At 54.5% G+C, this 57,671-nt stretch carries 48 protein-coding genes and 1 tRNA gene (1 of these 49 running past the window's edge); 29 read left to right on the top strand and 20 right to left on the bottom strand.

Annotated elements, in window-relative coordinates; genetic code table 11:
* Window positions 1–161 precede the first annotated feature (161 nt).
* Window positions 162–238: transfer RNA gene (locus OGV82_RS03885), tRNA-Met, on the bottom strand.
* A gap of 208 nt (window positions 239–446) precedes the next feature.
* On the opposite strand from OGV82_RS03885, the gene mltA reads away from it, so the two are divergent.
* Window positions 447–1,544 carry a murein transglycosylase A gene (gene mltA / locus OGV82_RS03890; protein ID WP_101744109.1) on the top strand — a complete coding sequence of 366 codons (1,098 nt, stop codon included), beginning with the start codon at window positions 447–449 and terminating at the stop codon, window positions 1,542–1,544.
* A 139-nt stretch (window positions 1,545–1,683) separates the two neighbouring features.
* Entirely contained in the window at window positions 1,684–2,490 is an 807-nt protein-coding gene (gene tcdA / locus OGV82_RS03895; protein WP_047461544.1) for a tRNA cyclic N6-threonylcarbamoyladenosine(37) synthase TcdA, read from the top strand.
* Window positions 2,491–2,567: 77 nt separating this feature from the next.
* Here tcdA and csdE read toward each other — a convergent pair whose 3' ends face one another.
* Together csdE and csdA are read right to left on the bottom strand one after the other, a co-directional pair.
* Window positions 2,568–3,014: a cysteine desulfurase sulfur acceptor subunit CsdE gene (gene csdE / locus OGV82_RS03900; protein WP_049008437.1), complete on the bottom strand. Its 447-nt coding sequence runs from the start codon at window positions 3,012–3,014 to the stop codon at window positions 2,568–2,570.
* Window positions 3,014–4,219 (bottom strand): cysteine desulfurase CsdA, encoded by a 1,206-nt coding sequence (gene csdA, locus OGV82_RS03905; protein ID WP_047461550.1) that lies wholly within the window; start codon window positions 4,217–4,219, stop codon window positions 3,014–3,016. The genes csdE and csdA overlap by 1 nt, the downstream gene beginning before the upstream one ends.
* A gap of 198 nt (window positions 4,220–4,417) precedes the next feature.
* Here csdA and OGV82_RS03910 point away from each other — a divergent pair, with 198 nt between their 5' ends.
* The 4 genes from OGV82_RS03910 (at window position 4,418) to rlmM (ending at window position 7,419) form a co-directional block, all read left to right on the top strand.
* Window positions 4,418–4,645: a YgdI/YgdR family lipoprotein gene (locus tag OGV82_RS03910; RefSeq protein ID WP_024130904.1), complete on the top strand. Its 228-nt coding sequence runs from the start codon at window positions 4,418–4,420 to the stop codon at window positions 4,643–4,645.
* A 349-nt stretch (window positions 4,646–4,994) separates the two neighbouring features.
* Complete coding sequence (gene gcvA / locus OGV82_RS03915; RefSeq protein WP_012134925.1) at window positions 4,995–5,912, top strand: glycine cleavage system transcriptional regulator GcvA; 918 nt, start codon at window positions 4,995–4,997, stop codon at window positions 5,910–5,912.
* A gap of 18 nt (window positions 5,913–5,930) precedes the next feature.
* Window positions 5,931–6,326 (top strand): DUF423 domain-containing protein, encoded by a 396-nt coding sequence (locus OGV82_RS03920; protein ID WP_012134924.1) that lies wholly within the window; start codon window positions 5,931–5,933, stop codon window positions 6,324–6,326.
* Complete coding sequence (rlmM, locus tag OGV82_RS03925) at window positions 6,319–7,419, top strand: 23S rRNA (cytidine(2498)-2'-O)-methyltransferase RlmM (RefSeq protein ID WP_012134923.1); 1,101 nt, start codon at window positions 6,319–6,321, stop codon at window positions 7,417–7,419. Before OGV82_RS03920 ends, rlmM begins: the two co-directional genes overlap by 8 nt.
* A gap of 82 nt (window positions 7,420–7,501) precedes the next feature.
* Here the strand turns inward: rlmM and fucR are convergent, their stop codons facing one another.
* The 5 genes from fucR to fucP form a co-directional block, all read right to left on the bottom strand.
* The gene (gene fucR / locus OGV82_RS03930; RefSeq protein WP_012134922.1) at window positions 7,502–8,224 is read right to left on the bottom strand and encodes an L-fucose operon activator; all 723 of its coding nucleotides are present in this window, start codon (window positions 8,222–8,224) and stop codon (window positions 7,502–7,504) included.
* Between the two features lie 58 nt (window positions 8,225–8,282).
* Window positions 8,283–8,705, bottom strand: coding sequence for an L-fucose mutarotase (gene fucU / locus OGV82_RS03935; protein WP_047461556.1), 423 nt, complete (start codon window positions 8,703–8,705; stop codon window positions 8,283–8,285).
* A gap of 1 nt (window position 8,706) precedes the next feature.
* Window positions 8,707–10,125, bottom strand: a complete 1,419-nt coding sequence (gene fucK / locus OGV82_RS03940) for an L-fuculokinase (RefSeq protein WP_047461559.1) — start codon at window positions 10,123–10,125, stop codon at window positions 8,707–8,709.
* 103 nt (window positions 10,126–10,228) lie between these two features.
* Window positions 10,229–12,004, bottom strand: a complete 1,776-nt coding sequence (fucI, locus tag OGV82_RS03945) for an L-fucose isomerase (protein ID WP_047461562.1) — start codon at window positions 12,002–12,004, stop codon at window positions 10,229–10,231.
* 31 nt (window positions 12,005–12,035) lie between these two features.
* Entirely contained in the window at window positions 12,036–13,346 is a 1,311-nt protein-coding gene (gene fucP / locus OGV82_RS03950) for an L-fucose:H+ symporter permease (protein WP_047461565.1), read from the bottom strand.
* A 555-nt stretch (window positions 13,347–13,901) separates the two neighbouring features.
* On the opposite strand from fucP, the gene fucA reads away from it, so the two are divergent.
* Complete coding sequence (gene fucA / locus OGV82_RS03955; RefSeq protein ID WP_012134912.1) at window positions 13,902–14,549, top strand: L-fuculose-phosphate aldolase; 648 nt, start codon at window positions 13,902–13,904, stop codon at window positions 14,547–14,549.
* A gap of 25 nt (window positions 14,550–14,574) precedes the next feature.
* Complete coding sequence (gene fucO, locus OGV82_RS03960) at window positions 14,575–15,723, top strand: lactaldehyde reductase (protein WP_047461569.1); 1,149 nt, start codon at window positions 14,575–14,577, stop codon at window positions 15,721–15,723.
* 80 nt (window positions 15,724–15,803) lie between these two features.
* Here the strand turns inward: fucO and xni are convergent, their stop codons facing one another.
* The 5 genes from xni to queF all read right to left on the bottom strand — a co-directional run bounded on the left by xni (window position 15,804) and on the right by queF (window position 22,339).
* The gene (xni, locus tag OGV82_RS03965; RefSeq protein WP_047461571.1) at window positions 15,804–16,559 is read right to left on the bottom strand and encodes a flap endonuclease Xni; all 756 of its coding nucleotides are present in this window, start codon (window positions 16,557–16,559) and stop codon (window positions 15,804–15,806) included.
* Window positions 16,560–16,729: 170 nt separating this feature from the next.
* A complete protein-coding gene (gene sdaB / locus OGV82_RS03970; RefSeq protein ID WP_012134908.1) occupies window positions 16,730–18,097 on the bottom strand; it encodes an L-serine ammonia-lyase II in 1,368 nt (455 codons plus the stop codon).
* Between the two features lie 60 nt (window positions 18,098–18,157).
* Complete coding sequence (gene sdaC, locus OGV82_RS03975; RefSeq protein WP_012134907.1) at window positions 18,158–19,447, bottom strand: HAAAP family serine/threonine permease SdaC; 1,290 nt, start codon at window positions 19,445–19,447, stop codon at window positions 18,158–18,160.
* 564 nt (window positions 19,448–20,011) lie between these two features.
* The gene (gene ppnN, locus OGV82_RS03980; protein WP_024130903.1) at window positions 20,012–21,376 is read right to left on the bottom strand and encodes a nucleotide 5'-monophosphate nucleosidase PpnN; all 1,365 of its coding nucleotides are present in this window, start codon (window positions 21,374–21,376) and stop codon (window positions 20,012–20,014) included.
* A 114-nt stretch (window positions 21,377–21,490) separates the two neighbouring features.
* Window positions 21,491–22,339: an NADPH-dependent 7-cyano-7-deazaguanine reductase QueF gene (gene queF / locus OGV82_RS03985; RefSeq protein ID WP_012134904.1), complete on the bottom strand. Its 849-nt coding sequence runs from the start codon at window positions 22,337–22,339 to the stop codon at window positions 21,491–21,493.
* 68 nt (window positions 22,340–22,407) lie between these two features.
* Between queF and syd the strand changes: the two genes are divergently transcribed.
* The 8 genes from syd to OGV82_RS04025 all read left to right on the top strand — a co-directional run bounded on the left by syd (window position 22,408) and on the right by OGV82_RS04025 (window position 30,902).
* Window positions 22,408–22,953, top strand: coding sequence for a SecY-interacting protein (syd, locus tag OGV82_RS03990; protein WP_047461575.1), 546 nt, complete (start codon window positions 22,408–22,410; stop codon window positions 22,951–22,953).
* Window positions 22,954–23,586: 633 nt separating this feature from the next.
* Window positions 23,587–23,916 (top strand): YqcC family protein, encoded by a 330-nt coding sequence (locus OGV82_RS03995; protein WP_047461578.1) that lies wholly within the window; start codon window positions 23,587–23,589, stop codon window positions 23,914–23,916.
* On the top strand, window positions 23,916–24,698 hold the full coding sequence (gene truC, locus OGV82_RS04000; protein WP_047461581.1) for a tRNA pseudouridine(65) synthase TruC: 783 nt from the start codon (window positions 23,916–23,918) through the stop codon (window positions 24,696–24,698). Before OGV82_RS03995 ends, truC begins: the two co-directional genes overlap by 1 nt.
* Before the next feature lie 18 nt (window positions 24,699–24,716).
* Entirely contained in the window at window positions 24,717–25,166 is a 450-nt protein-coding gene (locus OGV82_RS04005) for a flavodoxin (protein ID WP_012134900.1), read from the top strand.
* A 456-nt stretch (window positions 25,167–25,622) separates the two neighbouring features.
* Window positions 25,623–26,975 carry a galactarate/glucarate/glycerate transporter GudP gene (gene gudP, locus OGV82_RS04010; RefSeq protein ID WP_012134898.1) on the top strand — a complete coding sequence of 451 codons (1,353 nt, stop codon included), beginning with the start codon at window positions 25,623–25,625 and terminating at the stop codon, window positions 26,973–26,975.
* A gap of 2 nt (window positions 26,976–26,977) precedes the next feature.
* Window positions 26,978–28,318 carry an enolase C-terminal domain-like protein gene (locus tag OGV82_RS04015; protein ID WP_012134897.1) on the top strand — a complete coding sequence of 447 codons (1,341 nt, stop codon included), beginning with the start codon at window positions 26,978–26,980 and terminating at the stop codon, window positions 28,316–28,318.
* Between the two features lie 19 nt (window positions 28,319–28,337).
* Window positions 28,338–29,678 (top strand): glucarate dehydratase, encoded by a 1,341-nt coding sequence (gene gudD / locus OGV82_RS04020; RefSeq protein WP_024130902.1) that lies wholly within the window; start codon window positions 28,338–28,340, stop codon window positions 29,676–29,678.
* Between the two features lie 81 nt (window positions 29,679–29,759).
* On the top strand, window positions 29,760–30,902 hold the full coding sequence (locus OGV82_RS04025; protein WP_047461590.1) for a glycerate kinase: 1,143 nt from the start codon (window positions 29,760–29,762) through the stop codon (window positions 30,900–30,902).
* Between the two features lie 88 nt (window positions 30,903–30,990).
* On the opposite strand, the gene barA is transcribed toward OGV82_RS04025, so the two are convergent.
* The gene (gene barA / locus OGV82_RS04030) at window positions 30,991–33,747 is read right to left on the bottom strand and encodes a two-component sensor histidine kinase BarA (RefSeq protein WP_047461593.1); all 2,757 of its coding nucleotides are present in this window, start codon (window positions 33,745–33,747) and stop codon (window positions 30,991–30,993) included.
* Between the two features lie 57 nt (window positions 33,748–33,804).
* Here barA and rlmD point away from each other — a divergent pair, with 57 nt between their 5' ends.
* From rlmD to queE, 6 genes are all read left to right on the top strand, one after another.
* Entirely contained in the window at window positions 33,805–35,103 is a 1,299-nt protein-coding gene (rlmD, locus tag OGV82_RS04035) for a 23S rRNA (uracil(1939)-C(5))-methyltransferase RlmD (RefSeq protein ID WP_047461595.1), read from the top strand.
* A gap of 51 nt (window positions 35,104–35,154) precedes the next feature.
* A complete protein-coding gene (relA, locus tag OGV82_RS04040; RefSeq protein ID WP_047461598.1) occupies window positions 35,155–37,389 on the top strand; it encodes a GTP diphosphokinase in 2,235 nt (744 codons plus the stop codon).
* A gap of 130 nt (window positions 37,390–37,519) precedes the next feature.
* Window positions 37,520–38,311 carry a nucleoside triphosphate pyrophosphohydrolase gene (mazG, locus tag OGV82_RS04045; protein WP_012134891.1) on the top strand — a complete coding sequence of 264 codons (792 nt, stop codon included), beginning with the start codon at window positions 37,520–37,522 and terminating at the stop codon, window positions 38,309–38,311.
* Window positions 38,312–38,664: 353 nt separating this feature from the next.
* Window positions 38,665–40,302, top strand: coding sequence for a glutamine hydrolyzing CTP synthase (gene pyrG, locus OGV82_RS04050; protein WP_047461602.1), 1,638 nt, complete (start codon window positions 38,665–38,667; stop codon window positions 40,300–40,302).
* A gap of 90 nt (window positions 40,303–40,392) precedes the next feature.
* Window positions 40,393–41,691 (top strand): phosphopyruvate hydratase, encoded by a 1,299-nt coding sequence (eno, locus tag OGV82_RS04055; RefSeq protein ID WP_012134889.1) that lies wholly within the window; start codon window positions 40,393–40,395, stop codon window positions 41,689–41,691.
* Window positions 41,692–41,827: 136 nt separating this feature from the next.
* A complete protein-coding gene (gene queE / locus OGV82_RS04060) occupies window positions 41,828–42,499 on the top strand; it encodes a 7-carboxy-7-deazaguanine synthase QueE (RefSeq protein WP_047461605.1) in 672 nt (223 codons plus the stop codon).
* Between the two features lie 149 nt (window positions 42,500–42,648).
* Here the strand turns inward: queE and OGV82_RS04065 are convergent, their stop codons facing one another.
* A complete protein-coding gene (locus OGV82_RS04065; RefSeq protein WP_024130901.1) occupies window positions 42,649–44,127 on the bottom strand; it encodes an FGGY-family carbohydrate kinase in 1,479 nt (492 codons plus the stop codon).
* Window positions 44,128–44,152: 25 nt separating this feature from the next.
* A complete protein-coding gene (locus OGV82_RS04070; RefSeq protein ID WP_012134886.1) occupies window positions 44,153–45,451 on the bottom strand; it encodes an MFS transporter in 1,299 nt (432 codons plus the stop codon).
* 317 nt (window positions 45,452–45,768) lie between these two features.
* Between OGV82_RS04070 and OGV82_RS04075 the strand changes: the two genes are divergently transcribed.
* The 5 genes from OGV82_RS04075 to OGV82_RS04095 all read left to right on the top strand — a co-directional run bounded on the left by OGV82_RS04075 (window position 45,769) and on the right by OGV82_RS04095 (window position 51,144).
* Entirely contained in the window at window positions 45,769–46,554 is a 786-nt protein-coding gene (locus OGV82_RS04075; protein WP_012134885.1) for an SDR family oxidoreductase, read from the top strand.
* 63 nt (window positions 46,555–46,617) lie between these two features.
* Window positions 46,618–48,072, top strand: coding sequence for an FAD-binding oxidoreductase (locus OGV82_RS04080; RefSeq protein ID WP_012134883.1), 1,455 nt, complete (start codon window positions 46,618–46,620; stop codon window positions 48,070–48,072).
* Window positions 48,073–48,183: 111 nt separating this feature from the next.
* Entirely contained in the window at window positions 48,184–49,533 is a 1,350-nt protein-coding gene (locus tag OGV82_RS04085; protein WP_024130900.1) for an MFS transporter, read from the top strand.
* Complete coding sequence (locus OGV82_RS04090; protein ID WP_012134881.1) at window positions 49,511–50,293, top strand: adenine nucleotide alpha hydrolase family protein; 783 nt, start codon at window positions 49,511–49,513, stop codon at window positions 50,291–50,293. Before OGV82_RS04085 ends, OGV82_RS04090 begins: the two co-directional genes overlap by 23 nt.
* Entirely contained in the window at window positions 50,290–51,144 is an 855-nt protein-coding gene (locus tag OGV82_RS04095) for an electron transfer flavoprotein subunit alpha/FixB family protein (RefSeq protein ID WP_012134880.1), read from the top strand. Before OGV82_RS04090 ends, OGV82_RS04095 begins: the two co-directional genes overlap by 4 nt.
* 119 nt (window positions 51,145–51,263) lie before the next feature.
* On the opposite strand, the gene OGV82_RS04100 is transcribed toward OGV82_RS04095, so the two are convergent.
* The 4 genes from OGV82_RS04100 to queD all read right to left on the bottom strand — a co-directional run bounded on the left by OGV82_RS04100 (window position 51,264) and on the right by queD (window position 53,888).
* On the bottom strand, window positions 51,264–51,839 hold the full coding sequence (locus OGV82_RS04100; protein ID WP_012134878.1) for a glycerol-3-phosphate responsive antiterminator: 576 nt from the start codon (window positions 51,837–51,839) through the stop codon (window positions 51,264–51,266).
* Window positions 51,840–51,921: 82 nt separating this feature from the next.
* Window positions 51,922–52,182: a ferredoxin family protein gene (locus tag OGV82_RS04105; RefSeq protein WP_012134877.1), complete on the bottom strand. Its 261-nt coding sequence runs from the start codon at window positions 52,180–52,182 to the stop codon at window positions 51,922–51,924.
* Window positions 52,173–53,444, bottom strand: coding sequence for an FAD-dependent oxidoreductase (locus tag OGV82_RS04110; protein ID WP_047461611.1), 1,272 nt, complete (start codon window positions 53,442–53,444; stop codon window positions 52,173–52,175). Before OGV82_RS04110 ends, OGV82_RS04105 begins: the two co-directional genes overlap by 10 nt.
* Window positions 53,445–53,525: 81 nt before the next feature.
* Window positions 53,526–53,888 carry a 6-carboxytetrahydropterin synthase QueD gene (queD, locus tag OGV82_RS04115; protein WP_012134875.1) on the bottom strand — a complete coding sequence of 121 codons (363 nt, stop codon included), beginning with the start codon at window positions 53,886–53,888 and terminating at the stop codon, window positions 53,526–53,528.
* A 307-nt stretch (window positions 53,889–54,195) separates the two neighbouring features.
* Here queD and cysJ point away from each other — a divergent pair, with 307 nt between their 5' ends.
* Window positions 54,196–56,001: an NADPH-dependent assimilatory sulfite reductase flavoprotein subunit gene (gene cysJ / locus OGV82_RS04120; protein WP_101744110.1), complete on the top strand. Its 1,806-nt coding sequence runs from the start codon at window positions 54,196–54,198 to the stop codon at window positions 55,999–56,001.
* Window positions 56,001–57,671, top strand: partial view of an assimilatory sulfite reductase (NADPH) hemoprotein subunit gene (cysI, locus tag OGV82_RS04125; protein WP_012134872.1) — the 5' portion only. Its footprint extends 42 nt past the window's final position; only the first 1,671 of its 1,713 coding nucleotides appear in the window; its start codon is at window positions 56,001–56,003; its stop codon lies beyond the right edge, outside the window. The genes cysJ and cysI overlap by 1 nt, the downstream gene beginning before the upstream one ends.

A 57,671-nucleotide genomic window follows, 5' to 3' on the forward strand; every position in this document is an offset into this window, starting at 1 on the left:
CCACCCCGCGTCCGTCTTTCTGCTTCGTATTTCAAACCACATCTGCGTTGGCTTTCCTCGTTCACCTCAGTCACTTACTGAAGTAAGCTCCTAAGGATTCACTGCGTCGCCGCCTTGTTGTGATTCGAACTACTTTGCAAAATATTACATCAGATTTTAATTGGTTGCGGGGGCCAGATTTGAACTGACGACCTTCGGGTTATGAGCCCGACGAGCTACCAGGCTGCTCCACCCCGCGTCCGTGGATGCGCACTATACTCTGCTAACATTTTCATGCAACCCTTTTTTCACCCGGATCACGAAATTGGGATGATTGTGTGCAAAAACAACGCGCTTTGGTACGTTTTTTGTGCGTAATTTGCGTCAGGGGAGCGCTTCGCATTTCATTAGGTTCGGGGGTTTGTTATCTTCATAGCGCAAGATTTACAGCTAAAAGACGAGAACTCATGAAAGGACGTTGGGCAAATTACCTTCTTATGGGGGCGGTGGTTGCAATGCTTGCCGCCTGTTCCTCTAAACCGACCGATCGCGGCCAGCAGTATAAAGACGGGAAGTTTACCCAGCCTTTCTCACTGGTGAACCAACCTGACGCCATTGGGGCGCCTATCAACGCAGGCGATTTCGCCGAGCAGGTCAACCAAATCCGCAGCGCGTCGCCGCGTCTGTATGGCAACCAGAGCAACGTCTATAACGCCGTGCAGGAGTGGTTACGTTCCGGTGGCGATACGCGAATGATGCGCCAGTTTGGTATTGATGCCTGGCAGATGGAAGGGGCGGATAACTACGGCAACGTCCAGTTCACCGGTTACTACACGCCGGTTATCCAGGCGCGCCATACCCGTCAGGGCGAGTTCCAGTACCCTATTTATCGCATGCCGCCAAAACGCGGCCGCTTACCGTCTCGTGCCGAGATCTATTCCGGCGCGCTGAGCGACAGCTACATTCTGGCGTACAGCAACTCGCTGATGGATAACTTCATCATGGACGTTCAGGGCAGCGGCTATATTGATTTTGGCGACGGCAGCCCGCTGAATTTCTTCAGCTATGCCGGGAAAAACGGCCATGCTTACCGCAGTGTCGGCAAGGTGCTGATCGATCGCGGTGAAGTGAAGAAAGAAGATATGTCGATGCAGGCCATTCGCCACTGGGGAGAAACCCACAGTGAAGCGGAAGTGCGCGAGCTGCTGGAGCAAAACCCGTCATTCGTCTTCTTTAAGCCGCAATCTTTTGCCCCGGTGAAAGGCGCCAGCGCCGTGCCGCTTATCGGCCGTGCGTCTGTGGCTTCCGATCGCAGCATTATCCCGGCAGGAACAACCCTGCTGGCGGAAGTCCCGCTGCTGGATAACAACGGCAAGTTTAACGGCCAGTACGAACTGCGCCTGATGGTGGCGCTGGACGTGGGCGGCGCGATTAAAGGCCAGCACTTTGATATTTATCAGGGGATAGGCCCGGACGCCGGGCACCGCGCAGGCTGGTATAATCACTATGGGCGCGTCTGGGTGCTGAAAAACGCCCCGGGAACCGGTAACGTATTTAGCGGTTGATTGCCTGATGGCGGCTTCGCTGAAGATTTAAATCGTAGGCCTGATAAGCGTAGCGCCATCAGGCAAATCATGCCGGATGGCGTCGCAAGCGACGTATCCGGCCTACGATCGTATTACCCCTTTTTAATTCTGAGGTCGTATGTCTGTTGTAATTAGTGATGCCTGGCGCCAGCGTTTTGGCGGCACCGCCCGTCTGTATGGTGAAAAAGCGTTGCAGCTGTTTGCCGGTGCGCATATTTGCGTGGTCGGGATCGGCGGCGTCGGCTCCTGGGCGGCAGAGGCGCTGGCGCGTACCGGCATTGGCGCGATCACGCTCATCGATATGGATGACGTATGCGTCACCAACACCAACCGGCAAATTCATGCGCTGCGCGATAACGTCGGTCTGGCGAAAGCCGGGGTGATGGCTGAGCGTATTCGTCAGATCAACCCGGAGTGCCGGGTGACGGTGGTGGATGACTTTGTCACGCCGGATAACGTCGCGGAGTATATGAGCGCAGGGTTTTCGTATGTCATTGATGCCATCGACAGCGTGCGGCCAAAAGCCGCGCTGATTGCCTGGTGCCGCCGAAATAAGGTTCCGTTAGTCACCACCGGCGGGGCGGGTGGGCAGATAGACCCGACCCAGATTCAGGTAACGGATCTGGCGAAAACCATCCAGGACCCGCTGGCGGCGAAACTGCGCGAACGGTTGAAAAGCGACTTTGGTGTGGTGAAAAACAGCAAGGGCAAACTGGGCGTGGACTGCGTGTTCTCAACGGAAGCGCTGGTTTATCCGCAGGCTGATGGTTCCGTATGTGCGATGAAAGCGACGGCGGAAGGGCCGAAACGAATGGATTGCGCCTCTGGATTCGGCGCAGCCACGATGGTAACTGCGACCTTTGGCTTTGTTGCTGTGTCCCACGCGCTGAAGAAGATGATGGCGAAGGCGGCGCGTCAGGCTTGATTGTGTCGGATGGCGCTATGCTTATCCGACCTACGGTTCGTGCGGTGTTGTAGGCCGGATAAGACGCATCAGCGTCGTCATCCGGCTTGCTGGGCAGCCTCAATAATCGCGTTATTCAGCGCATTCAGCCCCTGGCTGCGCGATGCGCTAAGTTGTGTTGTTAAGCCTAACTCATCAAACAACCCCAGCGGCGAGTGCGCCAGCAGTTCCGCCGGGGTCTTTCCCTCTACCGCCGTGAGTAAAACCGCCAGCAAACCGCGTACAATACGCCCTTCGCTGTCACCGAAAAAGTGTAGCGTTCCCTTCTCTGACAGGGTATGCCCCAGCCAGACGCGGTTCTCACATCCTGCGATCTCTTTTGCCTGCGTTTTTAGCTCATCCGGCAATGCCGGGAGTTGCTTACCCAACAGAATAAGCTGGCGATACTTGTCCTCCCACTGCGAGAGCGGGATAAAGAGAGCGCGTAACGTCTCTTCCGTTACGGTCGTGCCAAACGGGTGTCCGGCAAAAAGAGGGCTTGTCATTAATCCACCAGTATTTCCAGCGCGCGGTCAACGGCGCTGACCAACGCATCCACATCATGCTTTGTATTATACGGCGCAAAAGAGGCGCGCAGGGTGCCCGTTACGCCAAGCGCCGCCAGCAGCGGCTGCGCGCAGTGCTGCCCGGCGCGCAGGGCGATGCCGTATTCGGCCAGTAATGTCACCATATCGCTGTGATGAACGCCGGTAAAATCGAAGGCCAGCAGGCTGGAGTCCTGGCAACGGAAAGAGCGGAAACCCGGACGCTTCGCCAGCGCGTCTTCCGCCAGCGTCGCCAGACCGCGACTCCAGCTTTCGGCCTGCGCCATATCCACTTCCGCCAGCCACTCCAGCGCGGCGCTAAGGCCAATAACCCCAGCCACGTTTGGCGTGCCGGCTTCCAGACGCCAGGGAACGGCCTGGGTTGTGAATCCTTCAAAATTGACTTCAGCGATCATCTTGCCGCCGCCGAGCCACGGGGACATCTCTTCCAGTAAGGCCGGTTTGCCGTACAGCGCGCCGATGCCCGTCGGGCCGTACAGCTTGTGGGCGGAGAAGGCATAAAAATCAATATCTAACTGCTGTACATCGGCGGGGAAATGCACCGCGCCTTGCGCGCCGTCAACCATCACCACCATCCCTGCCGCGTGCGCCAGCGTGATAGCGCGCGCCAGGTCCGGGCAGCCGCCCGTGACGTTCGACATCTGTCCCAGCGCCAGAATCCGGCTGCGTGGCGTGATGAGTTCAGGCAGACGCTCCACGTCGGGGAGGAAAAGGGCATTCAGGGGCAGTTTGACGATTTTTGCGCCCGTCTGCTGAGCGACCATCAGCCAGGGAACGAGATTCGCGTGATGCTCCGCTTCACTGACGATTATCTCATCGCCGGGTTGCAGGCGCGGGCGGGCATAGCATTGCGCCACCATATTGATGGCTTCCGTGGTGCCGCGTGTCCAGACAATCGATGCATCATCAGGCACGTTCAGCCACTGCGCCACTTTGCCGCGCGCCGCTTCATAGCGCGCGGTTAGCCGCTGTGCCTCGGCGAACTGGCTGCGATGGACGTTTCCGGCGCTCAGGCTGTAGAACTGATGCGTGGCGTCGATCACGGCCTGAGGCTTAAGCGCCGTCGCGGCGCTGTCGAGATAAACGCCCGCATCGGTAAGGGCAGGAAATTGCGCGCGAAACTGCGCAGGATTGAAAGCGTTCATGGTATTCCTCAATTCAGTATACCGATCGTGGCGCAAAAAGGGCTGTGATACAAGGTTTGTCCTAACCATCGGAATTGTCTGGTTATCCTGGTGAAGTCAGGGAAGCAGGTTATGCTAAATAGTGTTAGGCGAATGTTTTTGCCTGTTACGGAACCCGTTTTATTTAGCATAAACAGCTTTAAGGAGAAGAAGATGAAAATGAAAAAGACTGCCGCAATGATCTCTGCATGTATGCTGACTTTTGCCCTGAGCGCCTGTTCCGGTCCGAATTATGTGATGCACACAAATGATGGCCGTACTATCGTGTCAGACGGTAAGCCAAAAACCGATGATGAAACCGGCATGATTTCTTATAAAGACGCTAACGGCAACAAACAGCAGATCAATCGTACTGACGTTAAAGAGATGGTCGAACTGGATCAGTAACCGGTCGGTCATGGACAAAAAAAAGCACCGCAATTGGCGGTGCTACATTAATCACTATGGACAGACAGGGTAAATGTACAGGAAGTGAAAAAGGGTAGCTTCGCTACCATGGTCTGAATCGCAGACCAATTGCAAACACAACAACACAACATCACAACCGTAAGCCAAAAGCCCATCAGAACACGCATTCCGATAAAACTTTTCGTTCCGGCTCAGGAAGTGTCGCCACTATAGGTATTTGCTGGTAGAACCTCAACGGACAAATTATAATGGCTCAGATTAAAAAAACTAATAGGTTACACAAGGTTACCTAATTGTTAAATTTATTTAACATCAAAGTCTAAAAGCCATGTCAAAACGATTACCACCCTTAAATGCATTACGTGTTTTTGATGCCGCAGCGCGGCATTTAAGCTTCACTCGCGCAGCAGAAGAGCTTTTTGTGACACAGGCCGCAGTAAGTCACCAAATCAAGTCACTTGAGGATTTTTTGGGGCTAAAACTGTTCCGTCGTCGCAATCGTTCGCTTTTGCTAACGGAAGAGGGGCAGAGCTATTTCCTCGACATCAAAGAGATTTTTTCGCAATTAACCGAAGCGACGCGTAAACTTCAGGCGCGGAGTGCAAAAGGCGCGCTTACGGTCAGTTTATTGCCCAGTTTTGCGATCCAGTGGCTGGTTCCTCGACTCTCAAGCTTTAACTCAACTTATCCGGGAATCGATGTCAGAATTCAGGCTGTGGACCGTCAGGAAGATAAGCTGGCTGATGATGTCGACGTCGCTATTTTTTATGGGCGTGGCAACTGGCCGGGCTTGCGCGTTGAAAAATTGTACGCAGAATATTTACTGCCGGTGTGTTCACCGTTATTACTGACGGGCGATAAGCCGTTAAAGACGCCGGAAGATCTGGCAAAACATACATTACTGCATGATGCTTCGCGAAGAGACTGGCAGACCTATACGCGTCAGTTGGGGCTGAATCATATTAATGTGCAGCAGGGACCTATTTTCAGCCATAGCGCAATGGTGCTACAGGCTGCCATCCACGGACAGGGGGTTGCGCTGGCGAACAACGTCATGGCGCAATCAGAAATTGAAGCCGGGCGTCTTGTCTGTCCCTTTAACGACGTTCTGGTCAGTAAAAATGCTTTTTATCTGGTTTGTCATGACAGTCAGGCAGAACTGGGTAAAATAGCCGCCTTTCGTCAGTGGATTCTGACCAAAGCGGCCGCTGAACAAGAAAAATTCCGCTTTCGTTACGAACAATAATTTATTTAGGGTACTACCATGACCAGCCGTTTTATGCTGATTTTTGCCGCGATAAGCGGCTTTATCTATGTTGCTCTGGGTGCCTTTGGGGCGCATGTCCTGAGCAAAACTCTTGGTGTGGTTGAAATGGGCTGGGTCCAGACCGGCCTGCAATATCAGGCGTTTCATACGCTGGCCATTTTTGGCCTGGCGGTTGCGATGCAGCGACGCATTAGCATCTGGTTTTACTGGAGCAGCGTTTTTCTGGCGTTAGGTACGGTGCTGTTTAGCGGCAGCCTGTATTGCCTGGCGCTGTCTCATTTACGCCTGTGGGCGTTTGTTACTCCTGTCGGCGGCGTGAGTTTCCTGGCAGGCTGGGTGCTGATGTTAATTGGCGCCATCCGTTTGAAACGTAAGGGCGTTGGTCATGAATAAGGTTGTATTGTTGTGTCGCCCTGGTTTTGAAAAGGAGTGCGCTGCTGAAATAACGGATAAGGCGGCGCGTCGGGAAATCTTTGGCTTCGCTCGTGTTAAAGACAATGCCGGATACGTCGTCTTTGAGTGCTATCAGCCTGACGATGCTGAAAAAATAGTAAAAGAGCTGCCTTTTTCCTCGCTCATTTTTGCGCGTCAGATGTTCGTCGTCGGCGAACTGCTGCGCGACCTGCCGCCGGACGATCGCATTACGCCGATTGTCGGGATGTTACAGGGCGTTGTGGAAAAAGGCGGCGAGCTGCGTGTTGAAGTCGCAGACACCAATGAAAGCAAAGAGTTGATGAAGTTTTGCCGTAAATTTACGGTGCCGCTGCGGGCCGCGCTGCGCGACGCGGGGATTCTGACAAACTATGAAACGCCAAAGCGTCCGGTGGTGCATGTTTTCTTCATCGCGCCGGGCTGCTGTTATACCGGGTATTCGTATCCTGACAACAACTCGCCGTTCTATATGGGGATTCCGCGGCTGAAATTCCCGGCCGATGCGCCAAGCCGTTCGACGCTGAAGCTGGAAGAAGCGCTGCATGTTTTTATTCCGGCCGATGAGTGGGATGAACGTCTGGCGAACGGGATGTATGCCGTGGATTTAGGCGCCTGCCCTGGCGGTTGGACCTACCAGTTAGTGAAGCGCAACATGTGGGTTTACTCTGTCGATAACGGCCCAATGGCGCAGAGCCTGATGGATACCGGGCAGGTGACCTGGCTGCGCGAAGATGGATTCAGATACCGTCCGAACCGTAACAACATCTCGTGGATGGTGTGCGACATGGTGGAAAAGCCTGCTAAGGTTGCCGCGCTGATGGCGCAGTGGTTAGTAAACGGCTGGTGTCGCGAGACGATCTTCAATCTCAAGCTGCCGATGAAAAAACGCTATGAAGAGGTGTCGCAGAACCTGGCGTATATTCAGGCGCAGCTTGATGAACACGGCATTAACGCGCAAATTCAGGCGCGACAGCTGTATCACGATCGTGAAGAAGTGACCGTGCATGTCCGTCGGCTGTGGGCCGCCGTGGGCGGGCGTCGCGACGAGCGGTAATACGATGGATTGCCGGATAGCGGCGTAAATGCCTTATCCGGCCTGCGCCGGGTATTTGTTGGCCTGATAAGCGGCAACGCTATCAGGCATGAATCACCCCCTGACGCTCATCGGAAATGATGTGCGTCACATCATCCAGATGCCCGATGCAGGCCTCTCCCGAGCGGTTGAGCTTACTCTTGTCGATCAACAATAAAGACTGTGATGCGCGCTTAAGCAGCGTGGATTTGAAATCCGCGTTGATCGTATTTGAGTCCCAGAGCGCGCCGCCGCGGTCGATCCCCTCGCAGGAAAAAATAAACAGGTCAATGTCGAGCGGCTTAAGCTGAGAGATAAGCGACGGATTGACGTAGCAGCCATATTTACGCTCAAGCTGGCCGCCGGAACTGATGAGCTGAATATGCTCGCGTTTGCCCAGCTCCTGGCAAATCGGGTGACTGTTGGTAAAGACGTGAATATCAATGTCCGGCAACTGGCGGGCCAGATACCAGCAGGTTGAGCTGGCGTCCAGAGCGATCACCATGCCCGGTTCTATCCATGCCAGCGCCTCCCTGGCGATATCCGCCTTATGCGCATAGTGGCTTTTCAGCCGGATGTGGAACGGGTCGCCGCTGTCCTGGTTTTCCCGGTGAATATACTTGGCGCGCCCGTGATTGCGCAGCACTTTTCCCTGCGCCTGTAGCTCGCTGAGATCGCGGCGAATGGTCTCTTTGCTGACGTTAAGCTGTACTGACAGCGCCTCGGTGGTCAGACTTTTATGGTTGATCAGCAGGTCTACTATCGCTTGTTGGCGTGCCGCTTTCATCTTTTCTCACCCCATCATTCGATGAACGCCCGCATCATGCGGGCGCACCGGCAAGAGATTACGGCGTTACCCCTTTTTTTAAAAGAATATTCCCGTACTTCGCGCACTCTCCTGTGATAACGATCGCAAAGGCTTTTTGCGCCCGCTCATAAAACGCATAGCGGTCGATGCGGACAATCTCCGGGCACGGCGTCTGTAATGAGAGCGCATCGCGATAACGCGCTTCAACCGTCGGGTCGAGCGAATCGCCCTCTACGGCGGCCATCATCACCAGCGGCGGCGCGTAGCTGTCCAGTTCAAACAGCGGGATAATTGCCCGGAGCAGATCGCTGACTTTCAGACCATCTTCGCGAATAACCTGCGGTCCCATGCTGTGCGCGGGAAAGTGGGCATCGGAAAAAATAATCTCATCCCCGTGCCCCATTTCAGCCAGCACTTTCAGTAACTCAGGGGATATTAATGGCGAAATAGTTTTTAGCATCTCACACTCCCTCAATAAATTCGGGTTCAGTTTGCGGCCAGAAATAGCGGTACTGATAGCGCACCTGGGCTCGGGCCTGTTCCGGGCTGGCAAATTCGCCTACGCCATACCAGCCGAACATGGCGGCCCCGGCGACGGTGGTTTCCGCGTCATCCAGCACCTTAATCGGTATATCAAGCAGATTGGCTTTGATTTGATTCCACAGTGCGTTGCGGCTTCCGCCGCCAACCAGCAGAAGCTCAGTTGCCTGGAAGTGACCAATCTTTTCCAGCGTTTGCAGATTACGTTGCAGTTGCGCCGTTAGCCCTTCCAGCGCGGCGCGGTAAAAATGACCACGCGTTGTGTTCAGCGTCACCCCCTGCCAGCCCGCGTTTTGACAGGTGAGGAGATCGCACTGCATCTTCACGCCTTCAGCACCCGGCGGAATGGCGTGCGCCTCGTCAATCAGCGTCTGCCACGGCGTTTCTGGCGTCCAGAGCAGTTTGCGCACCCATTCGAGCACGCCGGAAGCCAGCCACTGCATGCCCGGATTATAAAGTCCGGCCTGGCTGTCCAGTTCACAGGTGGAACCGGCGTAATGGCTGAGCAGCGGCGTGTTCACCTGCGCGCTGCGTACCATCAGGATTTCCCACGTACCGGACGAGAGTACCGGTTCATCCTGTTCTGCGCCGGCGCCAAAAAGGGCAAACTGCGTGTCATGCCCGGCGGAGATCACCGGAATACCCGCCTCAAGCCCAAGCAGGTTTGCGGCGTCGTTTTGCAGCGTGCCAATCCGTTCGCCCGCTTCAACTAACCGTGGAAACAGACGGCGGGGTAAACCCGTGGCCTGTAAAATCTCCGGGCTGAAATCCCGCTGGTGGATATCCAGCATCTGGCTGGTGCCCGCCATGGTGATATCCGTGGTGAATTCACCGGTTAAACGGTGGTTGATCAGCGATGAAATAAACAGCCAGGCGTGCGCCTGTTCGAGCAACTGTGGGTGGTTCTCTTTCAGCCACACCAGTTTATACAGCGTATTAAAGGCGAATGCACCGACGCCGGAGATCGCCTGCAACTGCTGCGGCGGCATAAAGCGGCCGATGTTTTCCATGACGGCAAGGGTGCGAGGGCATTTCCAGCTGATGACCGGATAGCGTAACTGACCCTGTTCATCAACCAGCGCGCCGTCTACGCCGAACGTCGTGACGGTGATGCCGCGAACCCGGCAGGCCGCCAGTTCCGTCTTTAGTTGCTGACAGCAGTCCGCGAAGCGTTGCAGAATGGCCGCCAGCGACCACTGATGCCAGGCGCTATTTTCCGTGGCGATGTCGCTGGCATTCGCTGTTGATGCGCGGGCGACAATGTTTCCCTGACGGTCAACGGCCATTGCCCGTACGTTGGTGGCGCCGCAGTCGAGAACCAGAATGACGTCTTGTTTCATAGTAGCTCCGAAACGTTGCCGGATGGCGCTGCGCTGATCCGGCCTACAAAATGCGAAATTGTAGGCCCGGTAAGCTTACGCCACCGGGCAAAGAAGTGACGCATTAACGTTTGTACAGCGGCCCGTAGTTCTGGCAGGCGCGATAATCCTGACCTTCAATATCCATACCGTGCGCAGCCCAGGCGGAAGGACGGTAGATTTTCGCATCGTCCACGTTGTGCATGCAGACCGGAATACGCAGCATGGCGGCGAGCGTGATGAAGTCAGCGCCGACGTGCCCGATGGTCAGTACGCCGTGGTTAGCGCCCCAGTTCGCCATCACCGAGTAGACGTCGGTGAACGGGCCTTTACCGGTAAGACGCGGCGCAAACCAGGTGGTCGGCCAGGTCGAGTTGGTGCGGGCGTCGAGCTGATCGTGCATCTCCTTCGGCAGTTCCACGCTCCAGCCTTCAGCGATTTGCAGTACCGGCCCCAGACCCTTGATGATGTTCACGCGGATCATGGTGAACGGCACGCCGCCTTCGGTCAGGAAGCGAGAGGAGTAGCCGCCGCCACGGAAGTATTCGTGGATCGCCGGGCACCATTCGGTAGCGGCCAGGCAGGCGTCCGCTTCCTGTTGGCTGATTTCCCAATGCGGCTTCATGGTCGGTTTGCCTTCGCTATCGCGCTGCTTGCAGGAGCCGTCCAGCGCCGCAGAGCCGGAGTTGATCAGGTGAATGATGCCGTGCTCCGCAAGGCCGGTGAGCGGCTGGCCTGTGACGCGCTCTACCGCTTCCGGCGACCAGTAGGTTCGCACGTCGGCAAAGACCTGCGCGGTTCCGGTGAGTTGATGGCCCAGCAGCATCGCTACGCCGTTGAGGCTGTCGTTTTCGGTAGCGACGACAAACGGTTCGCGCACGCCGTTCCAGTCAAAGGAGCTGTTCAGCAGCGCTTCGGCGGTGTCGCCGTTCGGGTATTGATCGGTCCAGTGGCGCTGGCCCTGGAAGCCTGCCGCAATGGCGTTATATCCCAGCGACTCTTCGACCAGCCCTTTTTCCGCCAGCTTGTTGTTGCCCTGCATCATGTCGCGAATGCACATCGCCATCAGCAGGCTCTCTTTCAGCACCGCGCGGCTTTGTTCTTCATTACGTTTGTACTGCTGCGCGTTCTGATCCTCGCCATAGCGGAAGTTTTTATCCGCCCACGCCAGCGCCATCTCCAGCTCGGCTTCGTCATAGATTTTCTGGTCGATGCGACGGCGCAGCTCGGTCATGTCCACCGCCTGCACTTTCATCCCCAGCCAGGACTCAAAGAAGTTGTGATCGACGATGGAACCGGCAATCCCCATTGAGACGCCGCCCACAGAGAGGTAGCTTTTGCCTTTCATGCTGGCGACCGCCAGACCCGCGCGCGCAAAGCGCAGCAGTTTTTCTTCAACGTCGGCAGGGATCGAGGTGTCGTCGGCATCCTGTACGTCATGACCATAAATAGAGAATGCCGGAATGCCTTTCTGGCTGTGCGCGGCCAACGCGGCGGCCAGATAAACGGCGCCGGGACGTTCCGTACCGTTGAAGCCCCAGATGGCTTTCGGGCGCATTGGGTCCATATCGATGGTTTCGCTGCCGTAGCACCAGCACGGCGTCACGGTAATGGTTACGCCAACATTCTGGCTGCTGAATTTCTCTTCACAGGCGGCGGATTCCGCCATTCCGGCAATGCAGGTATCCGCAATCACGCACTCAATCTGCGCGCCGCAGGCATGGCGGAGTTTTTCGGTGATAAGCGCAGCGGTGGCTTTCGCCATATTCATGGTCTGTTCTTCCAGCGACTCGCGTACCCCCATGCGACGTCCATCAATAACCGGGCGAATGCCAATTTTCGGTAAGCTGATTTTTTTCATTACAGGTTCCTCACGTTATTCGGAAAAATGTTCAGTTAGTTGCCGCTTGTGAACGGAAACGGGCAAAGATGAAGATGACGGCAAAGCAGAGCGCCGGGACCAGCTCTGCCGTTGGGATGTTGCCAGCCGCATCGCTGACAAAACCCATGACCGGCGTGACGATGCCGCCGCCAATGATGGTCATGACGATGAACGACGAGCCGTATTTGGTGTCCTGTCCCAGATTTTTAATACCCAGCGAGAAGATAGTGGGGTACTGAATCGACATAAATGCGCTGCACAGCGTCAGGGCCAGCAGACCGATATGGCCGCCGCTAAAGGCTGAAATCAGACACAGGATCATGGAGAGCAGGGCATAGGCCGCCAGCACTTTATGCGGCGCAAAGCGGCTGATAAGCCAGGTGCCGGAGAAGCGGCCGATAAAGAAGCACACCATCGTGCCGGTCAGGTAGTTGGCGGCAAAGCCAGGCGTCATGCCGGGGATCTCTTCGATAGCGTAACGGATCAGGTAGCTCCAGCAGGCAGTTTGCGCGCCGACGTAGCAGAACTGCGCCAGCACCGCCCAGCGCCAGTGGCGAATATGCACCAGGCGGGCAAGCGAAGCGGTGAATGAACTTTGTTGGGCGTCACTGTGATCGTCGCTCTGTAGCGCCGGGAATTTGGTCAGCATGATCAGCAGGGCAACCAGTAAAACGATAGCCACGATGATCATATAAGGCGTCTGTACCGACAAAACCAGGCTGTGTTTATATGTACTCAATTGCTCAGGCGTCATTTTATCGAGCACGTCCTGAGATTGATGTGGGACGTTAGACAAAATAAGACTTTGCCCGAACACCACGGCGATAATAGCGCCGAAAGAGTTAAATGTTTGCGCCAGATTGAGACGGAAATGGCCACCGCTTTCTGGCCCTAATACCGTAACAAAAGGGTTCGCGGCGGTTTCAAGACAACCAAGTCCTGCGGCAATAATAAAAAGACCAATCAAAAACAAGGTGTAATTCATCACTTCAGCAGCCGGCCAGAATAATGCCGCGCCAAAAGCATATAAGAATAGTCCGGTAATTATCCCCGCTTTATAACTCAGCTTTTTCATCAAAATACCCGCGGGGATGGGAATAACAAAATAGCCGAAATAAAAAGCAGACTGAATCAAACCTGCCTGAAAATTAGTTAACGTAAAGGCTTGCTGAAATTGTGGTAATAAAATGTCATTCAGGTTATTGGCAACCGCCCAAAGGAAAAACAGTGAGCAGAGTAAAGCGAACGGAATGATATAGCGTTTGCTTTGCCCTGTATCCACCGCACGAAAACTCTGCGTCTGTATTGTTGTGTTTCCCATAGCATCCTCATTGGCTCAGAAGCGTGTTCAACATTTTAGAAGTACGACCGGTGTTTCTCACCAGATCGACAAACCAGGCGAGTTCCTGTTATCTGCCAGAGAAAATTGGCTGTTGATGGTGAACTCATGAATTCATTTTCAAATAAAAAACGCTGTTTAATATGATGGTGGTCACATTTAGCACCTGGAGGGTGGCTTTATGTGATTATCATCACTTTAATTTCTGAAAAATGATGCCCGTTTGAGTAAATAAAATTAAAAACCCACAGCATTGATGACCGATTTAATTTATTACTGCGAAAACGGGCATTTGTTACAAATATTATGAAAATGCCCGTTTGGATAAATAATATTAAGAGCGGTCATTTTGGCGAGAGTGAATCCGGCGAAAACGGTATTTAACTGACGTGATTAATTGATGCGTATCACAAAATAAAGTCATGTAAATTCCTTTATCGCTATTCAATATGATGATGGTTACCAAATGTTCAATTAATTCAGCAGAGCAACGTGCTGTTCTGTTGTCGCGTTTTGAATGACTGAGAGAGGTAACTAATGGAACGAAACACACTGGCCCGCCAGATTATCGACACCTGCCTGGAGATGACCCGGCTGGGGTTGAACCAGGGGACCGCAGGCAATGTGAGCGTGCGTTATCAGGGCGGGATGCTGATCACGCCAACGGGCATTCCGTATGACAAACTCACCGAATCACATATCGTCTTTATTGATGCAGAGGGTCAGCATGAGCAGGGAAAATTGCCTTCCAGCGAGTGGCGTTTTCATATGGCGGCCTACCAGACGCGCCCGGATGCTAACGCTGTCGTCCATAACCATGCCGTTCACTGCACGGCGGTGTCGATCCTCAATCGTCCTATTCCAGCCATTCATTACATGATTGCGGCGGCGGGGGGGAACTCCATTCCGTGTGCGCCTTACGCCACGTTCGGCACGCGTGAACTTTCTGAATACGTTGCCGTTGCGCTCAAAAATCGCAAAGCGACCCTGCTACAGCATCATGGGTTGATCGCCTGCGAAGAGAACCTGGAAAAAGCGCTGTGGCTGGCGCATGAAGTGGAAGTGCTGGCGCAGCTGTACCTCAGTACGCTGGCGATTACCGATCCGGTGCCTGTACTGGATGATGAGGCTATCGCCATTGTGCTGGAAAAATTCAAAACCTACGGATTACGTATCGAAGAGTAATTTCGCACAGCGAAGGAGACGGGCTATGGCGAACAGAATGATCCTGAACGAAACGGCATGGTTTGGCCGGGGGGCGGTGGCGGCGTTAACCGATGAGGTTCAACGCCGGGGCTATCGCAAGGCGCTAATTGTCAGTGACAAAACGCTGGTGCAGTGCGGTGTGGTCAGAAACGTCACGGATAAGATGGATGCCGCAGGACTGGCATGGGCGATCTACGATGGCGTGATCCCAAATCCAACCATCGGCGTGGTGAAAGAGGGGCTGAACGTATTTCAACAAAGCGGGGCAGACTACCTGATTGCCATCGGCGGCGGCTCCCCGCAGGATACCTGTAAGGCGATCGGTATTATCAGCAATAACCCTGAGTTTGCTGACGTGCGCAGTCTGGAAGGTCTGTCGCCGACCCGTTATCCGAGCGTGCCGGTGATGGCGATCCCGACCACTGCGGGAACCGCAGCGGAAGTGACCATTAACTATGTGATCACCGATGAAGAAAAGCGGCGTAAATTTGTTTGTGTCGATCCGCATGATATCCCGCAGGTTGCGTTTATTGATGCCGACATGATGGACGGCATGCCGCCCGCGCTGAAGGCGGCAACCGGGGTGGATGCGTTAACCCACGCGATCGAAGGATACATCACCCGTGCCGCGTGGGCGTTGACGGATGCGCTGCATATTAAGGCCATTGAGATCATCGCCGGAGCATTGCGTGGTTCGGTTGTGGGCGAGCGTGAAGCGGGCGAAGCGATGGCGTTGGGGCAGTACGTTGCCGGGATGGGCTTTTCCAACGTGGGGCTTGGGCTGGTGCACGGGATGGCGCATCCGCTGGGCGCGTTTTATAACACTCCGCACGGCGTTGCTAATGCGATTCTTCTGCCGCATATCATGCGCTACAACGCGGAATATACCGGTGAGAAGTTCCGTGATATCGCGCGTGCGATGGGCGAGAAGGTCGAAGGGATAAGTTTGAGCGAGGCGCGTAATGCCGCCGTGGAAGCGGTATTTACCCTCAACCGGGACGTCGGTATTCCGTTGCATTTACGCGATGTCGGCGTGCGTAAAGAGGATATTCCGGCGCTGGCGCAGGCGGCATTTGACGATGTCTGCACCGGTGGTAATCCGCGTGAAGCGAGTATTGCCGATATCGTCGAGTTGTATCATACCGCCTGGTAATTTTGCCGGATGGCCTTATCCGGCCTACAGGATTGCACGAAATGTAGGCCGGATAAGCGCAGCGCCATCCGACAACACAACTACCGCGTCAGCCGTAGCTGCTGCAAGTTTCCGTCGATATGGAGATCCGTTTGCAGGCGCGCGATATCGCGGCACAAAAATGCCATCTCTTTATGCGCTTCAAGCTTCTTGCGCCACTTTTCCGCTACCTCGTCGAGGTGCGCATAAATCCCTTCCAGAGTCTGAAACTGAACCAACAATTGAGTCGCGCTTTTGGGGCCGATACCCGCCACGCCGGGGACTTTTGAACTGCTGATCCCCGCCAGTCCCCAGTAGTCCGGCAACTGTTGGGGAAGGACGCCGAACTCTTTCTCAATGAATGGCGCATCCAGCCAGCGTTTCTGGAAATAATCGCGGATACGCAGCGTCGGGGAGAGCAACTGACAGTAGCCTTTGTCGGTAGAAACGATAGTGGCCTGATGCCCGGCCTGTGTGACCTTGACCGCCAGCGTAGCGGCTAAATCATCCGCCTCATTGCCGCTGGAAACCCAGCATTGCACGCCGCGCTGTTCGAAGGCGGCGCGTATTGCGGGCATTTCATTGTGCAACTCGTCAGGCATGGGAGGACGACCGGCTTTGTAGTCCGGGAGACGCTGATGACGCCAGCCGCTGTTGCGCGCTTCATCGTCAAATACGGCGACGGCGTGCGTTGGCTGACTGTGCACAATCAACTGCTCAAGCGCATGCAGGCAGGTCTCCGCGCAGGGCGAGCCTTGAACCGCATGAATACGGCGAATTAAATTCAGTGCATCGACGATAAGCAGATGGACGGCCACGGTATTCTCCCTGACAAATTTGGGGACAGGGTAACATCCAGGACGACAGGAGGCGAGTGTTGCGAAATAGCGCGATCCGTAGGCCTGATAAGCGAAGCGCCATCAGGCAATAAATGCCGGATGGCGGCGAGCGCCTTATCCGGCCTACAGATCCTGAAACGTGATAGGACTTAATCGCAGGCGACAATCTTCATCGCCAGGCCGCCGCGGGAGGTTTCACGGTACTTGGCGTTCATGTCTTTACCGGTTTCGTACATGGTCTCAATAACTTTATCGAGGCACACGCGCGGCTCGCTGGTACGACGCAGCGCCATACGCGCGGCGTTGACCGCTTTCACGGAGGCAATCGCGTTACGTTCAATGCACGGCACCTGTACCTGGCCCGCAACCGGATCGCAGGTCAGACCCAGGTTGTGCTCCATGCCGATTTCCGCAGCGATGCACACCTGTGTCGGACTGCCGCCCAGCAGTTCTGCCAGACCCGCCGCCGCCATAGAGCAGGCCACGCCGACCTCACCCTGACAGCCCACTTCCGCACCGGAAATGGAGGCGTTCATCTTGTACAGAGAACCGATCGCGCTGGCCACCAGCATGTAGCGAGCCAGTGAGTTGGCGTTAACTTCGCGGATAAACTTGTCGTAGTACGCCAGTACCGCCGGAACGATGCCGCATGCGCCGTTGGTTGGCGCAGTCACGACACGCCCGCCCGCCGCGTTCTCTTCGTTGACCGCCAGCGCGAACATGTTGATCCAGTCGACAACCGCCATCGGGTCGGTCGTGGTTTTATCCTGGCTGACCAGCATACGACGCAGCGCCGCGGCACGACGTGGAACGCGCAGTTTACCCGGCAGTACGCCTTCCGTCGTGATGCCGCGCTCAATACCGCCGCGCATCACTTCCCAGACGTTGGCAAAGTGCTGTTCCAGCTCTTCTTTGCTGTGCAGCGCCAGCTCGTTTTGCATCATCAGGCCGGAAAGCGACAGACCGGTTTCCTGGCAGTGTTTTTGCAGATCGGCTGCGGATTTGTACGGATACGGCACGTTGACCGGCGCACTGTTCGACAAACCGAAATGTTCTTCATCAACGATGAAACCACCGCCAATGGAGTAGTAAGTTTGGCTGTAGAGGACCTTATCGCCCGCCAGCGCGCTAATACGCATCCCGTTCTCATGCAGAGACAGGTTGTCGGCATGGAAATTCATGCACTTATCGACCGGAAACTCCACTTCATGCTGACCATTCGCCAGCAGTAAACGTCCGTGGGTGTTCACGTCCTGAATAAAGAACGGAATGGCGTCGATATCGACGGTATCCGGCAGATTTCCCGCCAGACCCATAATAATGGCAATGTCAGTGTGGTGACCCTTACCGGTCAGCGACAGTGAACCATAGACATCCACCACGACGCGGGTGACATCGGTCAGGATATTGCGGGCAATCAGATCATCCGTGAATTGTTTGCCTGCTTTCATTGGCCCGACGGTGTGAGAGCTGGAAGGGCCAATGCCGATTTTGAAAATATCGAATACGCTAATCATAGGGCATCCATTGCTTAAATCTCAGGGAGGAAGCGCCGCCCGAAAGCGGCGCTATAAAACTTAGCTGAACAGGGAGTAGAAAATAGCGGAGATAGCGATCAGACCCATAACAACAACGAATACGTTGCTGATGTGGCCGCTGTACTTACGCATTGCCGGGACTTTCTGGATGGCATACATCGGCATCAGGAACAGAATCATCGCGATGATTGGGCCGCCCAGGGTTTCAATCATTCCCAGGATGCTTGGGTTCAGCGTGGCGACAATCCAGGTCGTAACCAGCATGAACAGCGCAGTGATTTTGTTCAGTTTGTTGATTTCGATGGATTTGCCTTTGCCGCGCAGAGACTTGATAACCATTCCGTTGAAACCTTCACGAGCGCCCAGGTAGTGGCCGAGGAAGGATTTCGTGATGGCGATAATCGCGATGATCGGTGCCATCCAGGCGATAACTGGCGCGTTAAAGTGGTTCGCCAGGTAAGACAGAATAGAGATGTTCTGCTCTTTCGCTGCCGCCAGGTCTGCTGGCGTCAGGCTCAGTACGCAACTGAAGACGAAGAACATAACGGTCAGCACCATCATGATGTGAGCGAATGCCAGGATCTTAGAGCATTTCTTCTCAGCCGCATCGCCGTACTCTTCACGCTTCGCGACCGCGAAGGAGGAGATGATTGGAGAGTGGTTGAAAGAGAACACCATTACCGGAATTGCCAGCCACAGCGTCATCCACAGACCATTGCCGGTAGAGGCAGCGGAATCAAAGGAGAGCGTTTCCAGCGCTGCGCCGCTCCACTGAGGGATCAGGTACAGGGCCAGCAGCATCAGGGCCGCAACAAACGGGAATACCAGAATACTCATCGCTTTAACGATCATCTGCTCACCGAAGCGCACGATGGTCATCATGCCGACAATCAGGATCAGAGACAGAATCGCGCGCGGCGGCGGCGTGATGGTCAACTGGTGGGTCATGAAGCTTTCCACGGTGTTGGTAATCGCCACACTGTAAACCAGCAGAATCGGGTAAATCGCGAAGAAGTAGAGCAGAGTGATCAGTTTACCCGCGCCAATACCGAAGTGCTCTTCAACCACTTCAGTGATGTCTTCGCCAGGGTTTTTACCGGACAGCACGAAACGAGTCAGGCCACGGTGTGCGAAGAAGGTCATCGGGAAAGCGATAATCGCCATGATGATCAGCGGGATCATACCGCCGACGCCTGCGTTAATTGGCAGGAACAGTACGCCCGCGCCGATTGCCGTGCCGTAAAGGCCCAGCATCCACATGGTGTCCGTCTTGCGCCATCCGCTTCGAGAATCAATCGAAGCAATAGTGCTGGTTTGAGTGGTTTCCATCTGTTTCTCCTGGAGGAAGCTAAAAGTCAGGTTTGTGGTCTAATCCAATGAAAAAAGACCTGACCGTAAAATGAAATTCGTTTAATGACGATTTTTATATAATTTTTCGCCGTAATAATTTGCGGGCGGAAAGATACATTTAACTTATGAATGTATCAGTGATCGCGATCCCAAATGCAATAATCCACCTGTTATGTGGATAAATTTGGACCATTAATCTGTTAAAAAAACGTCAAAGCGAATTTACGGGCGCGAAGGCTACCATTAACGACATATGCCCTAAAAGATCGGGGCGCAATATACGGAGGTTTGGCTATAAAAAACAATGTTTTTGGAGGATTGTCGCGACTAATAAGAATTACGGCTGATAAATTACTATTGGTATTGTAAGGTAAACGTTTGCGCGTTAATGCTTTTATTTTGAAATATAAGCGGCATTTATAAACTTAGCTTCACTATGTGACTGGTATCAATGAAAAAACCGGGCGGTGAAAACACCAGACCCGGTCTGAGAAAGCGGACGATCGTCTGACCCGGCGGATGTGCTCCACCGGGCGCTGCGCGTTATGCGCAGATTTCGTAGCAGGGAATGTAAGCCGAGCCGGGCAGTTTCATACGATGCTGCGCGACAAAGCCCTGGAGCAGGTCGTCCATGCGACGCATCATCTCGCGGTCGCCGTGGATTTTATAAGGCCCGAACTCCTCAATCGCACGGATGCCGACCTCCTTGACGTTACCCGCAACGATGCCGGAGAAGGCGCGCCGCAGATCCGCCGCCAGAATTTCAACCGGTTGATCGGGGTAAAGTTGCAGATTCGCCATATTCTCATGCGACGGTTCGAACGGAATTTGCAGGTCCGGCGCGATGCGAATCGACCAGTTGAAGCTGTAAGCGTCGCCAGTGTCGCGGCGATTCTCTTTCACCAACGGCATCGCTTTTTTCATCAGCCGCGCCACTTCCGTGGCGTCATCAATGATGACGCGGTAGTAACGGCGGGCGTCTTCTCCCAGCGTATGCACGATAAATTCGTCCAGCACGCGGAAGTAATCCGCACTCTCTTTCGGCCCGGTGAGGATCAGCGGCAGTACCTGATCTTTATTCGCCGGGTTCATCAGAATCCCCAGCAGATAGAGAAGTTCTTCCGCCGTACCGACGCCGCCTGGGAAGATGATAATGCCGTGGGCGATACGCACGAAGGCTTCGAGGCGTTTTTCGATATCCGGCATGATGATCAATTCATTGACCAGCGGGTTAGGCGGTTCTGCCGCGATGATGGAAGGTTCCGTCATACCGATAAAGCGGCTGTCTTTGTAACGCTGCTGCGCGTGGCCTACTGCCGCGCCTTTCATTGGCGCTTCCATTGCGCCTGGCCCGCAGCCGGTGCAAATGTTCAGCTCACGCAGACCCAGCTGGGTGCCGACGCGGCGGGCATAGAGATATTCGTTTTCGTTAATGGAGTGACCGCCCCAGCAGACAACCATGTTTGGCGCTTCGCCGACGTGCAGCGCCCGGGCGTTGCGCAGGATCGAGAACACCAGGTTGGTAATATGCACCGAGCTTTCGAGATCCAGATGCTGGAAGCGGCCTGCATTGTGAATCTGACCGTTGACGAACAGGATGTCGCGCAACACGGCGAACAGGTTAGCCTGCAAGGCGCGGATGATGCGTCCGTCCACAAAGGCGTCTTCAGGCGGGTTAATCAGTTCGAGCTTCACGCCGCGTTCACGACGCAGCACGTTGATGTCGAAACTTTCAAAACGAGACAGCAATTCCTTGCTGTTATCAGTCAGACTGCCGGAGTTCAGTACGGCAAGCGAACAGTTACGAAACAGTTGATACAAGTCGCTGCTGGCCGTGCGTTTAAGCATATCGACTTCCAGCTGCGACAACATGTCCATTGAGCCAAGCGGGCTAATATGTGTAATCAAGTAAACTCCTTATGGGACGCAAGACGTCATTCCCTGTTGATTACAATAGCGCTGGCTTATGACCTTTCACAACCTTGCGCGCGGAATCAGGCGCGCAAAATTGAGAAAAAAAGATTACTGACGCACCAGTCTGCCCGTCGCAGGCACAAAATCGGTGTTGCTGCGCCACGGGTTGATATCCAGACCGCCACGACGCGTATAGCGCGCGTACACGCTCAGTTTTTCCGGCTGGCAGAAACGCAGAAGGTCGTTAAAAATGCGCTCTACGCACTGCTCGTGGAACTCGTTGTGATGACGGAACGAGACCAGATAACGCAGCAGCTTCTCGCGGTCAATTTTGCGCCCGCGATAACAAATTTGTATGGAGCCCCAGTCCGGCTGGTGGGTGATCAGGCAGTTTGACTTCAGCAGATGGCTGACCAGCGTCTCTTCCACGACTTTTTCGCCGCTGGCGGCATTCTCCAGGTAGTCGGTGCTGAACTGATAGTTATCGATGGTGATATCCTGGTCATCAATGCAGGTGCCGTGAAAATGGGCGGCAGGTTGCCCTTCCAGCTCATCAAGACGGTACAGCGCGACGCTGACTTCGCCTTGCGCACAGGCGCGCAGGTCGTTTTCCAGCGTCTGGCGCACGGCGTCCCAGGAGTCAAAACGGGTCTGGTTAAAGCTGTTCAGGTACAGCTTAAAACTTTTCGACTCAATCAAATTGACGCTGGTGTAGTCCAGTTCCACATGACCAACGGCGACCTGCGGCACGCCTTTCGCGTTCAGCCATGACAGTTCATACAGCGTCCAGATATCGGCGCCGTGAAAAGGCAGGTTGTCCGCTTTTAAATCCAGCGGATCGCGATTCAGGCTGCGCGGAACTCCCTGTAACAGGCTGGCGTCATAATTATCCCGGTAATCCGTTGATTTTCCGAGAGTCAGGCCATCAAGCGCCTGATGGTTTTCATAAGAAGACATGTTTCACCGTCATAAACCAGATACACTATGCGTCAAGTGTATCCTGGCTTTTATGAAGAGAGAAATCGGTGGACGAACTGACATCGCAAGCCCTGACGGCATTTACGACGCGTTATTGCGACGCATGGCATGAGAAACACAACAGCTGGCCGCTCAGCGAAGAGCTGTATGGCGTGCCTTCCCCGTGCATTATCTCTTCGACCAGCGATGCCGTTTACTGGCAGCCGCAGCCGTTTGAAGGCGAGGCGAATGTAAACGCGGTTGAACGCGCATTTGATATTGTGATACAACCTGCGGTCCATGCTTTTTACACCACGCAATTTGCCGGGGATATGTACGCGCAGTTCGCGGATGAAAAGCTGACGCTGCTGCAAACATGGAGCGCAGATGACTTCAGACGCGTTCAGGAAAACCTGATCGGCCATCTGGTCACGCAGAAGCGTCTCAAGTTACCGCCTACGCTTTTTATCGCCACGCTGGAAAATGAACTTGAGGTCATTTCGGTGTGTAATCTCTCTGGTGAAGTTTGCAAAGAGACCCTGGGAACGCGCAATCGTACCGTTCTGGCCGCCTCTCTTGCGGAATTCCTGACTCAGCTTAAGCCGCTTCTGTAATCCACTTTGCCAGACACTGTGTGAGAGATCTCTTACATACCCTGTGAGAGATCGCCAGATAATAAGCGAATACTTATCTCATGGTGTTAACTATAATTCCTTTAATATTAATGAGTTGAGTTAACAATCCTGCCTTTCATATGAAAATATCCTTAAGGCATTGTCTGTAAGTGTCTTGTAAGACAAGGCGAAACAGGCGATTCTATACCTGTCGACAAGGAGTCGCACAACGAAGCGAACGTCAGGATGATGGCGCTTCAGCAGGACACGCCAGGATGGTGTTACAAGGACAGGCTTCAGGATGAAGCAAAGTGGAAAACGCCGGATGCGTTAAGGGACACCTCCAGGACGGAGAACGAGAGCCGGGCAGGATGTTCGGTGGGGCAGGATGGCCAGGATACTTCAGGATGAAGTCGATTCGCATCGGGGTGATGTGAGCAGGATGCAAATTGTTCAGGATGAGCAGGTCGCAAGACCACAGGAAAAGTTGTCACGGATGAGCAGGGAGCACCAAAAGTAGCCGGAATGCTGCGAAACGAACCGGGAGCACTGTTTTTACAGTGCTCCCTTTTTTTATTTCGTCTTCACTGATGCTATTCTTCGCGCCAGTTTTTCATCACTGAGGTTAATTTCATGACGACTCATGACCGTGTGCGCCAGCAACTCCACGCGCTGGAAGCCCTGCTGCGTGAACATCATCACTGGCGGATGGACGAGCCGCAGGCCCACCTGTTTACCAGCACGCAACCTTTTTGTATGGATACGATGGAACCGCTTGAATGGCTGCAATGGGTGCTGATCCCCCGTATGCACGCGTTGCTTGATAACGCGCAGCCGCTTCCGCAAGCCTTTGCTGTCGCGCCGTATTATGAAATGGCGCTGACGGCCGATCATCCTCAACGCGAGGTGATCCTGGCGACATTGCAGGATCTGGACGCGCTGTTTACGAGCGATAACGTCTGATGCTGGAAATCCTCTATCAGGATGAATGGCTGGTGGCGGTGAATAAACCGTCTGGCTGGCTGGTTCACCGCAGCTGGTTGGATCGCGACGAAAAAGTCGTGGTGATGCAAACCGTACGCGACCAGATTGGTCAGCACGTCTTTACCGCCCACCGACTCGACAGGCCGACTTCCGGTGTCCTGCTGATGGGGCTTTCCAGCGAAGCGGGGCGCTTGCTGGCGCAGCAGTTTGAGCAGCATCAGATTCAGAAACGCTACCATGCGATTGTGCGCGGCTGGTTAATGGATGAGGCCGTTCTGGATTATCCGCTGGTGGAAGAACTGGATAAGATTGCCGATAAATTTGCCCGCGAGGATAAAGGCCCGCAGCCTGCCGTGACCCATTACCGGGGGCTGGCGACGGTCGAAATGCCGGTGGCGACCGGGCGTTATCCGACAACCCGCTACGGCCTGGTGGAACTGGAGCCGAAAACGGGCCGTAAACACCAGCTCAGACGTCATCTGGCGCATTTACGCCATCCGATTATCGGCGACAGCAAACACGGCGATTTACGTCAGAATCGCAGCGCCGCAGAGCATTTTGGTTGCCAGCGCTTAATGCTGCACGCCAGTCAACTGACGCTTACCCACCCCTTTACCGGTGAACCGCTGATCCTGCGCGCCGGCCTGGACGACGTCTGGATGCAGGCGTTATCACAGTTTGGCTGGCGCGGACTTCTCCCTGAGAATGAAAGGGTTGAGTTTAGTGCGTTGTCCCGGCAGGATGAAAATAATCAGGCTTAAATCAGGGAGAAAACGTTAATGGCGGAAATTGGTATTTTTGTCGGCACCATGTATGGAAACTCGCTGTTGGTTGCCGAAGAGGCCGAGGCGATCCTTACCGCGCAGGGGCATAAAGCAACCGTCTTTGAAGATCCGCAACTGAGCGACTGGCAGCCGTATCTGGATAAAGTTGTGCTGGTTGTGACATCGACGACGGGGCAGGGCGATCTTCCGGACAGCATTGTGCCGCTGTTCCAGGGAATAAAGGACAATCTCGGTTTTCAGCCAAATCTGCGTTACGGCGTGATTGCGCTGGGCGACAGCAGCTACGTTAATTTTTGCAATGGCGGCAAACAGTTCGATGCGCTGTTGCAGGAGCAAAGCGCGCAGCGTGTTGGGGAGATGCTGTTGATTGACGCCAGTGAACACCCGGAGCCGGAGAGCGAATCCAACCCCTGGGTCGAAAACTGGGGAACATTGCTCTCCTGAGCAAAACCCAGCCGGATGGCGACGTCCGGTCTACATGCGCAGTCTGTTGGCCTGATAAGCGTAGCGCCATCAGGCATTTGCCCTAAAACCCTTTCATACGAAAGGGTTTTCAGAGGCATTTTCATAGGGTCAAGCGACCCGTTTCACACTCCTCTTCTTTTGCTTCTCGCACCCTGTCTGTTTACCTCTTCGTTTTTCATTTCCGTGAAGTGGCTTCCATTGCCCTGGGCTTTTGCCACAAACATACGTGATACGCTGCCGAAATACTGTGTTGTTGCACGGTGAGAGTGCGAGGTGTGCTTTTTATACTTCTCGTGCCAGTTATTAAAAATGCAGTACACAAGGCAAACGACCTCATAAAAAGCTGCAAAAAAACACGAAACGTCATCTCTGATTCCCTACCGGTTGTGCAGTTCAGAGTGAGCGTAGATAACGCGAAAATTCAGGAGTGCAACAATGAGTTCATTAAGTCACGCGGTGAGCGGCGCGGAAAAACGCACCAATGCCCGCTACTGGATAGTGGTGATGCTGTTTATCGTCACATCCTTCAACTATGGCGACCGCGCCACATTGTCCATTGCCGGATCGGAAATGGCCAAAGATATTGGTCTCGACCCGGTAGGCATGGGGTACGTGTTCTCCGCTTTCTCATGGGCCTACGTGATCGGGCAAATCCCCGGCGGTTGGCTGCTCGACCGTTTTGGTTCTAAACGTGTCTACTTCTGGTCCATCTTTATCTGGTCCATGTTTACCCTGTTACAGGGCTTTGTGGATATCTTCAGCGGTTTTGGCATCATCGTGGCGCTGTTTACCCTGCGATTCCTGGTCGGGTTAGCCGAAGCGCCATCTTTCCCCGGCAACAGCCGAATCGTCGCGGCCTGGTTCCCGGCGCAGGAGAGGGGAACGGCGGTGGCGATTTTCAACTCCGCGCAATACTTTGCCACCGTTATCTTTGCGCCAATCATGGGCTGGCTGACCCATGAAGTGGGTTGGTCGCATGTCTTCTTCTTTATGGGCGGTCTGGGGATCGTGATCAGCTTTATCTGGCTGAAAGTGATCCATGAACCAAACCAGCATCCCGGCGTTAACAAAAAAGAGCTGGAGTACATTGCTGAAGGCGGCGCGCTGATCAATATGGATCAGAAAGATACGAAGGTGAAAGTCCCGTTTAGCGTGAAATGGGGCCAAATCAAACAGCTGCTGGGTTCCCGCATGATGATCGGCGTCTATATCGGCCAGTACTGCATTAATGCGTTGACCTATTTCTTTATCACCTGGTTCCCGGTTTATCTGGTGCAGGCGCGTGGCATGTCGATTCTGAAAGCGGGATTCGTCGCTTCCGTCCCGGCTATTTGCGGCTTCGTGGGCGGCGTGCTGGGCGGCATTATTTCCGACTGGCTGATGCGTCGTACCGGCTCGCTGAACATCGCCCGTAAGACGCCGATCGTGATGGGGATGCTGCTGTCGATGGTGATGGTGTTCTGTAATTACGTCAACGTCGAATGGATGATTATCGGCTTCATGGCGCTGGCCTTCTTCGGTAAAGGCATTGGCGCGTTGGGCTGGGCAGTCATGGCGGACACCGCGCCGAAAGAGATCAGCGGCTTGAGCGGCGGCTTATTCAACATGTTTGGCAATATTTCCGGCATCGTAACGCCAATTGCGATTGGCTACATCGTCGGCACGACCGGCTCGTTCAATGGCGCGCTGATTTACGTTGGCGTCCATGCGCTGGTGGCGGTACTGAGTTACCTCGTGCTGGTCGGGGATATTAAACGCATCGAACTGAAACCTGTAGCAGGACAATAAATATGACAACGCAATCAAGTCCCGTCATTACCGATATGAAAGTCATTCCGGTGGCCGGACATGACAGTATGTTACTCAACATCGGTGGGGCGCATAACGCGTATTTCACGCGCAATATCGTCGTCCTCACCGATAACGCCGGTAACACCGGCGTGGGTGAAGCGCCCGGCGGCGAGGTGATTTACCAGACGCTGGTGGATGCGATTCCGATGGTTTTAGGCCAGGAAGTGGCCCGCCTGAATAAAGTGGTGCAACAGGTGCATAAAGGTAATCAGGCTGCCGACTTTGATACCTTTGGTAAAGGCGCCTGGACTTTCGAACTGCGGGTGAATGCGGTAGCGGCTCTGGAAGCGGCGCTGCTGGATCTGCTGGGCAAAGCGCTGAATGTACCGGTGTGCGAACTGTTAGGGCCGGGCAAACAACGCGATGCGGTGACTGTGCTGGGCTACCTTTTCTACGTGGGCGATCGCACCAAAACGGATTTACCTTATCTCGAAAAAACGCCGGGCAATCATGACTGGTATCACCTGCGCCATCAGGAAGCGCTCACCAGCGACGCGGTTGTGCATCTGGCGCAGGCGGCGCAGGATCGCTACGGCTTTAAAGATTTCAAACTGAAGGGCGGCGTGTTGCCCGGCGAGCAGGAGATCGACACGGCCCGCGCGCTGAAAAAACGCTTCCCGGATGCGCGAATCACGGTTGACCCAAACGGCGCCTGGCTGCTGGATGAAGCCATCGCACTGTGTAAAGGGCTGAACGATGTGCTCACGTATGCTGAAGATCCGTGTGGCGCAGAACAAGGATTCTCCGGGCGTGAAGTGATGGCGGAGTTCCGTCGTGCGACGGGGCTGCCGGTCGCGACCAACATGATTGCCACCAACTGGCGTGAAATGGGCCATGCGGTGATGTTAAACGCGGTGGATATTCCGCTCGCCGACCCGCACTTCTGGACGCTCTCCGGCGCGGTGCGCGTGGCGCAATTATGCGATGACTGGGGGCTGACCTGGGGCTGCCATTCGAACAACCATTTCGATATTTCCCTGGCGATGTTCACTCACGTTGGCGCTGCCGCGCCGGGTAAACCGACGGCGATTGACACCCACTGGATCTGGCAGGAGGGCGATTGTCGCCTGACGAAGCAACCGCTGGAAATTAAAGACGGAAAAATTGCAGTGCCGGATGCGCCGGGTCTTGGCGTGGAGCTGGACTGGGAACAGGTGCAGAAAGCGCATGACGCTTACAAAAAACTGCCCGGCGGCGCGCGCAATGACGCAGGCCCGATGCAATACCTGATCCCCGGCTGGACTTTTGATCGTAAACGCCCCGTTTTCGGCCGTCGCTAATTCATATAAGGACTGAATGATGAGTACACAATTTACGACCCCTGTTGTTACCGCTATGCAGGTTATCCCGGTTGCGGGGCATGACAGTATGCTGATGAACCTGAGCGGGGCGCATGCGCCGTTCTTCACCCGTAATATCGTCATTATTAAAGACAATTCTGGTCACACCGGCGTAGGGGAAATCCCTGGCGGTGAGAAAATCCGCCAGACGCTGGAAGAGGCGATCCCGCTGGTGGTGGGTAAAACGCTGGGTGAGTACAAAAACGTGCTGAATGCCGTGCGTCATCAGTTCGCCGATCGTGATGCGGGCGGGCGCGGCTTACAAACCTTCGACTTACGTACCACCATTCATGTGGTCACCGGCATTGAAGCGGCGCTGCTTGATCTGTTAGGCCAGCACCTGGGGGTTAACGTGGCATCCCTGCTGGGTGAGGGGCAACAGCGTAGCGAAGTGGAAATGCTTGGCTATCTGTTCTTTGTCGGCAACCGTAAAGCGACGCCGCTGCCGTACCAGAGCCAGCCGGATGAGAAATGCGACTGGTATCGTCTGCGTCACGAAGAGGCGATGACTCCTGATGCGGTCGTCCGCCTGGCGGAAGCGGCATACGAGAAGTATGGCTTTAACGACTTTAAACTGAAGGGCGGCGTTCTGGCGGGAGATGAAGAGGCGGAATCCATTGTAGCGCTGGCGAAACGCTTCCCGAATGCCCGCGTGACGCTGGACCCGAACGGCGCCTGGTCGCTGAACGAAGCAATCCAAATCGGTAAGTACCTGAAAGGCTCGCTGGCCTATGCGGAAGATCCGTGCGGGGCGGAGCAGGGTTTCTCTGGTCGTGAAGTGATGGCGGAGTTCCGTCGCGCGACCGGCCTGCCGACGGCCACCAATATGATCGCCACTGACTGGCGTCAAATGGGGCATACGCTCTCCTTGCAGTCTGTGGACATTCCGCTGGCTGACCCACATTTCTGGACGATGCAGGGATCTGTTCGCGTCGCGCAGATGTGCCATGAGTTCGGCCTGACCTGGGGTTCGCATTCCAATAACCACTTTGATATTTCCCTGGCGATGTTCACGCATGTGGCGGCCGCCGCGCCAGGCAAGATCACCGCGATCGATACCCACTGGATCTGGCAGGAAGGTAATCAGCGTCTGACCAAAGAGCCGTTTGAAATCAAAGGCGGTATGGTGCAGGTGCCTGATAAACCAGGTCTTGGCGTTGAGATTGATATGGATCAGGTGATGAAGGCGCACGAGTTGTATCAGCAACACGGCCTGGGCGCGCGTGATGATGCGATGGGAATGCAGTATCTGATCCCGAACTGGACATTCGACAATAAGCGCCCGTGCATGGTGCGCTGACTGTATTGAACCGGTTTCGTCATGGGGTCGGTTCTTCTCCTGGTGTATGCTTAGTACAGTCAACATGCGTAAGGATGCTTTATGAAAATAGTGATCGCACCGGACTCTTATAAGGAAAGTTTGAGCGCTCTTGAGGTAGCGACCGCCATTGAGGAGGGGTTTCGTGAAATCTGGCCTGATGCGGATTACGTAAAACTCCCGGTTGCTGATGGTGGTGAGGGAACGGTTGAAGCGATGGTCGAGGCCACGGCAGGCCGGATTGTTGATGTTGACGTGACGGGCCCGCTCGGTGACAGCGTGCGGGCATTTTATGGGCTTTCTGGCGACGAGCGTTCGGCCTTTATCGAAATGGCCGCCGCCAGCGGGCTGGAGTTGGTTCCACCGCAATTACGCGATCCGCTAAAAACCACCTCGTGGGGAACCGGTGAGTTAATTCGCCACGCTCTCGATGCCGGGGTGGAACATATTATTATTGGCCTTGGCGGTAGCGCGACGAATGACGGCGGAGCCGGTATGGTGCAGGCGCTGGGGGCGAAATTGCTGGATGCGCAGCACCAGGAGATTACGCAAGGCGGCGCGGCGCTGGAAGCGCTCTCAAAGATTGATATCAGCGGTATTGATAAACGTCTTGCCGCGTGTCGTATCGAAGTCGCCTGCGATGTCACGAATCCGCTGACCGGGAAAGAGGGGGCATCTGCGGTATTTGGTCCGCAAAAAGGCGCCACGCCGGAGATGATTCAACGCTTAGATGACGCGCTGACGCACTATGCCCGGCTGATTTCCCGCGATCTGGATATTAACGTATTCGAACTGGCGGGCGGCGGCGCGGCGGGCGGTCTGGGGGCCGCATTATATGCGTTTTGCGGCGCGGAGTTACGGCGCGGCATTGAGATCGTGACCGATGCCTTGCATCTGGAAGAGTGCGTTGCTGATGCGGATCTGGTTGTTACCGGAGAAGGGCGCATCGACAGCCAAACGATTCACGGCAAAGTGCCTGTCGGCGTGGCAAAGGTCGCGAAACGACATAATAAGCCCGTGATTGGCATTGCAGGTAGCCTGACGGCGGATGTGGGTGTTGTACACCAACATGGGCTGGATGCTGTTTTCAGCGTGATTTATACCATCTGTACGCTGGATGAGGCGCTGGAGAATGCCGCAGAAAATGTGCGCATGGCTGCGCGCAATATCGCCGCCACCCTTAACGTGGGGCAACATTTACGTTAACTGCCTGATGGCGCTGCGCTTATCAGGCCTACGGCCACGCACCTGTAGGCCGGATAAGACGCGCTAGCGTCGCCATCCGGCATCCCCCTCATCCTAATATTTTCTTTGCTTCGCGCGCGACGTTGTCCATCTCATCAAGCAGCTCCAGGAACTCGGGTTCAAGCTCCTCTTCTTTGGTGCCGCTGCGTAACTGCTGCTCAATTAACTGGCACAAGTTTTTCATGCGCGGCACCCCGCTGTAGCCGCAGCTGCCGTGCAGCGTGTGGATGAGATCCACCAGCCCTTCGGGCGCCTCTCCCACCAGCTGTTCTTCAATTTTGTTACGCACTTCCGGCAGGAAGTTGATGAGCATTTGCAGCAGATCCCGCGCCAGATCGGATTTTCCGGCCGCCTGGCGCAGCGCCAGTTGCCAGTCGAGCGTTGCGTTCGGGTTGACGATAAACTCTGTCGATTCAGCGGCGGGTAATCGGGTTGCTACCACGGCCCCCGGCTTATAGCGTAACAGCAGACTGTGCAGCTTTTCTTCTTCTATCGGCTTGGCCAGATAGTCATTCATCCCCGCGCTCAGCAGCTTCTCTTTCTGACCCGCCATCGCATGTGCCGTCACGGCGATCACCGGCGTTTGCTGCTGATGCGGAAGCTGATGAATCAGCTCACAGGCGCGGATACCGTCCATATCCGGCATCTGAATGTCCATCAGGATCAAATCAAACTGCATCTGTTTGGCCCGTTCCACCGCCTGATGCCCGCTGTCGCAAAGCTCCACATGCTGGACTTTGTCCTCCAGCAGCGCGCCGATCAGCTTCAGGTTGGCCGGGTTATCGTCGACCGCCATTACCGTCATGGCGATTTTGTTCTCATCCGTCAGCAGCGGTTCAACATGCTGATTTAAATGGCAGTATTCCGTCAGCGCAGGCAGTAAACGCGTTGAGGTGAGCGGTTTTAACAGACAGGCCGCCGCGCCGCCTTGCTTGAGTTTTTCGGCGTTAATCTGGGCATGGCAAGGCAGCGCCAGCAGCAGGAAGTCCGTCATGGCGGCGGCTTTTGCCAGCCGTTCTTGCTGCATGGTGAGCGGTTCGTTAAAGGTCACCGGAACGCTGATGAGCAGGATATCGTAGTGATCCAGCGGCAACGCTGAGAACGTCGGGCTGTAGATCACCTCCAGCGGCGTGTCGCTCAGCATATCCAGCGTGCATTGCGCGGCGGTGGCGTTCGGTTCGACGTAGGCCAGCCGTTTTCCGACCAGACAGCGCGTTGGCGGCGCGTCGCTTATCACATTCGGGTTGAGATCGAGATTAATGTGGAACCAGAAAGTGGAACCGCGATTGGGCTGACTGTGGAACGAGATATCGCCGCCCATCTCATTGACCAGTTTTTGCGTAATCACCAGCCCCAGACCGGTTCCGCCATGACGGCGTGAAATGCTGGCGTCCGCCTGGCGGAAAGCCTGGAACAGACGCGACTGGTCGCGCTCGGGAATGCCGATGCCGGTATCGCGGATCTGGATTTCAATCTGTACTTTGGTATTACTGAGCGCGCGCTTTTCAACCAGAATGTCGATATTGCCGCTTTCGGTAAATTTAATGGCATTACCGACCAGATTGGTAATGACCTGCTGTAGGCGCAGCGGGTCGCCAATGACGTTATCCGGTACGTCATTTTTGATGTTTAACGTGAGCTCCAGCCCTTTGTCATGGGATGAATGCGCCAGCAGCGTCACCACTTCATCCAGCGTGCTGCGTAGCGGGAAGGGAATGCTTTCCAGAATCAGCTTGCCCGCTTCCAGCTTGGAAAAATCGAGCACGTCATTGATGATCGCCAGCAGGTTGTTGGCCGAACGCTCGATAGTATTGAGGTGATCGCGCTGGGTTGTATTGAGTTCGGTTTTTAGCGTCAGACGGGTAAAGCCAATCACGCCGTTAAGCGGCGTACGCAGTTCGTGCGACATGTTGGCCAAAAACTCAGACTTAATACGCGCCGCTTCCTGAGCGCGCTTCTTCGCCAGATCCAGCTCAACGTTCTGGATCTCCATCTGTTCCAGCGTTTCGCGCAGATCCGAAGTGGCCTGATCGATATTATGCTGCATCTCTTCATGGTAAGCGGCAAGCGACATCGCCATCGAGTTGATGCCGTTTTTCAGCATATCCAGCTCGCCCAGCATAAAGCCCTCGACGCGGCTGTCGAGCTGCCCACGACGAATGCGGTCAACGGTATTGACCATATTACGAATGGGGCCGGTGACGTCGCGCATCAGGCGCCAGCCAAAAATTAAGGCAATGCCGATACAGAACAGCATCATCACGCTGGAGATGAAAATCTCTTTGTACTGTTGCAGGCGGACGGACTTGAGATCCAGTTCAAGCGCCACATATCCCAACATATTTCTCGGCGTTTTGGCATCTGTTACGGGGGATTCGTCCGGCGAATACCTTTCGGAGATAATCGGCGTTCGCAGGATCATAATGTCCCCGTGGCGGGTCACGCTCAGCCTGCGGGGAAACGGCTCCCCGGTGGCGAGCTGCATTTCTGACGGATCGAGATGGAAATTGGATGTGACAAACAGCCGGTTATTCTCGTCATAAACGGAAATGGCGCGCACGATGTCGGAGTGGCGGCGATGGAGAACGCTGATGAGCTGCCCGATTGATTCGCGGTTTTGCAGGTTCATGCCATATTCGCTGGAGACCGCAAGAGGTTCGATAATGCTGGCGCCAGCATCTTCCAGTTGACGCTGCAAGTCGTTATAGCGATGCACAACGAAAAAGATACTGAGCAGTAAACCAATGAGGACGGTCGGGGCCAGGATCAGAATCATCATGCGTGCGCGCAGGCTGTAGTTGGTCATGGAGTTCCGTTATGGGACAATTAGGGTCACACTGTTAAATTGAGAAATATCTCGTCGATGGCGCAATTCTACTCTGCAAAACGACGCGTGACGACGCGTCAGATCATAACCGTTACGGTCAATGACCTCGATCCTTTTGGTCAGGGCGTGGCTCGCCATAATGGAAAGGCGCTGTTTATACCGGGATTACTGCCCCAGGAAAAGGGCGACGTCGTCATTACCGAAGATAAAAAACAGTTCGCCCGCGCGCAAGTTAAGCGTCGCCTGAATGATAGCCCGGAACGGGAAACGCCGCGCTGCCCGCACTTTGGCGTCTGTGGCGGCTGCCAGCAGCAGCATGCCAGCGTCGCGCTGCAACAACGCAGCAAAAGCGCCGCGCTGTCGCGCTTAATGAAATGCGATGTCGCCGAGGTGATCGCCGATACGCCGTGGGGCTATCGACGCCGTGCGCGTTTAAGCCTGAATTATCTGCCTAAAACTCAGCAATTGCAGATGGGATTTCGCAAGGCGGGCTCCAGCGATATCGTGGATGTCAGGCAGTGCCCCATTCTGGTGCCCCAGCTTGAGGCGCTGCTGCCCCGCGTCAGGGCGTGTCTGGAAAGTTTGCAAGGAAACCGCCACTTTGGCCATGTCGAGCTGGTACAGGCGGGGAATGGCACCCTGATGGTGCTGCGTCATACGGCGCCCTTGAGCGCGGCGGACAGAGAAAAACTGGAACGCTTTTCGCATTCTGAGGGACTGTCTCTGTTTCTGGCCCCTCAAAGCGACATACTTGAACCGCTTACCGGGGAGACGCCCTGGTATGATTCAAACGGGCTACGCTTAACCTTCAGCCCGCGCGACTTTATTCAGGTCAACGAAGGGGTGAACCAGAAAATGGTCGCCCGGGCGCTGGAATGGCTGGATATTCAACCTGGCGACCGCGTTCTGGATCTGTTCTGCGGCATGGGGAATTTTACTCTGCCGCTGGCGACGCGCGCCGCCAGCGTTGTGGGCGTTGAAGGCGTTCCGGCGCTGGTGGAAAAAGGCCGGGAAAACGCGCGGCGTAACGGATTACAGAATGTGACATTCTTTCACGAAAATCTCGAAGAAGATGTCACGAAGCAGCAATGGGCGAAAAATGGTTTTGATAAAATTTTGCTCGATCCCGCTCGTGCCGGGGCGGCAGGCGTGATGAAACACATTATAAAGTTAAAACCAATTTGTATTGTTTATGTATCCTGTAATCCTGCTACGCTGGCACGGGATAGCGACGCCTTGTTGAATGCCGGATACCAAATTCAGCGGCTGGCGATGCTCGACATGTTCCCACACACTGGGCATCTGGAATCAATGGTGTTGTTTGAGCGTTTGTAATGAGTCATGGCTTGCTGACTTCGGTAGGCCTGGTCCCTTAAGGAGAGGACAATGGTTGCGGTAAGAAGTGCACATCTTAATAAAGCTGGTGAGTTTGATCCGAAAAAATGGATCGCGAGTCTGAGTATCTCCAGCCAGCAGTCGTGTGAACGCTTAGCCGAAACCTGGGCGTATTGCCTGCAACAGACACAAGGACATCCCGATGCGGAACTGTTGCTGTGGCGTGGCGTGGAGATGGTGGAAATCCTCTCTACGTTAAGTATGGATATCGACACGCTGCGGGCGGCGCTGCTCTTCCCCCTGGCTGACGCCAATGTTGTCAGCGAAGATATCCTGCGCGAGAGCGTGGGGACATCGATCGTCAATCTGATTCACGGCGTGCGCGATATGGCGGCGATTCGTCAGTTGAAAGCGACGCATAACGATTCCGTCTCCTCCGAGCAGGTGGATAACGTTCGTCGGATGCTGCTGGCGATGGTGGACGACTTCCGCTGCGTGGTCATCAAGTTGGCGGAACGTATCGCCCATCTGCGCGAGGTTAAAGACGCGCCGGAAGATGAACGCGTACTGGCGGCGAAAGAGTGCACCAATATCTATGCTCCGCTGGCTAACCGGCTGGGCATCGGGCAACTGAAGTGGGAGCTGGAAGATTACTGCTTCCGCTATCTGCACCCGGCGGAATACAAGCGGATCGCCAAACTGTTGCACGAACGCCGCATTGACCGCGAGCATTACATTGAAGAGTTTGTCGGGCATTTGCGTTCTGAAATGAAAACCGAAGGCGTGAAGGCGGAGGTCTATGGCCGCCCGAAACACATCTACAGCATCTGGCGCAAAATGCAGAAAAAGCATCTGGCGTTTGACGAGCTGTTTGACGTGCGCGCCGTGCGTATTGTGGCCGAACGTTTGCAGGACTGCTATGCCGCGCTGGGGATTGTGCATACGCACTATCGCCATCTGCCGGACGAGTTCGATGATTACGTCGCCAACCCGAAACCTAATGGCTACCAGTCAATTCATACGGTGGTGCTTGGCCCTGGCGGTAAAACCGTTGAGATCCAGATTCGTACCAAACAGATGCACGAAGATGCCGAACTGGGCGTCGCGGCGCACTGGAAGTACAAAGAGGGAGCGGTCTCCGGGGGCGCACGCACGGGCCATGAAGACAGAATTGCGTGGCTGCGTAAGCTGATCGCCTGGCAGGAAGAGATGGCGGATTCTGGCGAAATGCTGGATGAAGTGCGCAGCCAGGTCTTTGACGACCGGGTGTATGTCTTTACGCCAAAAGGCGATGTGGTGGATCTGCCCGCAGGCTCCACGCCGCTTGACTTTGCCTATCATATCCACAGCGATGTGGGGCATCGCTGCATCGGGGCGAAAATCGGCGGGCGTATCGTGCCGTTTACCTATCAGTTGCAGATGGGCGATCAGATTGAAATCATCACCCAGAAGCAGCCAAACCCTAGCCGGGACTGGCTCAACCCGAACCTGGGCTATGTGACGACCAGCCGTGGCCGTTCTAAAATCCACGCCTGGTTCCGCAAGCAGGATCGGGACAAGAACATTCTCGCCGGGCGGCAAATCCTCGACGATGAACTGGCGCATTTGGGCATCAGCCTGAAAGAGGCGGAAAAACACCTGCTGCCGCGCTACAACTTCAATGAGCTGGAGGAACTGCTGGCGGCGATTGGCGGCGGGGATATTCGCCTTAACCAGATGGTGAACTTCCTGCAATCGCAGTTTAATAAGCCGAGCGCCGCCGAACAGGATGCCGCCGCGCTGAAACAGCTTCAGCAGAAAACATACGCCCCGCAGAATCGCCGTAAAGACGATGGTCGCGTGGTGGTGGAAGGGGTCGGCAACCTGATGCACCACATTGCGCGCTGCTGCCAGCCGATTCCTGGAGATGAGATTGTCGGGTTTATCACCCAGGGGCGTGGGATCTCCGTTCACCGGGCGGACTGCGAACAGCTTGTGGAGCTGCGTTCTCATGCACCGGAACGTATCGTGGATGCGGTGTGGGGCGAGAGCTACTCTGCGGGATATTCGCTGGTGGTACGCGTTCAGGCCAACGATCGCAGCGGCTTGTTGCGGGATATCACCACCATTCTGGCTAACGAGAAGGTAAACGTGCTGGGGGTGGCCAGCCGCAGCGACACCCGGCAGCAGCTCGCCACCATTGATATGACCATCGAAATTTACAACCTGCAAGTGCTGGGGCGCGTTCTCAGTAAACTCAACCAGGTGCCGGATGTGATCGACGCGCGTCGTTTGCACGGTAATTAATTTTTCCAGGCCGGATAAGCTTTGTAGGCCTGATAAGACGCGTCAGCGTTGCCATCAGGCATTGCCAGTTGCCGGATGGCGGCTGTCGCCTTATCCGGCCTACGTTGGTGACAATTTTCAGGATATTCCAATGAATCAAATCGATCGCCTGCTTGGCATCATGCAACGCTTGCGCGACCCGGAAAACGGCTGCCCGTGGGACAAAGAGCAGACGTTTGCCACCATTGCGCCGTATACCCTTGAAGAAACCTATGAAGTGCTCGACGCCATTGCCCGTGAGGACTTTGACGACCTGCGCGGAGAGCTGGGCGATCTGCTGTTTCAGGTCGTGTTTTATGCGCAGATGGCGCAGGAAGAAGGGCGCTTTGACTTTAATGATATTTGCGCCGCCATCAGCGATAAACTGGAACGTCGCCACCCGCATGTTTTTGCGGACGTTGCCGCTCACAACAGTACCGAGGTATTAGCCCGCTGGGAGCAAATCAAAACCGAAGAGCGCGCGCAGAAAGCGCAGCATTCGGCGCTGGATGATATTCCCCGCAGCTTACCGGCGTTAATGCGCGCGCAAAAAATCCAGAAGCGCTGTTCGAACGTCGGCTTTGACTGGACGACGTTAGGGCCGGTTGTCGATAAGGTGTATGAAGAGATCGACGAGGTCATGTTCGAGGCGCGGCAGGCTGTCGTAGACCAGGCTAAACTGGAGGAGGAAATGGGCGACCTGCTCTTTGCCACCGTCAATATGGCGCGTCATTTAGGGACAAAAGCAGAGACCGCGTTACAAAAAGCCAATGAAAAGTTCGAACGGCGTTTTCGTGAAGTTGAGCGGATTGTTGCGGCGCGAGGCCTGGAAATGACGGGGGTTGATCTGGAAACAATGGAAGAAGTCTGGCAGCAGGTAAAACGCCAGGAAATTGATCTCTAACGAATTTAGGCAGTCAAGGGCGTTTTGTGTGATTTTTTAAATAACAAGCTCTTGATTTACGTCAAAAACATTTACCCCAAAGGGGCTATTTTCTCTTCCCGTTATGTTGATGAAACACCTTGTATACTGCCTCTTCGAGTTATTCGAGTCGCAACAAGGCGGCGACTGAAAGAATCCCCAGGAACATAGAAATGCGATGTGACTGGGGTGAGTGAAGGAAGCTAACACTGGTGCGGCTTGAAGAACGAAGGAGAGGGGATAATGAAAGTTTGTGGCATACGCCATGTTCGGGTATACTGCTTTCCCGTCCTGGTTATTCCATCGTCTTTTAAACCTAACTTCTCAGGTTCAGCATGACAACGAACTATATTTTTGTGACCGGCGGGGTCGTATCCTCTCTGGGTAAAGGCATTGCCGCAGCCTCCCTCGCAGCCATTCTTGAAGCCCGTGGCCTCAACGTGACCATCATGAAACTGGATCCGTACATCAACGTCGATCCTGGTACTATGAGTCCAATCCAACACGGGGAAGTGTTCGTTACTGAAGACGGCGCCGAAACCGATCTGGACCTGGGTCACTATGAGCGCTTCATTCGCACCAAGATGAGCCGCCGCAACAACTTCACCACGGGTCGTATTTACTCTGACGTTCTGCGTAAAGAACGCCGTGGCGACTATCTGGGCGCAACCGTACAGGTTATCCCGCACATCACCAACGCGATTAAAGAGCGCATCATCGAAGGCGGCGAAGGCCACGACGTGGTGCTGGTCGAAATCGGCGGTACTGTCGGTGATATCGAGTCCCTGCCGTTCCTGGAAGCGATTCGTCAACTGGCGGTTGATATCGGTCGTGAGCACGCGCTGTTTATGCACCTGACGCTGGTGCCGTACATGGCCGCGGCAGGCGAAGTCAAAACGAAACCGACGCAGCACTCCGTTAAAGAACTGCTCTCCATCGGTATCCAGCCGGATATTCTGATCTGCCGTTCCGATCGCGCCGTTCCGGCCAATGAGCGTGCGAAGATTGCATTGTTCTGTAACGTTGCTGAAAAGGCCGTTATTTCTCTGAAAGACGTCGATTCTATTTATAAAATTCCGGGCATGTTGAAATCTCAGGGCCTGGACGATTATATTTGTAAACGATTCAGCTTAGACTGCCCGGAAGCGAACCTGGCCGAATGGGAACAGGTTATCTACGAAGAAGCGAACCCGGCGGGCGAAGTGACTATCGGTATGGTCGGCAAGTACATTGAACTGCCGGATGCCTATAAGTCGGTGATTGAAGCGCTGAAACACGGTGGCCTGAAGAACCGTGTCACCGTCAACATCAAGCTGATCGATTCGCAGGATGTTGAAACGCGCGGCGTCGAAATTCTGAAAGATTTGGACGCTATCCTGATCCCTGGCGGCTTCGGCTACCGTGGCGTTGAAGGTAAGGTCGCGACGGCGCGTTATGCGCGTGAAAACAATATTCCTTATCTGGGTATTTGCCTGGGTATGCAGGTTGCGCTGATTGAGTTTGCGCGCAACGTAGCGGGTATGGAAAACGCCAACTCAACGGAATTTGTGCCAGACTGTAAGTACCCTGTTGTGGCGCTGATTACCGAGTGGCGTGACGAGAACGGCAACGTTGAAGTCCGTACGGAGAAGAGCGATCTGGGTGGCACCATGCGTCTTGGCGCGCAGATGTGTCAGCTTTCCGATGAGAGCCTGGTTCGCCAGATGTACGGTACGCCGACAATCACTGAGCGCCATCGTCACCGCTATGAAGTCAACAACATGTTGTTGAACCAAATTGAAGCTGCGGGTCTGCGCATTGCGGGCCGTTCCGGGGATGATCAGTTGGTCGAGATCATCGAAGTGCCGAACCATCCGTGGTTCGTTGCCTGTCAATTCCACCCGGAATTTACTTCAACGCCGCGTGACGGGCATCCGCTGTTTGCAGGCTTTGTGAAAGCCGCCAGCGACTATCAGAAGCGTCAGGCGAAGTAAGAAGTAAAAAAAGTTAGAACGGCAACGCGTACCAAAAGGTACGCGTTGTTTGTCTGGAGTTTTAGTTTAACTTGTACTGAGGAAAACCTAATGTCCAAAATCGTTAAAGTCATCGGTCGTGAAATCATCGACTCCCGTGGTAACCCGACTGTTGAAGCCGAAGTACACCTGGAAGGTGGTTTCGTTGGTATGGCAGCCGCTCCGTCAGGTGCTTCTACGGGTTCCCGCGAAGCGCTGGAACTGCGCGATGGCGACAAATCCCGTTTCCTGGGTAAAGGCGTAACCAAAGCTGTTGCAGCGGTTAACGGCCCGATCGCTCAGGCAATCCTTGGCAAAGACGCCAAAGATCAGGCTGGCATTGATAAAATCATGATCGACCTGGACGGTACTGAAAACAAATCTAACTTCGGTGCGAACGCGATCCTGGCTGTGTCTCTGGCTAACGCCAAAGCCGCTGCGGCCTCTAAAGGTCAGCCGCTGTACGAGCACATCGCTGAACTGAACGGCACCCCGGGCAAATACTCCATGCCGGTTCCGATGATGAACATCATCAACGGCGGCGAGCACGCTGACAACAACGTTGATATCCAGGAATTCATGATTCAGCCGGTTGGCGCTAAAACCCTGAAAGAAGCAGTACGTATGGGTTCTGAAGTGTTCCACAACCTGGCTAAAGTTCTGAAAGCTAAAGGTATGAACACTGCTGTTGGTGACGAAGGCGGCTATGCGCCGAACCTGGGCTCCAACGCTGAAGCACTGGCTGTTATCGCTGAAGCGGTTAAAGCTGCTGGCTACGAGCTGGGCAAAGACATCACTCTGGCGATGGACTGCGCAGCATCTGAATTCTACAAAGACGGCAAATACGTTCTGGCTGGCGAAGGCAACAAAGCATTCACCTCTGAAGAATTCACTCACTTCCTGGAAGACCTGACCAAACAGTACCCGATCGTTTCCATCGAAGACGGTCTGGACGAGTCTGACTGGGACGGTTTCGCATACCAGACCAAAGTGCTGGGCGACAAAATCCAGCTGGTTGGTGACGACCTGTTCGTAACCAACACCAAGATCCTGAAAGAAGGTATCGACAAAGGCATCGTTAACTCCATCCTGATCAAATTCAACCAGATCGGTTCTCTGACCGAAACGCTGGCTGCTATCAAGATGGCGAAAGACGCTGGCTACACTGCCGTTATCTCTCACCGTTCTGGCGAAACTGAAGACGCGACCATCGCTGACTTGGCTGTTGGTACCGCAGCAGGCCAGATCAAAACCGGTTCTATGAGCCGTTCTGACCGTGTTGCTAAATACAACCAGCTGATTCGTATCGAAGAAGCGCTGGGCGAAAAAGCTCCGTACAACGGTCGTAAAGAGATCAAAGGTCAGGCGTAATCCTGCTCTTCACTCTTAACGTAAAAAACCCGCTCCGGCGGGTTTTTTTATGGCGTGCGTTTGGCGCAGTTGCTGTGCATGACCTTAGCGAGGCTTTCTGCGATAATCACTGATTATCCCCTTAACAGAGAATGCTATGCAGTACCCGATTAACGAGATGTTCCAGACCCTGCAAGGTGAGGGTTACTTTACCGGCGTCCCCGCCATTTTTATCCGTTTACAGGGATGCCCGGTTGGCTGTGCCTGGTGCGATACCAAACACACCTGGGATAAGCTTGAAGATCGGGAAGTGTCGTTATACAGCATCCTGGCGAAGACCAAAGAGAGCGACAAGTGGGGCGCGGCAAGTAGTGAAGACCTGCTGGCGGTGATAAGCCGACAGGGGTATACCGCGCGTCATGTCGTGATCACCGGCGGAGAGCCCTGTATCCATGACCTGATGCCATTGACCGATTTACTTGAGAAGAATGGATTCAGCTGTCAGATTGAAACCAGCGGTACCCACGAGGTGCGCTGTACGCCGAATACCTGGGTGACGGTCTCGCCGAAGGTGAATATGCGCGGTGGCTATGATGTCCTGTCGCAGGCGCTGGAGCGTGCGAATGAAATCAAGCACCCTGTTGGTCGCGTCCGTGATATTGAAGCGCTGGATGAGCTATTGGCGACGCTGAGCGACGATAAGCCGCGAATCATTGCCTTGCAGCCAATCAGCCAGAAAGAAGACGCGACGCGTCTGTGCATTGAAACCTGTATCGCGCGTAACTGGCGCTTATCAATGCAGACGCACAAATATCTGAATATTGCGTGATAAAAAATCGTTAGCGCGCTTGCCGGGGGCGCTTCGCTTGCCCGGCCTACGGTCATACTCATTTGTAGGCCGGATAAGACGCAACGCGTCGCCATCCGGCACGTTCGCCCGTTCATTTACAGGCCGGATAAGACGCGAGATAAGGAATGCTACGCGTTCGACCAGCTTTGAATCGAATCGACGTTATCCAGATTGCCATGCAGCACTTCATACGACTTTTTCAAAATCACATCGGTGTATTGCGTTAAGTCGCGGAAAATCCCTTTATTCAGTGCGTCATAGCGTCTGGCATTGCTCTCTATCGGCATAAACACATCTTTTACCCGCACCATTTTTTCAACCGCGGTCTCATAGTTCGGGTACAGACCAAGCCCTATGGCCGTGTTAATTGCCGCTCCCAGACTCGCGCAACCATTTATCACATTGCGTCTGGCGGGGAGATTGAACACATCGGCAAAGATTTGCATAAACAGGTCGCTATTCGAACCACCCCCGGTGATGATCACATGTTTAGCAAAGTGGTTCATTTCATTGCACATATTGTCGTAGTTGTTTTTCAGCGTCAGCGCAACGCTCTCCAGAATAGAACGGTAAATCCATGCGTAATCCATGCTGGAATCAAAGCCGATCATGATTCCTCGCTTGAACGGTTCCCAGGGATTGGTTAGCCAGTCGAGAACCGTCATTAAACCGTTACAGCCAGGCGGTACGCCGGCCGCTTTCTTATTGAGTAAATCTTCCGGCGACAGCCCCTGTGCTTTGGCGTCCTGAATCAGTGATTCGCCCAACATATCCCGCAGCCAACTGACCGTCCACATGCCTTTACGAATACCGTAGCCTTCATAGAGCAGGGTTTCGGGAATAGAAGACATAATCGGCCAGTAAGCGACCGGATCTTTGGGGAGCGCTTTGCCGTTCATCATCAGGGCGATATAGGTGCCTAATGAGATAACTGCGGTTTCATCGTCCAGCAATCCTGCGCCCAGTGCTTCCACCGGTTTGTCGCTGGTAGTGCAGACCACGGGCAAGCCGACAGGGAAACCCGTTGCCAGGGCGGCGGCTTCAGTCAGATGACCGAGCACGCTTCCCGGCATCTGGACGTCAAACAGCATCCTGCGCGGAATGTTGAACTTCTTCATCACCTCATCGTCATCGCTCCACGCCCAGGTTTTGTAATCCACCGGCCACTGCCCAAAGTAGTTGGCGATATTGTCTTTAAACTCACCGGTTAAGCGATGCGACAGATAACCTGAAAATGAGGTGACATAAGCCACATCGGGGTTGGTATGCTCGTAGGGACGGGTTACGCGCGCGTCCTGCCAGCTAATCAGCGGAGCTGCGGGCGTGCCGTCGGCTTTTAATAATGCGCGACAGCAACGGATGGAACCCAGACCGATTCCAGCAATGTCTTTTCTGTCACCCGAAAACTGACTCATCAGGTCTTGCCCTGCGGAGCATAAAGACGTCCATAAATCATCATCAGGATGTTCTGCCGTATTGGCATCGGGTGTATACATGGGCTGTAACAATCCTTTCCCTTCGCACACCACATTCCCTTCGAGATCGTACATCACGACCTTCGTACTCTGACTTCCGCCATCAATTCCAATGATGTATTTCTTCGACATTGTCATTCTCCTTAATTTTCTCTCTTCACTCGCCGGAGGCTTCTGCGGCCAGCGATGTCATCTTTTCCGGTGTGGCGTTAGCGGTACGAATTTTGCGAAAGAGCAAAAAGGTAAACAGAATCACCATACACAGCGCCGCCAGTCCCATCAGCCACATGTTGCGATAGGCTTCCGCTGCCGGGAGCGTGTCCTGCCAGTGGCCTACGATCGGATAAACAAAAACGTCGGGTAGAAAACCGATAACCGAGCAGATACCTACCGTCGTTCCCATGATGTAAGACGGCGTTCTGGCTTCACCAGGGCAGGCCCAGTAAAGCCCGCGTGAGGCGTAGCAGGTGAAGCCCAACAGCAGAATCAGGCCGATCCCCATCACGACAGACTGTGGATTTGAGTTGGTGGCCAGCAGCGCAATAAGCGCGACGGCTCCGACAATGGAGAGAAGCTGAATGACGCGCGTCGGCGATTTAATTTTGCTGTAAGTGGTAATGATGCCGCCCAGCGGGCCACAGATAGCGCGGAAAATTTTGTTGATCACAATGCCCATGTAACTCGCGGCGACCAGCGACATGCCATACATTTCGGTCAGGTAGTTGGTGGAGTAGCTGAGGATGGCATAGATCGTAAAGACACCGAAGATGACCATGCTGCAATACCAGGTGGTGCTGATGCGTAACACGGCCAGAATATCGCTGAGCTGGAATGATTTTTTCTCTTCTTTTGCCGCGCTGCTGTGATGATGACCATCGCTGACGAAGAACCAGCACAGGATACCCAGCAGGATATAGACCACGCTGTAAATCAGAATCACCGTTTTCAGGCTGTTGCTGTCATCCGGCGCGAAGCGAGAAAAGACCCACATGGTAAACACTGCCAGCGACATCACGCCGACGCCGCGCAGCCCTTCCATCCAGCCCATAATTTTGCCTTGTTCACTGTGATCGCCAAGCAGCGACGCGGCTTTAATGGATACGGACCACAGCATCAGGATTGTCGTAATCGCGAACGCGACCTGAATGCACAGCATGACCCATAGCGGTGGATACGTCGCCATGACCAGACCGAGTAGTCCGGTAATAATCATTGCGGAGGTAATCATTTTGCGATGGGAAAATTTATCGGCGATGATTCCGCTGGGCGCATAAAGAATAATAGCAGCAACACCAAAGGTACTCATTATTAGCCCTATTTCGGTATTGCTAAATCCCATAAATTTTGCCATGGGAATTTGATATATATAGCGTAAATAAGCCAGATCAAAACTGACGCCACCGCTAAAACTAATAATGGCGAGGGTTATCCAGCGGCGATATGAGTTGTGTTGCATATCGAATTCCCATTTGTAATGGACAAAAAAAAGAGAAAAGTAAGCCGCCTTTTCAGGAGGATTACTTTTCTCAGGTCTCTAGTAATTACGTTAGAAATAGCATGGAAGGGCAGCTTATAGTGTGAGAATAATCACGCTTCTTGTTTTTTACCATAATTACAAAGCGAACGGTTCATCTGTGATTACGATCACATTAGATGTCTGGAGGTTGTGCTAAAAATTTACGCCAGTTACCAGAGATAATGAGAAAGGTAACTTCCCTCTCGCGGGGGAAGTTACCTTTCTTTTTTTTTGCCTGAAGGAATTTGGAGCCAACTATGTCGATCGAATCTCTCAATGCATTCTCAATGGATTTTTTCTCCCTGAAAGGGAAAACGGCAATTGTAACGGGCGGGAACAGTGGTCTGGGTCAGGCTTTCGCGATGGCGCTGGCGAAAGCCGGAGCCAATCTTTTTATTCCCAGCTTCGTAAAGGATAACGGTGAAACGAAAGAACTCATTGAAGCACAAGGTGTTGAAGTGGCGTTCATGCAAGTGGACATCACCGAGAAAGGCGCGCCGCAGAAGATTATTGCCGCCTGCTGCGAGCGTTTTGGCACGGTAGATATTCTGGTGAACAACGCCGGGATCTGTAAGCTGAATAAGGTTCTGGACTTTGGCCGCGCGGACTGGGACCCGATGATTGATGTTAACCTGACTGCGGCGTTTGAGCTGAGCTATGAAGCGGCAAAAATTATGATCCCACAAAATAGCGGGAAAATTATTAATATCTGCTCTTTGTTCTCTTATCTTGGCGGGCAGTGGTCTCCGGCTTATTCAGCAACCAAGCATGCGCTTGCTGGTTTTACCAAAGCATATTGCGATGAGCTTGGGCAATATAATATTCAGGTTAACGGTATTGCGCCGGGTTATTATGCCACTGATATTACGCTGGCAACCCGCAGTAACCCGGAAACTAATCAGCGTGTATTGGATCATATTCCGGCCAATCGTTGGGGTGATACTCAGGATCTTATGGGGGCGGCGATATTCCTCGCCAGTCAGGCATCAAATTATGTTAATGGTCATCTTTTGGTTGTCGATGGCGGTTATCTGGTGCGTTAATTTTAATATCGGTGGTTTCTGGTTTTTATTTTATTCTGCATTGACTATCAGGAAGGATTTATTATGTCATTATCCCGTGAAGCGATTGTTGACCAGTTAAAAGAAATTGTGGGTTCCGGGCGTGTTATTACGGATGAAACCGTATTAAAGAAAAACAGTATTGACCGTTTTCGCAAATATGCGGATATTCACGGCGTTTACACGCTGCCCATTCCGGCGGCCGTGGTTAAGCTCGGTTCGACGGAGCAGGTCTCTCGTGTTCTGGCATTCATGAATCAGCATAAAATCAATGGCGTGCCGCGTACCGGCGCATCTGCGACGGAAGGCGGTCTGGAAACTGTCGTCAAAGATTCTGTGGTGCTGGACGGCGCAGGGATGAATCAAATCCTGAGTATTGATATCGAAAACATGCAGGCAACCGCGCAATGTGGCGTACCGCTTGAGATTCTGGAAAACGCGCTGCGTGAAAAAGGCTATACCACCGGGCACTCGCCGCAGTCTAAGCCGCTGGCGCAGATGGGCGGTCTGGTCGCCACCCGCAGTATCGGCCAGTTCTCCACGCTGTACGGCGCGATTGAAGATATGGTGGTGGGGCTGGAAGCCGTGCTGGCGGACGGAACCATTACCCGCATCAAAAACGTGCCTCGCCGGGCGGCCGGGCCGGATATCCGCCATATCATCATTGGGAACGAAGGCGCGCTGTGCTACATCACTGAAGTCACAGTGAAAATCTTTAAGTTCACGCCCGAAAACAACCTCTACTACGGCTATGTGCTGGACGACATGAAAACCGGTTTCGACATCCTGCGTGAAGTCATGGTGGAAGGCTATCGCCCCTCCATTGCGCGCCTGTACGACGCCGAAGATGGAACCCAGCACTTCACGCATTTTGCCGACGGCAAATGTGTGCTGATTTTTATGGCTGAAGGCAATCCGCGACTGGCGCAAGCCACCGGCGAAGGGATTGCAGAGATCGTGGCGCGCTACCCGCAGTGCCAGCGGGTGGACAGCAAACTTATCGAAAACTGGTTCAACCATCTGAACTGGGGGCCGGAAAAAGTGGCTGCCGAACGCGTACAGATCCTGAAAACCGGCAATATGGGCTTTACGACGGAAGTATCTGGTTGCTGGAGCTGCATCCATCAAATCTACGAAAGCGTGATCAACCGTATCCGTACCGAGTTCCCGCATGCGGACGATATCACCATGCTGGGCGGCCACTCTTCTCACAGCTATATCAACGGCACCAACATGTATTTTGTGTATGACTACAACGTGGTGGACTGCAAGCCGGAAGAGGAGATTGATAAATACCATAACCCGCTCAACAAGATCATCTGCGAAGAGACGATCCGTCTTGGCGGCTCAATGGTGCATCACCACGGCATTGGTAAGCACCGCGTTCACTGGAGCAAGCTGGAACACGGTAGCGCCTGGCCGCTGCTGGAAGGTCTCAAGCGCCAGTTTGATCCAAACGGTATTATGAATACAGGCACGATCTACCCGATTGAAAAATAGAGAGTTATACGCAAAATCCTTTAAGCTGCATCAGGCAGCTTAAAGGGCGAAGCGTATAAACGGCTTCTCAACCGGGAAGCCGCGACTTTACCGGACAATGAAGGGGCTACGATGAACACTTCACCGGTGCGAATGGATGATTTACCGCTGAATGGTTTTCATTGCCGCATTGCTGCGCTGACATTCGGCGCGCATTTGACCGATGGCTATGTATTAGGCGTCGTCGGCTATGCCATGATCCAACTGACCCCCGCCATGCAACTGACGCCTTTTATGGAAGGGATGATTGGCGGCTCGGCGCTGGTTGGACTTTTTCTCGGTAGCCTGATCCTGGGATGGGTATCTGATTATATCGGGCGTCAGAAAATTTTTACCTTCAGCTTTATGCTGATAACCATCGCCTCTTTCCTACAGTTTTTTGCCACAACGCCGGAACAGCTTATTGGCTTGCGCATTCTGATTGGTATCGGCCTTGGCGGTGACTACTCGGTTGGTCATACATTGCTGGCTGAATTTGCGCCGCGTCGCCATCGGGGAATATTACTGGGCGCATTCAGTGTGGTGTGGACTATCGGCTATGTTCTGGCGAGCCTGGTGGGGCATCATTTTATTCAGGAAACGCCGGATGCCTGGCGCTGGCTGCTGGCATCGGCATCATTACCCGCGCTGTGCATTACGTTCTTACGCTGGGGAACGCCGGAGTCGCCTCGCTGGCTGATGCGTCAGGGGCGGATAACAGAAGCGTATGCGATTGTGCACCGCTATTTTGGCACGCATGTGCTGCTCGGCGATGAGGTGGCGGCGCCGACGAGCAGACATATCAAAACGCTATTTTCAACGCATTACTGGCGAAGAACCGCGTTTAACAGCGTGTTCTTTGTCTGCCTGGTGATCCCGTGGTTTGTGATTTACACCTGGCTTCCCACCATTGCACAAACGATCGGTCTTGAAAATGCGCTAACCGCCAGCCTGATGCTTAACGCGCTGCTGATTGTTGGCGCGCTGCTGGGGCTGTTGTTAACACACCTGTTGGCGCACCGCCAATTTCTGCTCGGCAGTTTTATGCTGCTCGCCGCGACGCTTGTCGTCATGGCTTGTTTACCGGCGGGAAGCAGCCTGACGCTGTTGCTGTTTGTGTTGTTCAGTACCACCATTTCTGCCGTCAGCAATCTGGTGGGGGTTCTGCCTGCGGAAAGCTTCCCGACGGATATTCGTTCCCTGGGCGTCGGGTTTGCCACGGCAATGAGCCGATTAGGGGCGGCGATCAGCACCAGTTTGTTGCCCTGGACGCTGGCGCAGTGGGGAATGCAGGTTACGCTATTACTGCTGGCTGGGGTATTAGTCATCGGATTTGTGGTGACCTGGCTGTGGGCGCCGGAAACCAAGGCGCTGCCGCTGGTGGCTGCCGGGAGTGTGGACAAAAGACAGGGAGGTGTGAATGAACATTCTGTTAGCGTTTAAGGCAGAGCCCGATCCCGGTATGTTGGCGGAGAAAGACTGGCAGGCGGCGACGGCGGATACCCACGGCCCGGATGTCTCCTTGCTGCGTTGCTCCCCAGGTGCGGATGAACAGGCGGCGGCAGCGTTGCTGCTGGCTCAGCGCAATGGGGGCTGTGAGATGACGTTGACTGCGTTAAGCATCGGCGATGAGCGGGCGCTCCACTGGTTACGTTATTTTGTCGCGCTGGGTTTTGAGACGCCGGTGTTGCTGGAGACGACGGCAGACCTGCGGTTTGCTCCCGAATTTGTCGCCAGGAACATTGCCGACTGGCAGCGTAATCACGGTGCGGATCTGATTATAACGGGCTGTCAGAGTAGCGAGGGTCAGAACAGTCAGACGCCATTTCTGGTTGCTGAAATGCTGGCGTGGCCCTGTTTTACCCAGGTGGAGCGTTTTACGCTTGAGCCTCCTTTTATTGTGGTTGAGCAGCGAACGATGACCGGGCTTCGGCGTTGTCGGGTACGGTTCCCGGCCGTCATCGCCGTCAGGCAGTGTGGTGAAGTGGCGCTTCCCGTACCGGGGATGCGCCAGCGTCTGGCGGCGGCGAAAGCAGACGTCGTGCGTCGGAGCGTTGTGGTTGAGACAACACCAGCGGTTCAGTGCCTGCGTCTGGAGAGACCGGAACAGCGGCGGCATGCAACGATTATCAGCGGCGCGACGGCACAGGAAAAAGCCCGGAGGCTATGGGCGGATTATTTGCGCCAGAGGATGCCGTCATGAAAATTGCTATCATTACTGACTCGCATGAGTGTGCGGCGATGGCGAGCTGGATCGCAGAGAATGCGCTTTGCACCGCAGAACTGGAGCGCTGGATTATCGATCCCGTGCCGGATGTTGCAGAGCAGGTGCTGGATGCGCTGGCGGCGCAATGGCTGCGGACACCTGTTGATATGCTGATCTTTCCGGCAGGTAGTCCGGGCGATGAACTGGCGACGCGACTCGCCTGGCGTCTGCATGGCGGCAGCCTCTGTCAGGTTCAGGCTGTGGATGTGCGACAAGGCCTGGTGAAAAAATCCCATTGGGGGAATGCGCTGACGGCAACGTTGCAAATTACCGCGCGCCCTTTGTGCCTGTCGCTGGCGCGACAGCCGGAGGTGAGCACTTCTGGTCATTCCTTGCCTGTGATGACGGAATATCTGATTACCCCCACGGCGCCCCCCGACTGGCTGGATAAGGTGGAAAGCGTAAATAGCGTCACTACCCATCCTTTGTTACGTGCCGGGCGCGTACTGGTGGTTGGGCAAGGGGGAAGTGAAGCGGATGCAGATAAGATTACCGCGCTTGGTCAGGCGCTTGATGCTGAGGTAGGGTACAGCCGTGCGCGGGTGATGAACGGCGGTTTTGATGCCGATCGCGTGACTGGAATATCGGGGCATCTGCTGTCGCCGGATGTCTGTATCGTGGCTGGCGCGTCAGGGGCGGCGGCGTTGATGGCCGGAGTACGCCAGAGCCGTTTTGTTGTGGCGATAAACCACGATGCCAGCGCGCCGGTTTTTTCGCAGGCGGATGTCGGGATTGTCGATGACTGGCTACCGGTGCTGGAAGAGTTGGTCCGCTGCAAAAATGCCTGATGGCGCTACGCTTATCAGGCCTACGTGTAGGCTACAAAATGCCTGATGGCACTATGCTTATCAGGCCTACGTGTAGGCCGGATAAGACGATTTATCGTCGCCATCCGGCGTTGCCCGGCTTAATTAAGGTGTTTCGCTAACGTCCAGACATCGGTATTGGTGGTGGAAAGCGCCGCCACACCGGCTTTCATCGCATTGCGGGCGTCTTCTTCATCGCATACCAGCCCCCCGGCAATCAGCGGCTGGCGTATCTTCTCTGTCACCCAGCCCAACACTTTCGGCATACAGCCCGGCAGGATCTCAATACAGTCCGGGTTTGACTGCGCGACCTGCTTATCAATATTGTGAAATGAAATGGAATCAACGATAAACAGACGGTGAATACAGAAAAAACCTTCCGCTCTGGCGGCTTTCAGCATTGCCGCTTTCGTGCTGATGATGCCATCCGCTTCGGTGACCAATTTTAAAAACTGGATCACGACCTCTTTATTTGACGCCCCCTCCAGCAGATCAACGTGGATAAACGCATATTTACCCGCATTTTTTATTTTCTTCACAATCGCGCTGATGGTGCAAATGTTCCCGTACAGCACGGAGATGAACTGACATTCGGAATCAATGGCTAACTGTAGGCTGGCGTTATCTTTAACGGCGGCAATCACCGGATTCTGGCGGAGCAGGTGTAACAGGGGCATAGATTATCCTTATATACTCGTCATACTTCAATTTGCTGGTGCGTTGGCTTTCCTCGCAACTCGAATTATTTAGAGTATCAAATTAGCCAAATCGGTAAGTGATGCCAAACCCAGATGCCGGGTAGCGCCACTGTTGCAGCGTTTTTTCATCACACAGTAGTCGACAGGCGCCACACTCCAGGCAGCCGCGAAAGTCGACTTGCAGGCCCCCTTCCGGCGTGCGGGAAAAGAGTCCGGCGGGGCAGGACGTGATCAGCCGTTCTGCCGTTTTGCTGTCGACAGCGGCAGCCGTAACGATATGGGAAATATCGGCGGGGCGCCAGATGTTGCGGGCTACAGACATCGTAAGCTCCTGATAATATCGCCTGCCAGATGGCGCAGGCCGTGACGGCGAAAATGACGCCAGACGATCTGGCGCAGCGGCGGCACAGGATGATGCCCCTGATGCCAGAGCTCGTGAGAAATATCCTGCATTAATGCAGGCCATTGACGATACCATCCCGGGCGCTGCAACAGCGCGGGAACATCCCGATAGCGTTGCAAAACCTCCCACAGCAGACTGTGCTGGATGTCCTGATGATAGGCCGGGAACAGATTTTGCGGCGCATGTTTCTGGCAGGCGTTAATCAGGGTTTGCGCGGCCGCCTGAGCGCCGATGAGCGCCATATCCATACCGCGTACGGAGAAGCCGGTATTGACGCAGCTGCGCAACGCATCGCCTGTCAGCAGCCAGCCTTCGCCTGCGTACTGGACGGGCATGCTGTGTAAGCCGCCTTCCGGCACCAGATGTGCGCCGTACTCCAGCGTTTCGCTGCCTCTGAGCAAAGGACGCAGCGCTGGATGTGCTTTGAGCCGTTCCAGCATTTCGACTGTCGGAATGTCGCTCTGCGCAACAGAAGAGAGTGGACACACTACGCCTAAAGAGAGCGTCTCCTGGTTGGTATAAAGAAACGCGCCGCCAGGGAGATCGCCGCAAATTTCTCCGCTAAACAACATGGCGGCACCTTCCGCCCCGGACAATCGAAAGCGCTCTTCAAGCGTCTGTTTATCCAGCGCCAGCACCTCTTTGATCCCCAGCGCCATTGATGTCGCGGCGGGGCGAGGCAGGAATCCATACCGTTCCGCCAGCACGCTGTTTGCTCCTTCTGCCAGTACGACATAACGGGCGCGCAGCGTTTCATCTTCGCACATGACGCCGCAGACTCGGCCATCTTCAATATGGAGCGCTTCAACCGTAACGCCGTTAACGCACTGTACCCCTGCGGCCTCGGCCTGAGCGACAAACCAGGGATCGAAGCGGGCGCGCAGCAGGCTCCATGAGTCACCGTCTGGTTGCAGGCTGGACCAGGTTGTTGCGCCATCACGGGTTAATAGCGTGAGGTTTTCCTGAGTGATACGGCGTTCAAGGGGGGCGGACTGGTGAACGTCGGGAAGAAGTTCGGCGAGCGCATGACAATATAAACGACCGCCGGAAAGATTTTTGCTGCCGGGAAACTCACCGCGTTCAATCAGCAGGACTGAGAGTCCAGTCCGCGCACAGCGTAAAGCACAAGCGGTGCCCGCTATCCCTGCACCGATGATGATGATATCGAAATCGTCAGCCATGTTGTGCTCCAGAAATCCTGAGAACACAACCCTAACATAACGTTATTTAAGGAAAATTGACCCGCGACACAAACGAAAAAATCACTCGCCGCGATACACGCAGCCTGCTGTGCAGGTCTCTTTCACCATTACTGCGCTCAGCAGCGGTACGGCAGGTTTAACCTGATCCCAAATCCATTTTGCCAGCACTTCGCTGGTTGGATTTTCCAGACCTGGAATATCGTTCAGATAATAATGATCCAGACGATCGTACGTCGGTTTGAACGCGGCTTTCAGTTCGGCGAAATCCATGATCCAACCGGTATGCGGATCGACGTCACCGGTAATTTCAAGGCGCACCATAAATGAATGACCATGCAGGCGGCCACATTTATGCCCTTCCGGTACGTGGGGCAGGCGGTGAGCGGCTTCAAAGGTGAAATCTTTAAACAAGGTGGTGGACATGGATGATTAACTCTCAAGAATACAAAAACCGCCGTAGGGTACCGGAAAGCACATTTTTTATCATTAACTAAAACGGCGTTGACGCGCGGATAATGAGATTTACACAAGAATTGTGAATTATTTCTTTCTATTTCAATAAGTTGTTTAATCGCTTTTGTTGTTAATAACTATAACTAAAACAGGTTAGTCCATTTGGTTATTTGTTATTTCCATCCCTTCTTTAATTGTTATTATCCCCGCCGTTAACCTTATCGCTAGTTTGGTCTTTTTGCATAAATTCCGCTTTGCTACTGGAACATAACGACGCATGACAACACAGGCCCCACCATCCGCTTTGCTTCCGCTAAACCCGGAGCAACTGGCACGCCTTCAGGCGGCCACAACCGATCTTTCTCCCACCCAGCTTGCCTGGGTTTCCGGCTATTTCTGGGGAATGCTGAACCAGCAGCCGGGCACGCTCGCCGCCACGCCAGCGCCTGTCGCTGAAATGCCGGGTATTACGCTTATTTCTGCATCGCAAACCGGCAATGCGCGGCGCGTGGCGGAAGCCCTGCGCGATGACCTGCTGGCGGCGAAACTGAGCGTCACGCTGGTTAATGCGGGCGACTACAAATTCAAACAGATCGCCAATGAAAAGCTGCTGGTTGTGGTCGCGTCCACGCAGGGCGAAGGCGAGCCGCCGGAAGAAGCCGTTGCGCTGCGTAAGTTTCTGTTCTCTAAAAAAGCGCCGAAGCTCGACAACACCGCCTTCGCCGTCTTTGGCCTCGGTGATACCTCCTATGAATTTTTCTGCCAGGCGGGTAAAGATTTCGACAGCAAGCTGGCGGAACTGGGGGGGGAGCGTCTGCTCGATCGCGTCGATGCGGATGTGGAATATCAGGCTGCGGCACAAGAATGGCGGGCTCGCGTTGTTGACGTACTGAAAGCGCGTGCGCCGAGCGCATCGGCAGCGCAGGTCGCTGTCGCGGCAACGGGGGCCGTGAATGACGTGCATTCCAGCCCTTATACTAAAGAAGCGCCGCTGAGCGCCTCGCTCGCCGTCAATCAGAAAATTACCGGCCGCGACTCGGAAAAAGATGTGCGCCATATCGAAATCGATCTGGGCGATTCCGGCCTGCGTTATCAGCCGGGCGATGCCCTGGGCGTCTGGTATCAGAACGATCCTGAACTGGTCAAAGAGATCGTCGAACTGGTCTGGCTGAAAGGCACGGAACCGGTCACCGTTAACGGTAAGGTGCTGCCGCTTGCCGAAGCCTTGCAGTGGCATTTTGAGCTGACGGTGAACACCGCCAATATCGTGGAAAACTACGCCACGCTGACCCGCAGCGAATCGCTGTTGCCGCTGGTGGGTGATAAAGCCCAGTTGCAGCATTACGCCGCGACGACGCCTGTCGTTGATATGCTGCGTTTCTCTCCGGCTCAGCTGGATGCTGATGCGCTGGTGGGGCTGCTGCGCCCGCTAACGCCGCGTCTTTACTCGATAGCCTCTTCCCAGGCGGAAGTTGAGAGCGAAGTGCATATCACCGTAGGCGCCGTGCGTTATGAAATAGAAGGCCGGGCGCGGGCGGGCGGGGCATCAAGCTTCCTGGCCGACCGCGTGGAAGAAGAGGGTGAAGTGCGCGTATTTATCGAATACAACGATAATTTCCGTCTGCCGGCCAACCCGGAAACACCAGTGATCATGATTGGTCCAGGCACCGGGATCGCCCCTTTCCGCGCCTTTATGCAGCAGCGTGCGGCAGATGAAGCGCCGGGTAAAAACTGGTTGTTCTTTGGCAACCCGCACTTTACCGAAGATTTTCTCTACCAGGTGGAATGGCAGCGCTACGTCAAAGAGGGCGTCCTGAGCCGCATCGATCTGGCCTGGTCCCGCGATCAAAAAGAAAAAATATACGTACAAGACAAACTGCGCGAACAGGGCGCAGAGCTGTGGCGCTGGATTAATGACGGCGCGCACATTTATGTCTGCGGCGACGCGAATCGCATGGCGAAAGACGTTGAGCAGGCACTGCTGGAAGTGATTGCCGAATTCGGCGGTATGGATGCCGAAGCGGCGGATGAATTTTTAAGTGAGCTGCGCGTTGAGCGCCGTTATCAGCGAGATGTCTACTAATGAGCGAAAAACATCCAGGCCCACTGGTGGTCGAAGGTAAACTGGCAGATGCCGAGCGCATGAAGCTTGAGAGCAACTACCTGCGCGGCACCATTGCTGAAGATTTGAATGACGGCCTGACCGGCGGTTTTAAAGGCGACAACTTTCTGCTGATCCGTTTTCACGGTATGTACCAGCAGGATGACCGTGACATTCGCGCCGAGCGCGCCGAGCAGAAGCTGGAGCCGCGTCATGCGATGCTGCTGCGTTGCCGTCTGCCGGGTGGGGTTATCACCACCAGACAGTGGCAGGCGATCGATAAATTCGCCGCTGAAAATACGATTTACGGCAGCATTCGCCTGACTAACCGTCAGACCTTCCAGTTCCACGGCATTCTGAAAAAGAACGTGAAGCCGGTACATCAGATGCTGCACTCCGTTGGGCTGGACGCGCTGGCGACCGCCAACGACATGAACCGTAACGTGCTGTGCACCTCTAACCCGTATGAGTCTGAGCTGCATGCCGAAGCCTATGAGTGGGCGAAAAAGATCTCCGAGCATTTGCTGCCGCGCACCCGCGCTTATGCGGAGATCTGGCTTGATCAGGAAAAGGTCGCCACAACGGATGAGGAGCCGATCCTCGGCCAGACCTATCTGCCGCGTAAGTTCAAAACGACCGTGGTGATCCCGCCGCAGAACGACATCGATCTGCACGCCAACGACATGAACTTTGTCGCCGTGGCGGAAAACGGCAAGCTGGTGGGCTTTAACCTGCTGGTCGGCGGCGGGCTTTCTATTGAGCACGGGAACAAGAAAACGTATGCCCGCACCGCGAGCGAGTTCGGCTATCTGCCGCTGGAGCATACCCTGGCGGTGGCGGAAGCGGTGGTGACGACTCAGCGCGACTGGGGTAATCGTACCGATCGTAAAAACGCCAAAACCAAATACACTCTGGAGCGTGTTGGGGTCGAGACGTTCAAGGCGGAAGTCGAGCGTCGTGCAGGCATCAAATTTGAACCGATCCGCCCGTATGAATTTACCGGGCGCGGCGATCGCATCGGTTGGGTGAAAGGCATCGATAACAAATGGCACCTGACGCTGTTTATTGAGAATGGCCGTATTCTGGATTATCCGGGGCGCCCGCTGAAAACCGGTCTGCTGGAGATCGCGAAGATCCACAAGGGCGAATTTCGTATTACCGCTAACCAGAACCTGATCATTGCCGGCGTGCCGGAAAGCCAGAAAGCGAAGATTGAAAAACTGGCGCGCAACCACGGCCTGATGAATGCGGTCACGTCGCAGCGTGAAAACTCGATGGCCTGCGTATCGTTCCCGACCTGCCCGCTGGCGATGGCGGAAGCGGAGCGTTTCCTGCCGACCTTTGTCGATAAAGTGGACGCGTTGATGACCCACCACGGCGTGAGCGATGAGCACATCGTGCTGCGCGTGACGGGCTGCCCAAATGGCTGCGGACGCGCCATGCTGGCGGAAGTCGGTCTGGTGGGGAAAGCGCCGGGTCGTTATAACCTGCATCTGGGCGGCAATCGCATCGGAACGCGTATCCCGCGTATGTTCAAAGAGAACATTACCGAGCCGGAAATTCTGGCGTCGCTGGATGAACTGATTGGGCGCTGGGTGAAAGAGCGCGAAGCGGGTGAAGGCTTCGGCGACTTTACGGTGCGTGCGGGCATC

It is taken from the genome of Citrobacter sp. CK191 (assembly GCF_030333435.1).
Classification (GTDB): Bacteria; Pseudomonadota; Gammaproteobacteria; order Enterobacterales; family Enterobacteriaceae; genus Citrobacter_B; species Citrobacter_B koseri.

Bases quoted from the DNA above. Each gene is read 5' to 3' on its own strand.
- mltA (WP_101744109.1), top strand. From the start codon at position 447: ATGAAAGGACGTTGGGCAAATTACCTTCTTATGGGGGCGGTGGTTGCA.
- tcdA (WP_047461544.1), top strand. From the start codon at position 1,684: ATGTCTGTTGTAATTAGTGATGCCTGGCGCCAGCGTTTTGGCGGCACC.
- csdE (WP_049008437.1), bottom strand. From the start codon at position 3,014: ATGACAAGCCCTCTTTTTGCCGGACACCCGTTTGGCACGACCGTAACG.
- csdA (WP_047461550.1), bottom strand. From the start codon at position 4,219: ATGAACGCTTTCAATCCTGCGCAGTTTCGCGCGCAATTTCCTGCCCTT.
- OGV82_RS03910 (WP_024130904.1), top strand. From the start codon at position 4,418: ATGAAAAAGACTGCCGCAATGATCTCTGCATGTATGCTGACTTTTGCC.
- gcvA (WP_012134925.1), top strand. From the start codon at position 4,995: ATGTCAAAACGATTACCACCCTTAAATGCATTACGTGTTTTTGATGCC.
- OGV82_RS03920 (WP_012134924.1), top strand. From the start codon at position 5,931: ATGACCAGCCGTTTTATGCTGATTTTTGCCGCGATAAGCGGCTTTATC.
- rlmM (WP_012134923.1), top strand. From the start codon at position 6,319: ATGAATAAGGTTGTATTGTTGTGTCGCCCTGGTTTTGAAAAGGAGTGC.
- fucR (WP_012134922.1), bottom strand. From the start codon at position 8,224: ATGAAAGCGGCACGCCAACAAGCGATAGTAGACCTGCTGATCAACCAT.
- fucU (WP_047461556.1), bottom strand. From the start codon at position 8,705: ATGCTAAAAACTATTTCGCCATTAATATCCCCTGAGTTACTGAAAGTG.
- fucK (WP_047461559.1), bottom strand. From the start codon at position 10,125: ATGAAACAAGACGTCATTCTGGTTCTCGACTGCGGCGCCACCAACGTA.
- fucI (WP_047461562.1), bottom strand. From the start codon at position 12,004: ATGAAAAAAATCAGCTTACCGAAAATTGGCATTCGCCCGGTTATTGAT.
- fucP (WP_047461565.1), bottom strand. From the start codon at position 13,346: ATGGGAAACACAACAATACAGACGCAGAGTTTTCGTGCGGTGGATACA.
- fucA (WP_012134912.1), top strand. From the start codon at position 13,902: ATGGAACGAAACACACTGGCCCGCCAGATTATCGACACCTGCCTGGAG.
- fucO (WP_047461569.1), top strand. From the start codon at position 14,575: ATGGCGAACAGAATGATCCTGAACGAAACGGCATGGTTTGGCCGGGGG.
- sdaB (WP_012134908.1), bottom strand. From the start codon at position 18,097: ATGATTAGCGTATTCGATATTTTCAAAATCGGCATTGGCCCTTCCAGC.
- sdaC (WP_012134907.1), bottom strand. From the start codon at position 19,447: ATGGAAACCACTCAAACCAGCACTATTGCTTCGATTGATTCTCGAAGC.
- queF (WP_012134904.1), bottom strand. From the start codon at position 22,339: ATGTCTTCTTATGAAAACCATCAGGCGCTTGATGGCCTGACTCTCGGA.
- OGV82_RS03995 (WP_047461578.1), top strand. From the start codon at position 23,587: ATGACGACTCATGACCGTGTGCGCCAGCAACTCCACGCGCTGGAAGCC.
- truC (WP_047461581.1), top strand. From the start codon at position 23,916: ATGCTGGAAATCCTCTATCAGGATGAATGGCTGGTGGCGGTGAATAAA.
- OGV82_RS04005 (WP_012134900.1), top strand. From the start codon at position 24,717: ATGGCGGAAATTGGTATTTTTGTCGGCACCATGTATGGAAACTCGCTG.
- gudP (WP_012134898.1), top strand. From the start codon at position 25,623: ATGAGTTCATTAAGTCACGCGGTGAGCGGCGCGGAAAAACGCACCAAT.
- OGV82_RS04015 (WP_012134897.1), top strand. From the start codon at position 26,978: ATGACAACGCAATCAAGTCCCGTCATTACCGATATGAAAGTCATTCCG.
- gudD (WP_024130902.1), top strand. From the start codon at position 28,338: ATGAGTACACAATTTACGACCCCTGTTGTTACCGCTATGCAGGTTATC.
- OGV82_RS04025 (WP_047461590.1), top strand. From the start codon at position 29,760: ATGAAAATAGTGATCGCACCGGACTCTTATAAGGAAAGTTTGAGCGCT.
- barA (WP_047461593.1), bottom strand. From the start codon at position 33,747: ATGACCAACTACAGCCTGCGCGCACGCATGATGATTCTGATCCTGGCC.
- rlmD (WP_047461595.1), top strand. From the start codon at position 33,805: ATGGCGCAATTCTACTCTGCAAAACGACGCGTGACGACGCGTCAGATC.
- relA (WP_047461598.1), top strand. From the start codon at position 35,155: ATGGTTGCGGTAAGAAGTGCACATCTTAATAAAGCTGGTGAGTTTGAT.
- mazG (WP_012134891.1), top strand. From the start codon at position 37,520: ATGAATCAAATCGATCGCCTGCTTGGCATCATGCAACGCTTGCGCGAC.
- pyrG (WP_047461602.1), top strand. From the start codon at position 38,665: ATGACAACGAACTATATTTTTGTGACCGGCGGGGTCGTATCCTCTCTG.
- eno (WP_012134889.1), top strand. From the start codon at position 40,393: ATGTCCAAAATCGTTAAAGTCATCGGTCGTGAAATCATCGACTCCCGT.
- queE (WP_047461605.1), top strand. From the start codon at position 41,828: ATGCAGTACCCGATTAACGAGATGTTCCAGACCCTGCAAGGTGAGGGT.
- OGV82_RS04065 (WP_024130901.1), bottom strand. From the start codon at position 44,127: ATGTCGAAGAAATACATCATTGGAATTGATGGCGGAAGTCAGAGTACG.
- OGV82_RS04070 (WP_012134886.1), bottom strand. From the start codon at position 45,451: ATGCAACACAACTCATATCGCCGCTGGATAACCCTCGCCATTATTAGT.
- OGV82_RS04075 (WP_012134885.1), top strand. From the start codon at position 45,769: ATGTCGATCGAATCTCTCAATGCATTCTCAATGGATTTTTTCTCCCTG.
- OGV82_RS04080 (WP_012134883.1), top strand. From the start codon at position 46,618: ATGTCATTATCCCGTGAAGCGATTGTTGACCAGTTAAAAGAAATTGTG.
- OGV82_RS04085 (WP_024130900.1), top strand. From the start codon at position 48,184: ATGAACACTTCACCGGTGCGAATGGATGATTTACCGCTGAATGGTTTT.
- OGV82_RS04090 (WP_012134881.1), top strand. From the start codon at position 49,511: ATGAACATTCTGTTAGCGTTTAAGGCAGAGCCCGATCCCGGTATGTTG.
- OGV82_RS04095 (WP_012134880.1), top strand. From the start codon at position 50,290: ATGAAAATTGCTATCATTACTGACTCGCATGAGTGTGCGGCGATGGCG.
- OGV82_RS04100 (WP_012134878.1), bottom strand. From the start codon at position 51,839: ATGCCCCTGTTACACCTGCTCCGCCAGAATCCGGTGATTGCCGCCGTT.
- OGV82_RS04105 (WP_012134877.1), bottom strand. From the start codon at position 52,182: ATGTCTGTAGCCCGCAACATCTGGCGCCCCGCCGATATTTCCCATATC.
- OGV82_RS04110 (WP_047461611.1), bottom strand. From the start codon at position 53,444: ATGGCTGACGATTTCGATATCATCATCATCGGTGCAGGGATAGCGGGC.
- queD (WP_012134875.1), bottom strand. From the start codon at position 53,888: ATGTCCACCACCTTGTTTAAAGATTTCACCTTTGAAGCCGCTCACCGC.
- cysJ (WP_101744110.1), top strand. From the start codon at position 54,196: ATGACAACACAGGCCCCACCATCCGCTTTGCTTCCGCTAAACCCGGAG.